Below are 49,689 nucleotides of genomic sequence, written 5' to 3'. Positions count from 1 at the left end.
CCATCGAAAGCGATTTACCGGAACCCTGGGTATGCCAGACTACGCCCGCTTTGCGGTCCCCGGTTTTTTGTGCATTAACAAGCTCTTTACTGTTACGTCCCTGTTGGCGCAGTGCCACTTCGGCGGAGGGGGAGTCAGCATTTACCGCTGAGGCACGAATAGTGGAAAGTACTGCTGCATTGACCGCGTAGTACTGATGATAAGCCGCCATTTTTTTAACCGTGCGGATACTGATAATCCCTTTATTATCTTCATGTTTGCTGGCTTCAAACACGATAAAGTGGCGGATCATATCCAGCAGTGTTACAGGATTAAGCAACCCTTGTAATAAAACTTCGAGTTGTGGCTGGGTACTGGTAGCTTGCGTTTTACCGTTAGCGGTTTTCCATGTCATATAACGACTGAAATCAGCCGAAACTGTCCCCGCTTTGGCTTCCAGTCCGTCAGAAATCACATTAAAGGCATTGTAGGTAAACAGGCTGGGGATTTGGTTCTGATAGGTTTTAATCTGGTTATAAGCACCTGCAACCGTAGCATTTTCATCAGCGGCATTTTTAAGTTCGATAACGACTAATGGCAGACCGTTGATGAACAAAATAAGATCCGGTCGTCGGGTGTGGTTGTCTTCTTTGATGGTGAGCTGATTAATGACCAGAAATTCATTATTCGTGGGATCGTTAAAGTCGATAAGGCAGGCCAGTTCCCCCTGAGTATTCCCGTCTTTGCTGACTTCGATATTGATTCCTTCGGTCAACAGGCGATGAAAGGCCAGATTGTTTGCCATAAGATCAGGTGTGCTGATCTGCATCACCTGTTTCAGGGCTTCCTCACACTTCTGTTCACTGAGGTGAGGATTCAGGCGTTGTAGCGCAGTACGCACCTTATCTTCAAGGATAACCTGCTGATAGCTACGTAACGGATTGATTCCACTGGGTTCAATGTCCGGACCATAAACATATTCATAGCCCAGCCCTTGCAAGTGTTCAATCGCCATTACTTCAATATCAGATTCGGTCATCTTTGCCATGCGTACTGTCCTTATTGCCGCTTAACCAGAGAGCGGGTTGTGCACCCGCTTAATTATTTTATGCTACTGACGCGATTGCTTCTTCTGCATACTGAACCCGTACTTCACCGCTCATTAGCTTGGGAAGTAAGGTATCGCGGATTTTTTCTAAGCTATCAATTTGTTTTGAGTTGTTAATAAGTTTACTTTCAAATGAATCTAATAACTCATTAATTTTGCGTAGGGAAGCTTCTGTTGGCAGATTAACATTGAACTTCTTAAGATAATCCAAGTTAACTCGTTGTCTGCCAGTTGACCCTTCCATACAACTTTCTGCATATTCCTTGAAGTCTGGATTTCGGCACATGATATATGAAATCATAGGATGAATTTCTTTTTTAGGACGCATAACTATGAACTCAGTTGAACCCCATCCGGTTTCATTTTCGTCTAAAAAATCAATATAGGCAGCTTTACCATTTTCTAAACATGGGGTAATTCTCGCTAACAGAGTATCTTGTTTAGTGAATTTGGTTCCCGAAGAGAATGGACGTTTGTAATATCCAGTAGCACGAAAAATATCAGTGCTTAGTCCAGCCATATCCAGGTAAGTGGCGTCTTGGCTTTTTGTTAAAGTTCTCTTTGGATTAAAATCAATTATTTGATCTATACTGACTGATGTATCCGTGTCGTCTAAAATGAACCACTGCCTAAACAGGGTTTCAGCCACAGATTCCAACGTCTTATTTTGGCGATGAAGCAGGTCTATTTTGTTATCAAGAGAGGATAGCACGGCGGCTATTGATTTTTGTTCGGGTAGTGAAGGTAATAGGATCTCTTGACTATAAGCGGTATCTCTGTTTAGTCCAGGAACAGCGCTATCTTCGTTAAGTTCCTCAAGCCCTAATGTTTTCAATAAATAGAATAAAAAAACAAAATCATATTTTGAAGGATTAGGTAAAATGTAATAAGCAGTATCAATACACCAAAATGGTTTGTAAGTCAAGTACACTTTCCCAACAGTTCCTTTGCGACCAACAATAATTCCGTGCTCATTTATTAATGCTTTGTCATGCCAACCAGTTAATCCACCTGAACTATATACAGGTATAGAGCCAGGATTTCTATCCTGTGCCTTTAATGCTTTACCATAATTAAGAATGACTATCTCACCAAGTTTAGTTTTTATCCACTCACTCATAACACCACCTTCGCCAGATTTTCAGCGATAGCTGTATTCAGACGAGTTTCCTCTTTCAATTGAGCCTCAAACTCAGCTTTAAGAGCCGTAAAGCGTTCTTTAAAGTCAAAATCGTCTTCTTCGTCAGCAAGGCCAACATAACGGCCAGGTGTCAGCACATAATCGAGTTTAGCCACTTCATCAATGTCTACGGAAGCACAGAAACCAGCAACGTCCTCATAGTCGCCACCTTTATTACGCCAGTTATGGTAGGTATCGGCAATGGTTTTTATATCGTCGTCTGAAAGCACTTTACTGCGGCGGTTGATCAAATGACCAAGATTACGGGCGTCAATAAACAGAATTTCTTTACTGCGATCTCGATACTGATTGCTGTTTTTACGATCTCGGCGCATAAACCATAACGCGGCCGGAATCTGGGTGTTCAGGAACAGTTTTGCGGGTAAGTTAACGATACAGTCAATAACATTGGCATCTTTAACCAGTGCGGCACGTATATCACCTTCACCCGAACTTTTAGAGGTTAAAGCCCCTTTTGCCAGCACAACGCCAGCCTGACCTTTCGGCGACAGGTGATAAAGGAAGTGTTGCATCCAGGCAAAGTTAGCATTACCAGCAGGCGGAGCACCATATTGCCAACGAGCATCTTTACGTAGCAGTTCACCTGACCAGTCGGATACGTTAAACGGAGGGTTAGCAATAATAAAATCAGATTTTAAATCTTTATGGGCATCGTTCAGGAATGAGCCTTCGGTGTTCCAGCGGACGTGTTCTGAGTTAATGCCACGAATAGCAAGGTTCATCTTTGCCAGACGCCAAGTTGTCTGATTGGATTCCTGACCGGAAATATAAATATCGTCAATATTACCCTGATGGGCTTCAACAAATTTTTCTGACTGAACGAACATACCACCAGAACCACAGCAGGGGTCAAAGACACGGCCTTTGTAAGGTTCCAGCATGTTAACCAGCAGGCTTACAATGGATTTTGGTGTATAGAACTGACCGCCTTGTTTACCTTCGGCCAGTGCGAACTCACCAAGGAAGTATTCGAATACGTGGCCTAAAACGTCAGCAGAACGCGCTTTGGCATCACCCAATGCAATGTTGCCAATCAGATCTATCAGTTCACCAAGAACAGTGGCATCAAGATTTTGGCGAGCATAGACTTTCGGCAACACACCTTTTAGCTGTGGGTTACCCGCTTCGATAAGCTCCATCGCATCATCAACCAGCTTACCGATTTCGGGTAGCTTAGCCTTAGATATCAGGTAACTCCATCGTGCCAGTTCAGGAACAAAGAACACGTTATAGGCGGTGTATTCGTCTTTGTCTTCTGGGTCTGCACCTGCGAATTCATCTTCGCCTGCTTTCAACAGTTCGTAATGCGATTCAAAAGAATCTGAAATGTATTTAAGGAAAATCAGGCCCAATACCACATGCTTGTACTCGGCGGCATCAATGTTTTTACGTAGCTTATCAGCCGCTTTCCACAGGATGACCTCTAACGGGTCTGCTTTGATTTCTTTGGGTTTTCTAGCCATTACGGTCATTTTCCAGATACGGACGATTGACCTATTTTGCCTTAAAGTTCCTGTTGTTACGAGCTTATCAACTGATTATTAATCACTCAGAATTGATTGTTTTGATTGAAAATCATTCATCTTTGCGTTTGCTCGAACCAAAGTGAAGTTTAGGCAGCGTGAAAGCTTTTGATTTTGTAGCAACTTTCTTTTCCTTTGGTAAAGGTGGAAAGGCAACTGGTCGGCTTGTTTTGTCTGGCTCTTGTTTTTTCTCAGGCTCGTGGTTGTAGTTAACTTCCAACGGTTTGGAAACCTCTACTGATTTACTGGTAGTCCCCATAGCCTCCCACTGACTGCGGGTGATCTTCAATTTTGTAACTGGGTCAATCATGATCTCATCAAACGGATCGATAACAGGTGGTGTGGCTACGGTAGTGGTAGCAGGTTCTGGTTCGGTTTTCTTAACAGGGCGTTTAACCAACACACTCATAAAAATTTTAATAAAATCATATAGCTTGTGTAGATTGATCTTACGCTTACGCCTTAATAGCGTTGGTTTTTCTGTTTTTGGTGCAACACCATAGTAAAGGGACATATCCTTTTGCTTAGCCTCGACGGGCTTAAAGCGGCGCTTTCTTTCGGGAACAACCAGTACAGGCTGACGAGCGAGTTCTGGCGAACGTTGTACCGGGGGTTGTGGTGCTGGTTTCGCTTCCAGACGTTCAATACGGAAAGTGTTGAGGTTGACGGTCATGAGATGACCCACATCACTGTTAAACAACTGCCTGAAATCGTAAGCAGATTGTTTGGTCTGTGCTGCTTGCGCCTGCTCTGCGGCACGTAGGGTTTTGGCTCTATTGGTATGCCATGATTTACGGTCTATCCTGGTAAGAGCAGGGCGATCAAGTTCAATGGCCTTAGCCAGGTGTTCGTTTGCGATATCCTCTCTTCCTGTTTCCTGTGCTGCCTTAGCCAGAACAATCGCTTCTTCACGCTGCGCTGAAAGGGAACGGTGATCTATACGCTTTGTAGAACCAGTACGTTCAAGTGCACGGTTAGACATTCTGGACCATGACGCACGCCACTCATCCATTAAATCATGCTCGTTCCAGTCGCGGTTCTTGTTGCCAAAACCCTGTGGGGTTATCTCGCGTAGTGTCAGCATAACGTGAGCATGGGGATTATGACCCTCAAGATCATGAAAAGAGATATCGGCAATCATGCCTTTACTGACGAAATTACGTTTACAGTAGTTTTTCACTAACGCGATTTTAGCATCGTTATCCAGTTCGACAGGAATAGCGATATCAAAATAACGTGAGAGCTGGGCATCTTTACGTTTTTCGATTTGTTCTATTTGGTTCCATAACACAGCAGAGTTTTCAATAATATTAAAAGGTGTGTGTTCTGGCGCAAGAATGCAGTGGTGGAACAGGTCGGAACGATATGAATAATCGTACACGTCTCCTGTTCTCACGTCTTCTATTCTTTCTCTTGCGTTATATGCGGCGAGATAGCAGGACGATTTTCCTGCGGATCTTTTTAGCATACTAAACGATAAATGAAATATTGCCATACTACAAAAATACTCCTTGCTGGTTTTAATTTGTTTTAAAGGTGTTGACCTTTGCTGCTTTTAGTTTCTCGTAAGAAAAACTTATGTTTTGACTTTAAGGCCCCCGCCAGGCCCACACGTTGCGAAGCAATGTATAAGTGGGCATTTTATTTATTTTTTATTCAGCTTGCGCCGAATAACAATAAAACAATGATTAAGTTTTTCTCTGGATCTAAGCGCCGAAAGAAGAGGCGCGTAAGCTAAGGGGTAAAGGGATATAAATCAAAGAAGGGATATTTACTTAGTGCTTACATTAATAATATAACCCGGAATTCTAATCTTGTAAAATTTGCAAGTAAAAATAAATCTGTTATTTATGGATTTAAGCATTTAATAAAAAAACAAAAATACAAAAAAAGATAAATTAGCTCTCTATGTGAGGGCTTAAAATAAACTAAAAAACAGGAGAGTATTATGGAAAGAAAAGATTTACGTCAGCTACTGGCATCAGCACAACAGGAACTGAACAGATTAACGACAAAAGAAAAAGCACTGAGTCGCAAAGAGAAAACGCACAGGAAAATTGTGCTGGGTGGTGAGGTTGCAAAGTATCTTGGACTGGACGTTGATCAGGATATGTTAGTAGGTTTTCTTATTACTTGTGCCGGGCTGACAGAAGAACAACGCAAAAAGTTCATAAGTAACGGGGCCAGAGCCAGAGAAAATGAAAATATGAAAAAAGAACAGAAAAATAAAATTTCAACAGTAAAAAGTAAACGAGAGAAACAGAAAGTCGGAACAGTAGATCCTGAATTAAAAAATGATGATTCAATACAAGGAAAGAAGGAAACGGAAAATGGACTGAATCTGCGTTACCAGAGCCGTTTTTCTTCCATGCTGGGAAAGGCAATAGAAAAAGAAAAATAGTATTATTTTCTGATAAACGCTGAACAGTCGAAACCTTGTTTTCCGCTGTGAAGGGTTGAGCAAGCCGGATGGCGCGGTAGAAATTAAATTATAACCGACTGTTGACAAGGTCAGTCAAAGTGTTATTAAACATATGTCGCCATTCCTTTTATATTTTACAAATAGTGCGGTTGTTATATACCCTGTCCTGATATTCAGAAATATAACGTTTTTATCATAAAACAGGGCGTCAGGAACCGGATTTAACTCCCCTGATGGTTTAAAGTCAGGGGAGTTAAATTTTCCCATTCAGAGAATGTTAAGGTTATTTTCTGCCAGCAAACTCAAACGGCCTGACCATACCTTCCCGGTTAGCATCCAGAAAATCAGCCCACCATTGCAGCATAAGCCTGCGCTCATCCAGATGTTCGGCCTGATGGATGTAAGCAGCGCGGACATTATTGCGTTCCTGATGGCTCATCTGGCGTTCAACGGCATCCTTAGACCATTTACCCGACTCAATAAGTGAACTGCAAGCCATTGTCCGAAAACCGTGACCGCAGACGTCTTTCTGCGTGTCGTAGCCCATAGTGCGTAGTGCCTTGTTGACCGTGTTTTCACTCATGGGTTTGTCAGCATAGTGGTCGCCGATAAATATGAAGTTATGGTCGCCACTGATTTCCTGTATTTCTTTCAGAATGGCAATAGCCTGCCTGCTGAGTGGAACCAGGTGCGAGGTTTTCATTTTGGCTCCACGATGTGAGTTTTTTACTCCCGGAAGTGCTGCACGCTCACCTGGTATCGTCCAGAGCGATTTTTTAAAATCAATTTCTGACCATCGTGCAAAACGGAGTTCGCTGGAACGAATAAAGGTAAGCAGGGTGAGTTTTACTGCCAGCCGGGTAAGTAATCGTCCACGATAACCGTCAATGCTTTCTAAAAACTCGTGATATCGTTCAAAGGGCAGGGCGGGACGGTGAGCGCGTTTACCTGTGGTAATCGCACCTGACATTTCCTGAGCAGGATTGTAATCAAGAATGCCCTGTTGAACGGCGTAACGCATAATGGCGGTGGTACGCTGTTGAAGACGCATAGCCACTTCATTAAAACCCTTATCCTCAACCGCTTTTATCGGCACCAACAGGTCGCGGGTTTTCAGTTCTGCGATATGGTGATTGCCAATTACCGGAAAAAGGTAGGTTTCCAGCGTGCGCAGAATTTTCCCTTTGTATTCTTCTGACCATTTTTTATTGCCCGCATGCCATTGTCTGGCGACCGATTCAAACGAAAAAATGCCACTGTTTTCCCGTTTGTCGTCCTGCTTCTTCACAACAGGGTCGGTTCCTTTCGCCAGCAGCTTTTTTGCTTCGTCACGGCGTTGCCTTGCATCAGATAAAGAGATGGCAGGATAAACGCCAAGTGCCAGAGTTTTTTGCTTACCGCCAAAACGGTACTGCATGCGCCAGTATTTTGAGCCGTTGGGGTGTATGAGCAGATACATACCGAAGCCGTCCGTAAGTTTGACGGCTTTCACGGAAGGCTTTGTATTTCTTATTTTTATATCAGTAAGCGCCACAGGTCAGCCCTCCGTCTGATGGTACAAAACAGATCGAACCGGATATACCAGCAAATATACCATTAAATGAGGGCGGATGATGCCGTACTTTATCGGACGTGGTGGAACGTAGGGGAAAGGATAACTGCCTGACTGAAAAGCGGAAAGCAGACGTTATGAAACGTCTGCTGACCTGAATATGGCTCCTCTGACTGGACTCGAACCAGTGACATACGGATTAACAGTCCGCCGTTCTACCGACTGAACTACAGAGGAATCGTTGGAACGAGGCGAATATTAATGGCAGCCCCTGTGGGTGTCAACCGCTAAAAACACATTTGTATTCAACTGGCTAGCAAAGCGGCAAAGCGATCGTGATTTAAGCAGATTCCGGTGCCTGCTGCGCCAGCCGCGCCAGCGGATCCTGATGGTAAAACTGCTGAAGGTGGCGATACATGGCCGGAAAACGGCTGGCGAGCAGGTCGGGGGCGCTGAAAAAGTACTCCGACAGCACGGCAAAACATTCCGCCGGATCGCTGGCGGCATAAGGATCGAGGGTCGCGGCCTGTTCACCCACCAGCTCCACTTCCGCTTCAATCTCGGCCATCGCCTGCAGTAAATCTTTCTCCCAGCTGGCCACATCGCGCAGCGCGATGGCCGGGATGCCGCTGGTGTAACCGCTGCCGCGCGCGTCGAGCTTGTGCGCCACTTCGTGGATCACCAGGTTGTAACCAGAGAGATCGTATGAGTCCTGGATGTCCAGCGCGTTCAGCACCACCGGTCCCTGCGTCCAGCTCTGGCCGGCATGCACGGCCGGCGCGTGGTGCACCAGGCCGCTGTCGTCCTCCCAGCGATCGTCAACGCTGAACGGCTCCGGGTAGATCAGCACTTCGTGGAAGCCGTCGAGCCATTCCAGACCCAGCTTCAATACCGGCAGGCAAAACAGCAACGACAGGCGAGTCAGGCGCAGTTCGCTGAGTTCCAGACCCTGCAGCGGGGTGATTTTTTTCTGCAGCAGGAAGCGTTGCGCCAGCGCCACCAGTGCCTGCTGTTCGTCGCTGTTCAGCAGAGAAAAGATCGGCTGCCCCAGCGCCTGTTGCCAGGGCAGGGCAGTCACGGCAGCATCTTTTTGTGCACGCCACGGCCATTTGATCATTGCGTCACTCACTCTGCAGGGCGGAAATCATATCCTGACGCGGCAGACGATAAATTGCCAGCGTGGAATCAAAGCCGCTTATTCAACCTGTTAGCGGCGGATTTGTCTGTGACAGGGATTGCAAACTGGCAAGGTGGGAAAGGGGCGCGCTGTGCCGCCGGCGAGGGGGCAAGGGCTGGTGATTCACTGAATCGCGCAAAAGATGACGCCCTCTTCTGTGCGGAAGAGGGCAAACGCTTAGCCTTCACGCTCCACACGCTGGAATGCGATGACCCAGACCCAGGGATTCACCTCCCAGCTGGTGGCGCCATACTGCTTCTGCCACGCCTTGCGGTAAGCTTCTTTCGGCGATTCGGAATTCATGTTCATAGTGAAGAAATTATTGAGGAAGTGCGAATCGGTCTGCACGCCTTCCGCCATGATGTCGTCTTCGCTGATGTCCTGAATTTTCTCCGCGCGTACCGCCGTGATTTCCAGATCGATGCGGCTGGCCCAGCGCGGCATATGGATGGCGGTCTGCCAGCCAAACTGCTCGGCGACCTGCTGATTTTCTTCCTGTTGTCCAAGTTCATGGCTGTCGGCGCGATACTGGCAAAATGCCGGATTGCGGAACGGCAGAGGATCGCGCTCGTATTCCGCCAGCTGCGCCTCAGGCACAATCGGACCCCGCCAGGTTTCACGCACCCACAGGCGATCGCCGACCTGGCCAAACGGGCACTGGGCGCCAATGTCCGCCATCGACATCAGCTTATAGCCATGCAGATGATTAGCGCTGACATCAAACGCGTGCACGCCTTCATGATGATCCTGTCCCGGGCCAAACGCCTGAGTTTTCATAATGCGCCGGGTCTGAGTTTGCTGGCCAACCAGCAGGGCGCGCACCCGCTGTTCGGAAAAAAGAATCGGCCGTTCTTTCATTATGTACCTCATGTTGTATCACGTACCCGGAGAACTTCGACGAAACATCCGTATCCTCGGATGAGAGCATTAGCATAATGGGTTTGAATCAATTTGCTTAATAATTTGTCGCCTTATTATCGGGCAATAACTGCCGCTTCCGGTATTAAAAATGGCTCATAAGCAAACAGTGTGCTGACGAAGGCTTCGGGTACAGGTGAGAGCCGTAAATTTCCCCTATACAGTACGTTATAACGGTCGCAATGGGAATCTTTTCAGATTATGTCGCTATGCAAAGGGGCGATTTAATGCTGGGGTTGCGACAGGCTAAACTGGACCTTTGGCGATGCTGAAAATTCACCCAGTGGGAAATGCATCACCGAAATTAAACAGAGTGGCTTAACTAAAACAGGTTAAGGAAATACTGAAAACCGTATCGCGGCTGGGCAAGCGGCATTAACAGCGCTATAACATGATCGGGATCGCATTTTTTTGCGCTGGACATCCGGGAAGGGTGTAAAGAAAGTGTCATCACCGGGCCGCTATGATGGGCGCAAGCCCTACCCGGTGCGAAATAATAGCAATAACAGGAGAAGCACGATGTCACTGACCCATTGGCAACACCGTTACGAAAGCTGGCTGCAGCTGAACTGGCTGCACGATGATAAAGCCCATGATATCGCGCACCTGCGCCGCGTCTGGATGAGCGCGGCCCGCATTATGCAAAACACCAATGCCGATCCGCTGGTGGTGCTGACCGCCTGCTATTTTCACGATGTGGTGAACCTGCCGAAAAACCATCCGGAACGCCATCTGGCTTCGACTTACGCGGCGGAAGAGACGCGCCGCATTCTGCAACAGGATTTTCCGGACTTCCCCTCAGCGCTGCTGGACAGCGTGGCGCATGCGGTGCAGGCCCACAGTTTCAGCGCCCGCATTACGCCAAAAACGTTAGAAGCGAAGATCGTTCAGGACGCCGATCGTCTCGAATCATTAGGCGCGATTGGCCTTGCGCGCGTTTTCTATACCGCAGGTGCGCTGGGACGGCCGTTGTTCGACAGCGACGATCCGCTGGGTAAAGACCGTGAACTGGATGACGTAAAGTGGACGCTGGATCATTTCCAGAAGAAACTGCTGAGCCTGCCGCAGACCATGCAGACGGAAACCGGCCGTCTGCTGGCGGAACACAACGCCGATTTTCTCGTCCGCTATATGGCAAAGCTGTGCGCCGAACTGCAGGGCAATCTGACCGATATTGATGAGTCCGTGTTACGCGATTTCAGTCCCATACCGGCACAATATTAAATTTTTATGACAGTCTGTTAACTTTCATCTGCTTCCGCTACGTTGTTGTAAATCAAGAGGGAGTGTGAAGATGACCGAGACCGTTAACTTAACCATTAAAATTGACCCGGCGCTGAAAGAGCACATTAAACAGTTAGCCGCTGATAACCAAATCTCCATGAGCCAGGAGATCGTTAACCGCCTGCAGGCCAGTTTAGATGCCGTTGAGCCACCGGCCGTCGACAGCCTGCATACTGAAGAGGCGGGCGATCAACTGAGCGCCGCCGAGCTGAAGCAGGTGCGTGCACTGCTGAAGAAAAGTAAGACAAAGAAATAATACGAAAACCCGTCGCTGACGGGTTTTTTCTTTCTGCGCCTTAGCTAACGCGGAACTGCTGCGCGCGCTGCGTCAGTCGCGCTGAAAGTTCACTCAGCTGCGCCGCTGCCTGCACTTGCTGATCAGTCAGGGCTTCGTTTTGCTGGAGCTGAAGACTCATTTCCACCACTTCCCGGGCAATTTTGCTCACGCGATGGCTCTGCGCCGTACTGTTATCCTGCAGTTCATTCAGCTGGCTGACTACGCCCGATACCGCCTGGCCAATCCGCGCAAACAGCACTTCCAGCGCCTGCACCTTCGCAAAGCCATCCTGCACGTGCTGCTGCGTGTGCTGGATTAAACCGTCGATCTGCCGCGTGGAAGCGCCGCTCTGCTGCGACAGCAATCCCATCTCTTTGGCGACGACCGAAAAACTGCGCCCGTAAGCGCCAGCATGCGCAGATTCTATCGCCGCATTAAGCGACAGCAGACGCGTCTGCATCGACAGGCTGTCCAGCATGCCGACGATGCCAGCGATATCGCCGGCGGCCGCGACGATTTGCTGCATCTGGTGTTCCATATTGTCGACTTCATGGGCGCAGTGACGCATCAGCGCATCCGCGGACTGCGCGTCGTGCGTCGCCTGTTGCGAGAAGTGTGCACCTTTTTCCACCTCTTCTGACACGCGATGCAGCCGCTGCGACAGATGATGGAAGCTGGCATTTTGCGCCTGATGCTGCTGCATCACCTGCTGATTATGCTGCTGCATCTCGTCAGCGCCGGCCGCCACCCGGGTTGCTACCGTCGTGATGTCGCTGACGATCTGCTGCAAACCCTGACGCATGGTATCGATGGACAGGAGCAGCTGGCGCGTTTCCAGCGACTGACGACGCGTCGGTGCCGGGCTGGCGACCAGATCGCCCGTCGCGATTTGTGCCAGCTGGGCGTTGGCGTGACGCAGCGGCAGCAACACGCCGCGCATCAGCAGCGCGGCGGCCAGCAGCAGCAGCGCCATTAATAACGCGGCAATCGCCAGCGCCAGATTGCGGCTCTGCTTGAGCGTGCTGAGCGAATGCTGGTTGACGCTGCCGAGCTGCTGATTGGCCTGTTCGATTTCGTTAAACCAGGCATCGTTGAACTGCTGCTGGAAAGCCTGCATCGGCACCATAAAAAATGCGTTGATATCATTGGCTGCCAGCCCTTTCAGCTGCTCCTGCAGCCCGCCAGCCAGCAGCACGAAGCCCTGTGCCAGCGGGCTATCGCTTTTCGCCTGATAGGCAGCAAACAGCTGCTGCGCCTGCTGCAATGAGGTAGTGGCGGCCGCCGCCAGGCTTTTCCAGCTGTCGACCGAACCGCTCTGCTGGTCCTGCATCAGATAAATGCCGGCACGATGGCTGTTGTCGCTGGCGGTGAGTAACTCAATGCGTGCTTTATCCAGCAGGGCCAGCCGTTCGCGCAGCTGGCTGGCCTGCTGCAATGAGTGTTGCGTCTGATTCACGTGCTGGTTGAGCAACAGCACCCCGGCAAACTGCAGCAGACAAAACAGCACAATAAACAGCATGAACTGGCTGCGCAGGCTGGAGAGCCAGACGGGCAGACGCAGGGTAAAACGAGGTCGCAGCCGCAGCGGCAGGGAGATTACAGACAGGAGAGACATCAAACAGCTCCGCAAAAAATAAAACGCAGTATTGGTTTGATGCGTGACAGTCCGGTGACAGTGCGCGCGATGTGCGGCAAAACAGCACATCGCGCGTTACTAAAGCAAATTGCGGGGCGGAAAACCGGGGCGTGAAGCGCGGCTGCGTTTTCAGCGGCGCTGACGCGCGTGCTGCTCAATCAGCGGCAGCAGCAGTTTCGCTACGGCGGCGAACACCGGCACCACCACCGAGTTACCAAACTGTTTGTAGGCTTGTGTGTCGGAGACCGGAATGCGGAAGCGCGCTTCGCCCGGCGCTTCAAAGCCCATCAGGCGGGCACATTCACGCGGCGTCAGGCGGCGCGGGCGGCGCGCCATGTTCGCGGCCTGCTGAAAATCCTGCTCGCCCAGCGCGTGATCCCAGCCGCGATCGATCAGGATTTCCGAACCGTCTTTATAGTAGCGCGCTGACAGCGTGCGTACGCAGCAGTGCGGATTGCGCGGATCGTTGAGGCCAAAGCCAAAACCGTTGCCTTTGGCTTTATGTTTCTTCGCATACTGGTAGAGATAGTGCCACAGCGTGGGCGACAGGGTATATTTTGCCGCTGGCTGCGGCTCCAGCAGGCTGTGCAGCGGCGGAACTTCAGGCGGATAGAGTGCCGCCAGCGCGCGCAGCGAAAAACCCTCGCTCAGGCCGGTATCGCGCCGGATCCCCACCAGCACGATGCGCTCGCGGTGCTGTGGCAGGAAGTGACGCGCATCGACCACTTTGGCATCCGGCGACGGGTCGTCAGCCGCGTCAGCGACGTCGTAACCCAGCTCATCCAGCGTGGCCATAATAATGGCAAAGGTGCGGCCTTTATCATGGCTCTTGAGGTTCTTCACATTCTCCAGCACGAAAAACGGCGGTTTTTTGGCGGCGAGGATGCGCGCCACATCAAAAAACAGCGTGCCCTGGGCTTCACATTCAAAACCGTGCGCGCGACCCAGCGCATTCTTCTTACTGACGCCGGCCAGCGAAAAGGGCTGACAGGGAAAGCCGGCCAGCAGCACCTGATGGTCGGGAATCGTCTTATCGATATGCTGATAAATCGCCTGCTCATCCGGCAAACCGGCCGGCTGGGTAATCAGCCGGATATCACTGTTGAACTGATGCCGGGCGGGATCGCTGTAGTGATTGGCTTTATAGGTGCGCACCGCTTCTTTATTCCACTCGCTGGTGAATACGCACTGGCCACCAATCTGCTCAAAGCCGCGGCGAATACCCCCGATGCCGGCAAACAGATCGATAAACTGAAAGCGGGGATTGTCATAATGCGCCGGTCGCGACGGCAGCAGCGCCTGCAAACGGGCGACCTCCGCCGCGGACAGCGCGGGCGCGGCACTTTTTCCCGCGCGAATACGGTTAAGCTGCGTGATACTCCAGTCGCGGCCGCCGGCCTCGCTCAGGATGACCACCAGATCGCGGGCCGCGTAGATATCCAGTACCTGCAGCAGTAACGCGGTGGCGTCATCATCAGCGGAGTGCGGGGAGGGCGAAGCCGTCGCGGCGGGATCGAGTGCAAGCATGCGTTTTTCCTTAACAGTGAAGCGGCTATGCTACCACTCCTGGCGCGGCGTGGAAATTAACGATGGCTGCGCGGCGTCTCGCAATCTGCTCCGCACAAACTTTCGCTTTTGCCTCAACGCGCTAAAGTTGAAGAAGCCCGCAAAAAAGGAGACGCCATGGCAGACGTCCACTCGCATGATATTCGCAGCAAAAATATGCGCGCCATTCGCAATCAGGATACGGCGATTGAGCAGCGTATTGCGCTGCTGCTGAAAGATCGCGGCTTTAGCTTTCGTGTACAGGACAAAGCGCTGCCGGGCCGGCCGGATTTTGTGCTGCCGCAGCACAAAGCCATTATCTTTGTGCACGGCTGTTTCTGGCATCGTCATCACTGTTATTTGTTCAAAATGCCGGCCACGCGTACCGAATTCTGGAGCGGCAAAATCAACAGTAACGTGGAGCGTGACCGGCGCTATGTGCAGCAGCTGCAGGAAAGCGGCTGGAAGGTGCTGATCGTCTGGGAATGCGCGCTGCGCGGCAAACTGCGGCTGGAAGATGAGGCGCTGGTGGAGCGGCTGGAAGAGTGGCTGCTGGCTGCCACGCACAGCAGCGAGATCGATCATCAGGGATTGCATCACTATCGGGCGGATTAAGGCAGGGTGATTGCTTTTAGCTGCCATAACAGTTTAGATCAGCGTTTTCTCTGGGACGCGGAACACCACCATGAGCAGCATCAAACTGACGGTCAGACGCCTGTATCAACTGCGCGATGAGCGCATGGTCAATGCCCATGCCACGGCGCGCATTTACCTGGACGATACGCTGGTGGCCACCGAGGAGATAAGCGGCATGACAGAAAGTCCGGTGAGCAAGTATCTGCACGCCGACGATCTGCACGGGAAAACGTTACGCGTCGAATGGGACTGTGCGGGCATCGCCGATATGACGGTGACGGCGATTGAGCGGTGCCCCTGTTGTCAGGATCACGAACCGGAATAAGGAATGACATTTTGGCAGGAACCAGCTTACTGACTCTTCTGGATGATATTGCCACGCTGCTCGACGACATTTCCGTCATGGGCAAAGTGGCGGCAAAAAAGACCGCCGGCGTGCTGGGCGATGATCTGTCGCTCAATGCGCAGCAGGTGACGGGCGTGAAGGCCAATCGTGAGCTCCCGGTGGTGTGGGGCGTGGCGAAAGGCTCGTTTATCAACAAACTGATCCTGGTGCCGCTGGCGCTGCTGATCTCCGCATTTGCGCCCTGGCTGATTACGCCGCTGCTGATGATTGGCGGCGCTTATCTGTGCTTTGAAGGGGTGGAAAAAGTGCTGCACAGCCTGCACCACGACAAAGCAGAGAAGAGCCCGGAAGCGCGGCAAAAGCGGCTGGATAATCTGGCGCAGCAGGACCCGCGCCAGTTCGAAAAAGATAAGGTGAAAGGCGCAGTGCGCACCGACTTCATTCTGTCGGCTGAAATTGTGGCGATTACCCTGGGCATTGTTTCGGATGCGCCGCTGCTCAATCAGGTGTTAATCCTCGCCGGTATTGCCATTCTGGTGACCATCGGCGTGTACGGTATTGTGGCGATGATCGTTAAGATTGACGATCTCGGCTACTGGCTGCGTGAGAAGTCTTCCACGCTGGCGCAGGCCACCGGCGGCGCGCTGCTGGCGCTGGCTCCGTGGCTGATGAAAATCCTGTCGGTGGTTGGCACCGTCGCGATGTTCCTGGTGGGCGGCGGCATTATTGTGCACGGTATCGCGCCGCTGCATCATGCCATTGAAGAGTACAGCAGCGGCTTCCCGGGCGTGGTTTCCATGTTACTGAGCAACGGCGCGAATCTGGTGCTGGGCTTTATCGTTGGGTCGATTGTGCTGTTAGTGGTAAATCTGGTTGCGAAGCTGCGCGGTAAATCGGTATAAAGCGCAGGAAATTTCTAATCACGGGTCAGGAGAACGATGATGAACGACGATATGTTTGAATTTGATATCGATGCACAGCTGGAGCAGGCGGAAGCCAAAGCGGCAGAAAAAGCCAGTGAAGTGCCGGCGGATATCAGCGACGAAGCCGACTGCGAAGGCTGCAAAATCTGATTTCCCACCCGGGAAAATCATTCAAAGCCGATAATAACTTTTATCGGCTTTGTTTATTTAAGGCATTTTTCACTGCTTATTCCGAATTTGTCACAGTAATAGCAATATCCTATAGGCAAAAAACGCGCACAGCTGCTATACCTTAATCCGTTCAATCAACGGTGAGAAGGGAGGGCGCGGTATGACCTTTGCAATCAGTGACGAAGTTCAGCACAAACAGGGCGGACCCACCATGGTGGTGACCGGCTATGCCAGCGGAATGGTAGAGTGTCGTTGGTATGATGGCTACAGTGTACGCCGCGAAGCGTTCCGCAGTGATGAGCTGACGCATCTGTCGGCCGCGCGCCAGCTGGCCAGCTGAGCCCCTTGGGACGGTCAGCGCGCCGTCCCGATGTCATTGTCACTTTTCACGTTTTTCCTGATCTCTGCCTGTGCGCCGTTTTCCTGCCTGACTACACTTCTTCAATTCGTTGTTATCCGGAGCCTGGCTACTGATGCCAATCTCGCCACTGTCATCACGCCGCATGACGCCTGCGCTGCGCGTACATCTCTGTTTTCTGGCGGTCTTTCTCTTTTCACTTTTTCTCACCGTCCATGAAGCGCTGGAATTAAAAAATAACTATCAGCAGCGGCAGCGCGCCCAGCTGTCCGAGATCCAGCGCAGCCTCGATAGCCGCTTTCAGGAGAGTCTGGACGAGCTTAATTATTATCAGCGGATGCTCAGCTACGCGCTGACGCACCCGCTGAACGCCGATTATGGTCAGCACGCCCTGCAGCGTTTTCAGCAGTTGCGCCATCAGCCGGTGTGGCAGTTGCAGATCGCTAACCTGCGCAGCATGCCGATTAACGGCGTCAGCGACGAATGGCTGCAGCGTGATGCGCTGCTGCAGCGCGATGATACTTATCTGCTGCCCGAGCTGCGCGCTGCGCTGGAGTTCAGCTTTATCATGCAGTTCAGCGATGAGGCGCAGGACTTTTATTCACGCTTCTGGTACACCTCGCGCGCGGGCTATTACATCAGCTCACGTCCGCCGCGCGACGCGCAGGAGCTGGCACAAAGTTACGCCACCATGACGCAGCGACCCTATTTTCGCGACCAGCAGCCGGGCCGGGCGCCGCAGACGCGATGGCACTGGACCGAAGCCTATCAGGGGGAGTTCAACGAAGGGTTGATGCTGACGGTGAGCGCGCCGGTGATCGCCCATCAGCACTGGTACGGCGTGTTGTCGATGGACTTCACCCAGCAGCGAATTAATGCATTGCTGCACCAGTCGCGTCACAGCGTGCTGCAGGGCAAGCTGGTGCTCGAAGATCGCGCACTCAACGAGATCACCCGGCTGCCGGCACCGCACGATGTGGCATTGACCCCCGCGCAGCGCGGCCAGCTGATGCAGGCGATTCACCAGCAGCCGGCCGGAACACTGTGGCTGGGCAGTCAGCTGGCCAGCTGGGTTAAGTTAAAAAATGTCGATGCCTGGCTAATCAACGTGCAGAGCCTGCGCCAGGGGCTGGCGCAGGAGCTGGGGCGGGTAGCGCTGTTTCTGTTGGGCATGTGGCTGCTGTTCGTGCTGTTACTGGCGCTGGCGCATCAGGTGATTTTCCGCCTGGTACGGCGGCTGGAAGATCTCTCGGCGCGACTGGCCTGGCGCGCTAATTATGACGGCCTGACGCGCCTGCTTAATCGCAGCGCCTTTTTCGACCAGTTTATCGCGCTGGCGCGGCGCTGCGAACAGCAGCAACAGCCGCTGGCGGTGATCCAGCTCGATATCGATCATTTCAAAAAGGTCAATGATAGCTGGGGCCATCACGCGGGCGATCAGGCGCTGATGCGCGTGGCCGGCGTCATCAAACATACGCTGCGCCCTTACGACGTGGCCGGACGCATCGGCGGCGAGGAATTTTGTATTGTGCTGCCGCACACCACGCTGGCTGAGGCGCAGGGCGTGGCGGAGCGTATCCGCAGCCGGCTGGCGGCCAAAACCATTCTGGTCAACGCCAGCACCACCTTTAGCGTTACGTTGTCGGCAGGTGTCAGCTGCAGTACTGAGCAGGGCAGTTACCATGCAGAAAGTCTGCAGGCGGTAGCGGACCGCCGCCTGTATCTGGCGAAAAGCGGCGGTCGCAATCGGGTGTGCGCGGCCGGTTAGACTTTGCCCTCGTTATCCTCTTCTACCGCCTGATAGATGCGCTGCAGGATATCGGGGAACGCCGACTGCACGCGGCTCCAGCTGGGGATAAACGGTTTCTCGTTTGGCCGCTCGATGAACGACTGGCCGGCGTCGAGAATCGCCTGGGTGAACATCTCGACCGCCGCTTCTTCAATGTGCTGATCAAACTTCAGTCCGTTCATAGTGGCTTCGTGGTTGTAGATCTCCATCATGTCCAGCGCGTTGCGATAATAGGTGGCCTTCAGCACGCGGAATGAGTCGCTGGTGAGCGGCACGCCCATTGTCGCCAGCTTACGCAGCAGCGACTGCACGATATCGTTACTCATGCGTTTCAGGCCACCGGTGCCGTCCTCTTCTGCCAGCGGCTGATGCTTATGGTCGTAGTTGTCCGCGATTTCCACCTGGCAGGTCTGCCGCGTGGTGTAATTGCGATAAATCTCTGACAGCACGCCAATCTCCAGCCCCCAGTCGCCAGGGATTTTGATGCCGTTCAGCACGTGGGTGCGCATGGCAAACTCGCCGGACAGCGGATAGCGGAAACTGGTGAGATAGTCGAGATACTCCGAATGGCCGTAGACTTTCTGCAGCGAGCGCAGCAGCGGGCCCACCAGCAGACGCCCGACGCGGCCATTAAGCTTGCCGTCTGCAACGCGCGCATAGAAACCTTTGCAGAATTCATACTGAAACGCCGGGTTGGCCAGCGGGTAGAGCAGACGTGCCAGCATGCCGCGTTCATAGGTCACGATATCGCAGTCATGCAGCGCCACGCACTGCGAGCGGTCGGAGGCGAGCGTGTAGCCGGTGCAGAACCACACGTTGCGCCCCTTGCCGGGCTGGCTGGGCGACAGGCCCTCTTTATCCAGCTCGGCGTCCAGCGCTTTCAGCCGCGGGCCATCGTTCCACAAAATGCGGTGGCGCTGCGGCAGGCGCGAGAAAAATTCGCGCGCGAAGAGAAACTGATCGCGATCGGCACGATCGAGGCCAATCACAATCTCCTCCAGATAGGGCACTTTCGCCAGTTCATTGACGATATTATCCAGCGCCGGGCCTTCCAGCTCGGAAAACAGCGAGGGCAGAATGAGCCCCATTTTGCGCTTGCGCGCAAAGCGCACCATCTCTTTTTCCAGCGACTCCACGCTGCGGTGGGTGAGATTATGAAAGTTGGTAATTACGCCGTTCTGGTAAAAATCACTCATCGTCTCATCCTTCTGGTCAGCTGCCGTTATTCAGGTTGGGCAAGAAAGTAATCCAGACCTTCGCGCCAGCCCTCAGGGCCAACGTGTGCGGTGTGGTAAACGTTGTGATGATCGCTGCGTTGCAGCACCACCGGGGTTTTACTGAAACCTTTAATCACCACGGCATAATCGACGCGCTCCAGCATCGGCGCATCATTAGGGCCATCGCCCAGACCAATCGTGGTGCGCTTCGTGCCTTCCTGCTGCTGCAACTGCTGCAATAACTGTTCCAGCGCCACGCCTTTACCGCTGCCCGCCGGCATTACGTGCCAGAAACGTCCGCCCTGTGTCAGGGCCAGCTGATGCTGCGCCAGCGCCGCGCGGAAGGCGTCGAGCCGCGTTTCATCATCGCGCCATACGATGACTTCAGACGCATCGCGCAGTCGGCTCTGGCTGGCTTCCGTCAGCGTCAGGCCGGTGAAACGGGCCACTTTTGCGTCGCTAAAGTCATGAAAGCCGGTGAAGCGAAAATCCGCCTGCAGGTTGCTGAGCGTGGCGCAGAGCGCAAGATAATCGGCGCCGGGCTCTTCGGCGATCTGTGCTTCCCCGCCGAAGGCGACGCGGGCACCGTTTTCCGCGATAAAGGGCGCACCGGCGATGCCCAGCCGCTTCTGCAGCGGAATAATTTCGGCTGCGGTTTTACTCGAACAAATCACCAGCGGAATCTGTTGCTGCTTAAGACGCGCCAGCCACTCGCTGGCGGCCTGCCAGTTATAGTCATGATGATCGAGCAGCGAACCATCGAGATCGGTCACGATCAGCAGGGAGGAATCTAACGGGATCATCAATACACTCCTTACGCCCAAAGGCATCCGTAAAGCGACGTGTAATCAGTATAATAGCGTAATCACGATCACACTTTTCCTTGCCGCCGGCGCGGCCACTATCCAGGATAATTCTTAAAACACCGCCCGGATACCGAAGCGGCTGCACGTTTTGTGCATGCAGAATGTCAGCCGTAGCGCGATGTTTTCGGTAAGAGCAGTGCATGATTATGCAGATTTGTTCGAATTGCGTGCAGAATTGAGACTTGTCTTACTTCAGCTAAGGCGTACTCTGAAGCGGTGTTAAGATTTTCCTGGTGTAACGAATTTATTCTTTTTTCAACCCGGCCAGCGTGCCGGGTCTTTTTTTTGAAATCGATTTCAGCGGTTCACTTCAGTGATGGTGAAATCACGAATATCGAGTTCAAACGCCTCGGCCAGTTCGGTGTAGGAGTCAAACGCTTCGCCATTCACTTTCACGCGGTGCGCATCTTCAGCCTGCATAAACTCCTGCACTTCACCTGACGTTTTTTTCTGAATCGCTTCCAGCAGCGCGTCCACGTCGATGTTCACTTCGCGCTGCACGTTATCGCTGTACTCTTTTGCTGTAGCCATGACAGCCTCCCGGAGGCAAACGGATTCCTGACAAGTATAGACGGTGACAGCGGGCGAGGGACGTGGACGGGAAACGGGCAAAAAAAAGCCCGCGCTGCGCGGGCAAAAATCCTTGTTACTTTTAGGTTGACTGCCCCTTTGGGGTTGGTGCAGTGCTGACAAGTGTACGAGGGTGCCGCGTCAAAAGTCTTTCCGGGAAACGTTAAGAAAGTGAAAAGCCCGGCTTTGACACTTCTTTACCCGCTGCATTCCCCATTCTGGCGTAAAGCAGCTATGCTTACAGCTGGTTGATTATTATGGTTATCAGGGAGTTAGTATGGATTTAATTCGGATTATTATTGCCATTCTGTTGCCACCGCTGGGCGTATTTTTACAGGTCGGCTTCGGCGGCGCCTTCTGGCTCAACATTCTGCTGACGCTGTGTGGTTACATCCCCGGCATCGTGCATGCGGTGTGGGTAATCGCCCGACGCTGATCGCGATCAGGCAGCGCTGACTATCTTCCGTTACACTATGCGCAGGACTGTTTCTGGAGAGAAATCAATGAAGGTCAATGACCGGGTAACGGTAAAAACCGACGGCGGCCCACGTCGCGTCGGTACTGTGCTGGCTGTGGAAGGCTTTAATGAGGGCACCATGTATCTGGTGGCGCTGGAGGATTATCCGCTGGGGATCTGGTTCTTTAATGAGAGCGATCACGCCGAAGGCGTGTTTGTCGAGTCTTATGCGGGGGAAGGGTAGTGTGGTTTTGCGATTAGATTACCCTCACCCTAACCCTCTCCCGCACGCGGGAGAGGGAACCGTTCAGTGCTCCTGCTCGCGGGAGAGGGAACCGTTCAGCGCCGATGCTTAGTAATAAGTTGTTCCTGAAGCGTTGTGTGAAAACCTACTCAACAGCCGCGCGGACAGCCCCCTCTCCCGCAAGCGGGAGAGGGCTGGGGTGAGGGAAAAATACCGCACCCCACCTCACTCCTCTTAAAACGTCTCCCAGTTATCATTGCCCGCTGCAGCCAGCGTCGGACGTGGAGCGAGCGCTGGCGCTTTCAGCGCTGGCTGCGGCGCAGCAGCCACCAGCGAAGCCGGCGTATCATTCAGGCGGAACACCGCCACCGCCTGCGTCAGTTTACCGGCCTGATCTTCCAGCGAAGCCGCAGCTGAAGAGGCTTCCTCCACCAGCGAGGCATTCTGCTGCGTCACGTTATCCATCTCGGTCACCGCCAGGCTGACCTGCTGAATGCCACGGCTCTGCTCATCAGACGCTGCCGCAATCTCGGCCATAATGTCGGTAACGCGGCGCACCGCTTCAACAATTTCGCCCATGGTGCTGCCGGCTTCGCCGACCTGATGCGAGCCGTTACTGATTAAATCCACCGACTCGGCAATCAGCGACTCAATCTCTTTCGCTGCCTGCGCACTGCGCTGCGCCAGATTGCGCACTTCACTGGCGACCACGGCGAAGCCACGGCCCTGTTCCCCGGCGCGCGCGGCTTCTACCGCGGCGTTGAGCGCCAGGATATTGGTCTGGAAGGCGATACTGTTAATGACATTGGTAATCTCGGCGATTTTCTTCGAGCTGCCGGAGATGTTATTCATGGTTTTCACCACACCGCTCACCAGTTCACCACCGCTGCGCGCTTTGCCTGACGCATCGGCGGCCAGCTGGCTGGCGTGATGGGCGTTTTCGGCGTTCTGCTTCACCGTGGCGGTGAGCTGCTCCATGCTGGCGGCAGTCTGCTCCAGCGCAGAAGCCTGCTGCTCGGTGCGTGATGACAGATCGGTGTTACCTGCGGAGATCTCGCTGGAGCCCTGATAAATCGCCACCGCGCCTTCACGGACGGTGCCGACGGTGCGTACCAGCGACGCCTGCATCAGCTGCAGGTTGTGCAGCAGGCTGCCAATTTCGTTGCGACCATAGGCCTGCTCGGGGGCGGTGAGATCGCCCTGCGCGATGCGCTCAATGCGACCCACCGACAGGCGCAGCGGATTGATCACCACGCGGCGCAGGAATACGAAGGTGAGCAGCACCAGCAGCAGCGCGGCGGCAAAAGCCGCAGCCATCGCGATAAAACCGACGCGCGACTGATGCGCCGCTTCGGCGTTAATCGCTTCGGCGCGCTCGGTGCGGATCTTAATCGCCTTCAGCAGCACGGCATTATAGGCATCATCCAGCTTACGCGTGACATCGGTCTCCTGCGCGACAATCCCCTCAAAGCTGCCCTGTTTCGCCGATTCGATCATCGGCTTCAGGCCTTTATCAATATAGGCGTTGAAGCTGGTGGTGAGCGGACCGTCGAGCGCCAGGTCAGCCGGCGTCTTCATTTTGCGATCCATATAAATTTTGAAGCCCTCGCGCGCCTGCTTAATGCGCGTTTCGGTGCGCGCCAGATCGGCACGATAGCCATCCATTTCACCGATGCGCGCCGCAGCGCCCGACTGCAGCACATTAAGGCGTGCGGTTCGCAGATGGTTTGAGCTGTTAGAAATGCCCATGCGCACCTGAATCTCATCGGTGGCGTCATTGAGGGAATTATTGCTCTGAATCAGAAAGTAGCTGGCGAGTCCAATGCACAGGGCAAAAAGCAGCAGAATGCCACCAAAGATCATGCTGAACAGAGGCATCAGGCGTAGGTTTTGCCAGATGCTGAGCTTATGTTGCTCATCTATCGATGCTGTTTTCATTTCCTTGCTCTCATAGTGGTAAGGGGTTCTGAAAACAAGCATCGGCAGCAGGGGATAAAGGCTTAGCGGGGAAGTGGGATCGCGCTCGCAAAACGCTCAAAAATAATCAAGGCCAGTCGCGGGGACTGGCCTTGACCACAAAGCGTATTATCGGTGGGTGAAATTATCGCACGTTGACATAAATGCCCGAGGTAACATTATCTGTCAGGCGCACCACATGATAAATAACCTGTTTATTGTGCGTTTTAATTTTGCGTTTAATATTGCCTTTATGTGACGAAACAGTTTTCGCTTTGATTTGCATCTTATCCGAAATCTGAATAGTGTCATGACCTGACATCCACATCTTCAGCATATTCGATTCAGTCTGGCTCAATGTCAGTGGATGAATATCCAGCCCGGCAGAAATGCGCGGTGACGCATTGAGTTTCTTTTGCAGGTAGGTGCCCAGCAGGGAGTCCAGTGTCGATGTTTTTATCGATTTTGACGTAATAATCAGGTTCTTACGAACGTAGAGGTATTCCTCAAAATGGATATTCGAGATCGCCATAAAAATAAAGAATAGCGTATCCGGATGCTGCATGATAATAGAACGAATGCGATCGCTGGAATCGGATTCATGAATAAAGCATTCTTCGTTAATAAATACTACGCCCGGTTTTAATTGCTCACACCGTTGTTGCAATTGTTCGATGTCAGACACGGAAGTAATATTTTTCTTTTTGACTCCTTTTGCCGACATATAGTCTGACAAACCCAGGCGTGTGTAGTTACATGAATCCATAATAATCGTTGGCATTATAGCGACCCTCACCAATTTGTTATCCGTTTAAATCAACGATGAATACGCGTTTGCGGTACGAGAGAGATTTCCAAAGACACTTTTTTATTCTGCTCGGCAGACTGGCGTAATGCATTCCTGCGCCATCTTGACTCGTCCCTGACCCGTTCTGCGAAGTTTATTGTGTTACTTCCACGTCACTCTTGTCCCCGCGATAGTGGGAATCGCCGGGAATTTGGTTTATGTGTTTCTTTCGCTCTGTTTTGAGAGCCCTGTCACTATCGCGCAAGTCACAGACAAATCTGATAGGACAATTCTTAAAAACATTTGAATCGCGAAAGTGTGACGTTTCAGCGAGTGTTGACAATGCCGGAAAAAAGGGATTTAGACAAGAAAAATCGCTGTAATATTTTTTTTGTTTAAAAACAGCCCTTTGAGCATTTTATCAACCGATTCACCGGCTTAACCGGCTTAGGAATCGTCTGACTAAAATACGCGAAGCGCCGTTTAATAAGAATAATTTTCACCATAAATGCGCATTTATCAGAATATCCTCAGTTGATTTCTGAAAAATATGGTTCGAAAAATGCACAGAATGTTTTTGATTACTTAACTATCGTATAAGAAGGTTAACAGTATCGTTAATCAACGGGCAGGGGAAAGTTCTGATACAAACTGCGCGAGTAAATCAAAGACTTCACCGAACAGATGTTCACAGAAAGGTGCAAGCAACGGCATCATCATACCCAGACTCAGGATCCCTACCGTTAAGGTGATTGGGAAGCCGATGGCGAAAACCGACAGCTGAGGTGAAACGCGGTTTAACAAACCTAGTGCCAGGTTTAGCGTGAGGAGCAGAATTATTAGGGGTAGCGCTAACATCATGCCATTAAGGAAAATTAAGCTGGCGGCTTTGGTCAGCGCCATGAAGGCGTTGGCGTTGAGTGGCTGATCGTTAATCGGCAACGTGTGAAAACTGTCCACCAGTAACGAGATCAACCACAGGTGACCGTTGAAGGTCAGGAACAGCAGCATCGCCAGCATGTCGAGAAAACGGGCCAGCAGCGGCATGTTGATCCGGCTGTTCGGGTCGAGCAGGGTGGCAAAAGAGAGACCCATCTGCAGACCAATCATCTCACCGGCCAGCCGCACGGCAGAAAAAGCCAGCTGCATGGTCAGACCAATCCCCACGCCAATCAGCAACTGCTGCACCAGCATCCAGAAGCCCGCCGGAGTAAACAGCGTCACTTCGACCGGCGGCAGCAGCGGCATCAGAATCCAGGTGGTGACTACCGCCAGTCCAATTTTGACCCGTTTTGGAATCGAACGTTCATTCAGCAGCGGCGCGCTGGCAAACAGCGCCAGCAAACGCACCATCGGCCAGAAGAATTGCGCCACCCAGTGCACCAGCTGGCTGCTGTCGAGGGTGACCATTAGCCGATGATATAAGGCAGGTTGCTGAACAGGGTACGGATGTAGTCCAGCATCAGGTTGAGCATCCACGGTCCGGCCACCACGGCGGTGGCCGCAACGGCAAGAATTTTCGGGATAAACGACAGTGTCTGTTCGTTAATCTGCGTTGCCGCCTGCAGAATACTGATCAGCAAACCGCTCACCATCGCCACCAGCAGCAGCGGAGCGGCCATCATCAGGGCGATACGCATCGCTTCCTGGCCCATTACCATTACCGATTCCGGTGTCATGTTGCGCTCCTGTCGAGAGAAAGGTGAGGGCGGAAAGCCACTCAGGAGTAAAAACTTTGCGCCAGCGATCCCACCAGCAGCTGCCAGCCATCCACCAGCACGAACAGCATCAGCTTAAACGGCAGCGAAATAGTGGCCGGCGGCACCATCATCATCCCCAGCGCCATCAGTACGCTGGCGACTACCAGGTCGATGATCAGAAACGGAATAAAGACGGTGAAACCAATCTGGAAAGCGGTTTTCAGCTCGCTGGTGACATAGGCGGGCAGCAGAATGCGCATCGGCACCGCTTCCGGCCCCTGAATCGGCGCGCTGTTGGCGAGACGGGCGAACAGGGCCAGGTCGGCTTCGCGCGTCTGGCGCAGCATGAACTCACGCAGCGGCTGGGCACCTTTGTCGATCGCCACGTCCATGCTGATTTTGTCCTGGCTGAACGGCAGATAGGCATCGGTGTAAATCTTGTCGAAGGTCGGCGCCATGATAAAGAAGGTCAGGAATAGCGCGAGACCCAGCATCACCTGATTCGGCGGCGCGGATGGCGTGCCCAGTGCGTTACGCAGCAGACCAAACACAATAATGATGCGGGTGAAACTGGTCATCATCAGCAACACCGCCGGAATAAAGGTCAGCGAGGTAATGAAGACCAGCGTTTGCACCGGCAGCGACCAGCTCTGGCCGCCATTGGCCAGCGGCTGGCTGATCAAACCCGGCAGCTGCGCATGGGCAGCCGGTGCCAGCAGCATCAGCAGCGGCAGAAGAGGGAGCAATCGACGCATCATTGGGGTTTTCCGGGACGTTTAACCAGGTTCTGAAACAGCTGACGAAAATCCTGCGGCGCCGCGCTGACGGGCAGGGACGCTTCCGGTGGCAGCGGCGGCAGCGAGTGCAGATGGGTGATCTGCTGAGCGGTGACGCCCAGCACTAAACGCGCATCGGCGGTATCAACAATCACCACCCGCTCCTGGCGGCCAACCTGCACGCTGGCGCTGACTTTCAGCGCCTGGCCGCTCACCGCTTTCGGCGCAAAGCCGAGGCGTTTCGCCAGCCAGCCGCAGGCCAGAATCAGCAGCACGATCACCGCCAGCACGCTACTGACTTGTCCAACAACCGAACTGGTGGATACCACCGGCTGGGCGTGAGCGGGCTGAACGGTTTGCGCGTTTTTTAACATGATTAGCGGCTCAGACGACGCATACGTTCGGACGGAGTAATAATGTCGGTGATGCGCACGCCATATTTGTCGTTCACCACCACCACCTCACCCTGGGCGATCAGATAGCCGTTGATCAGGATGTCCAGCGGCTCGCCGGCCAGGCCGTCAAGCGCCACCACCGAACCCTGCGTCAGGCGCAGCAGCTCTTTGATGGTCATCTTGGTACGGCCCAGTTCCACGGTCAGTTTGACCGGGATATCCATGATCAGATCGATGTCCTGCAGCGAGCCGCTGGCGGCGCTGGCCTCAAGCGACTTAAATACGTTATCGCCTGGCTCCGCCGCACTGCTGGTCGCCGCCTGCTCGTTCATCGCTTCAGCCCACAGATCGTCCGCAGAGATATCATCGGACGGTTTTTTGCTGTCACTCATTGGGCTGTTCCTCATTCAGCGAATTCAAAATCGGGTTAATCAGATGTTCTACACGCAGCGCATACTGGCCGTTGAGCGTGCCATACTGGCTCGTCAGTACCGGTACGCCGTCGACGTGGGCAATGATGCGGTCCGGCTTCTCAATGGGCAGGACGTCACCAGGTTTCAGTTGCAAAATACGTGACAGACGCAGCGACGTTTCAGCGAAGTGGGCAATCAGCTCCAGCTCCGAGTGCTGCACCTGTTTCACCAGATTGTCGCGCCAGTGGTTATCTTCCTGACGCGAGTTCTCCAGCGGTGGATTGACCAGCAGCTCGCGCAGCGGCTCAATCATCGAAAACGGAATACAGATATTGAACTCACCCACCAGGTTGCCAATCTCCACCTGGAACGGCGTGTTGACCACGATATCGTTCGGTGAGGTGGTGATGTTGGTGAATTTCACCTGCATTTCAGAACGCACGTATTCCACTTCCAGCGGATAAATGGCTTTCCATGCGTCGCTGTAGCCTTCCAGCGCCAGCTTGAGCATGCGGCGAATCACGCGCTGCTCGGTATGGGTGAACTCACGGCCTTCCACTTTGGTCGGAAAACGACCGTCGCCGCCAAACAGGTTATCCACGGCGATAAACACCAGGCTCGGCGAGAACACCACCAGCGCAGTCCCCCGCAGCGGCTGCAGGTGAATCAGGTTCAGGTTGGTTGGCACCGGCAGGTTGCGGGCAAACTCATGGTACGGCTGAATCTTGATTGCCCCAACGCTGATATCCGGGCTGCGGCGCAGCAGGTTGAACAGCGCCATACGGAAATGACGTGCAAAACGCTCATTGATGATCTCCAGCGCCTGCAGACGCTCGCGCACCACGCGACGCTGGGTATTGGGATCATAGGGGCGGATATCGCCATCGGCCCCTTTGGAACTGTTCTCTACTTCCGCACTGTCACTGTCGCCATTGAGCAGCGCGTCAATCTCAGCCTGGGAGAGAATGCTATCGCCCATTAAGTCACCTCAAAATGAAGGCGGTAAACAGCACGTCACTGACTACCTGCGCAGGTTGACCTTTTACCAGCGGTGGCGCCAGCACCTGTTTGATCTGTTCAACCAGGGCCTGTTTGCCTTGCTCGGTTGCCAGCGCGCTGGCGCTCTGACGTGAAAGCAGCAGCAGCAAACGGCTGCGCACCTCAGGCAGGTAGTCATTCAGCCGACGACGGGTATCCTCATCCGGCAGACGCAGGGTAAAGCCTACGTACAGCACGCGATCGGGATCGTTATCGGGATTGACCAGGTTAACCGTAAACGTATCCATTGCAAAAAATACCGGGGCGGGCGGTGGCTCCACTTTGGCAGCCTCCGGCTTGTCACCCTCGTGTTTATTCATCATTCGCCAGACTGCATAGCCTGCCACGCTGCAAGCGGCCAGCGTTACAATCAGTAACACCGGAATTAGTAATGAACGTTTGCGGCCTTTAGCTTTCGCGTTATCAGACATGTTTGCAGTTACTTCCTGTGAATTATGGGCAAGCCTCTCGGCTTACCTGGACAGATTATCCCGCGTCTTAAGTCAAACAATGGGAAGAAAAGACGCGGGTTTTACGCTTACCTTCAGCGTTTAGTCGCTGTCAGGCAAAGATATCGACAGCGCCGTTGCCGGTCGCGCGCGCCTGGAGGGCTGCCGGGACGGCAATAGGCGTTATCTCGTTGTCACTGTCCTGGGAGAGGGTAAAGCTGCCGTACTGGCCGTCGCGACGTCCTTCCTGCTGGCCCTGATAACTCTGGCCCTGTGCGAAGGCGTCGCTGTTGACGTTACTCTGTCCCAGGTTAATGCCGCTCTCCGCCAGCGCCGTACGCAGCTGTGGGAGCGCCGCTTCCAGCGCGGCCCTCACATGGCTGTGGCTGGAAACCATTGTTAACTGTGCCTGATCTTTATCCAGCGTCAGGCTGATCTGTATCGCGCCGAGGTCTTCCGGATGCAGACGTAACTCGGCGTTCTGCTGGCCGTTACGGCTGAACATCACAATCTGCTGGCTCAGCGCCTGCTGCCACTCGTTGCTGCCCAGCTCCGCATTCAGCATCGGCGTGGAAGGCGCGCTGCTGGTGCTGGCCGTGGTGCTGACCAGCGGACTGGTACTGCTCAGCGGGCTGCTGATGGCCGGCGCGCTGCTGTCATGGCTGCTGAGCATCTCGCGCCGCTCTTCCGGTTTGCTCAGCGTGCTCAGCACCTGCTGAAAACTCTCATCCAGCGTCATACCGCTGTTGCTGGCCGGCGTGCCGCTGGCGGCCGCGCTCTGCACCGGGCTATGGCTGACACCGGTCAGGCTGGTCAGCGCATCGCTGCCTTTAGATGGCTGGCCATCCGGCTTCGCCTGTTCCTCTTTCAGCGCACTTTGCAGCGAACTGTTAAGTAACGCAGCGTTTAGGCTGGTGCGCGCCTCACCCCGGGTCTCCAGCGTGGTGCTGTTATCCGCTGGCGGGCTGCTGCGGTTTTCAACCATCGCTGGCAACATGGCAAACAGCGCCTGCACATTCTGTAAGTCGCTGGCAGTTAACGAACTTGCTGCGCGCTTGTCATTATCATCGGCTGATTTCAGTCCGGCTTTAGTGTTTTCCGGCTGTAAAAGTGCGTTTAACGCCTCTGGTTTGTCCAGTGCCTGCAGCAGGGCGCTTAATGACGCTTTTGTGACGTTTTTCGCGTCAATTTCTGCCGCCAGATCAGCGGATTGCGCGCCATTCCCCTGCTGCTTAACCAGCGTCAGCAGGCGGTTGCCCAGCTCGGTAATAAATCCCTGCGGCAGGGTGTCAGCAGCGGACAGATTGTCCACTGCCGCTGAAGGTTGTGCTTTGCCGGTTTTAGCAAGCTGTGTCAGCAGTGTTGGCAGCGTGTTCATTCGCCTTTCCTCAATGCGGCCCGTTGGGCAAATTCATCCATCCGTTTCTGATCGAGACGGCTTTCCTGTCGTAATGCGTTCTCTTCCGCGCGGGTAATCAGCGTCTGATAGGCATTCAGCTTCTTATGCTTTTCACGCCAGTTGCTCAGCGCCTGTTCCAGCCGCTGGTTCCACTGATTAAGCTGCTGGCGATGCTGTTCGATGGCTTTTTCCAGCGTCTGAATAAACTGGTGATAATTGCTCCAGCGCGTGCTGGCGATGCCGCCGGACATATCCTGATTGAGCTTGTTACGGTACTCATCCTGGTAATCGAGCAGCATGCTGAGCTGCTGATCGGCCTGCTGCTGACCGCGACGCATGTCGCCGAGGTGGATCACCGCCTGTTCCAGATCCTGCTCCGCCAGGTCGCGCAGCGTATCAATCGCATTGGCTGTCTTCATCGCGTTACCTCAAGTCGGGCGGCGTTAGCCGAACATCGCCTGCAGGTGCAGACAGGCATCGTCATAATCGCTGCGTTCAAAAATGCCCTGCTGCAGGAAAGCTTCCATCTGCGGATAGAGCTTAATGGCCCGGTCCAGCATCGGATCGCTGCCTGCGGCATAAGCGCCGACGCTCACCAGATCGCGGTTACGCTGAAAGCTGGAGAGCAACTGCTTGAACTGGCGCACGCGCGCATAGTGGGTTTCATCAATCAGCGAGGTCATGGCACGGCTGATCGACGCTTCAATATCAATGGCCGGATAGTGACCGGCCTCGGCCAGGCGACGCGACAGCACAATGTGGCCGTCGAGAATGGCGCGCGCCGAGTCGGCAATCGGGTCCTGCTGGTCGTCGCCTTCGGTCAGTACGGTATAGAACGCGGTGATTGAACCGCCGCCGTGAATGCCGTTGCCGGCGCGTTCTACCAGCGCCGGCAGCTTCGCGAACACCGAAGGCGGATAGCCTTTGGTGGCCGGCGGCTCGCCGATCGCCAGCGCGATCTCACGCTGCGCCATGGCGTAGCGGGTGAGGGAGTCCATAATCAGCAGCACGTGCTGACCGCGATCGCGGAAATCTTCGGCGATGCGCGTGGCATAAGCGGCCCCCTGCATACGCAACAGCGGCGATACGTCGGCCGGCGCGGCGATCACCACCGAGCGCGCGCGCCCTTCGGCGCCAAGAATGTTCTCGATAAACTCTTTAACTTCGCGGCCACGTTCACCAATCAGGCCCACCACGATGACGTCGGCTTTGGTGTAACGCGCCATCATGCCGAGCAGCACCGATTTCCCCACGCCGGAGCCGGCAAACAGCCCCATACGCTGGCCGCGGCCCACAGTGAGCAGGGCGTTGATCGCCCGCACGCCGGTATCCAGCACATCGTGGATCGGCGTACGCTGCAGCGGGTTGAACGGCGCGGTGATCAGCGGCGCGCGGTAGCCGGTTTCCGGCGCGGGCAGGCCATCCAGCGGCTTGCCGCTGCCGTCCAGCACGCGGCCGAGTAGCTCCGGCCCCAGCAGCAGCTGTTTACCGCTGTGATCGCCGTGCACGCGGGCATACACGCGCGCGCCGGGCAGAATGCCGTCGACCTCTTCCAGCGGCATCAGAAACAGTTTCTGGCCGTTGAAGCCGACCACTTCGCTTTCCACTTCGGTAATCGTGCCGTTGTCGTGGCGCTCAATAATGCAGGTGGCGCCCAGCGGCAGCTGCAGGCCGGTGGCTTCCAGCACCAGACCGGTGGCGCGCGTCAGGCGGCCATAGCGGCGCACCGTCTGCACCTGACTGATGCGGTCTTCAAAACTGTCGAGCGCGCCCAGCCAGCGCGAAAGGCGTGACGTCATCAGAATGCTCCCGGTGCCGCCAGACGGCACAGCTCCTGCCAGCGCGTGGCGACGCTGGCATCCAGATCGCCGTCTTCGGCGCTGAGTTTACAGCCGCCGGGATGCAGCGAACTGTCGGCCAGCAAACGCCAGCCATGTAAATCGAGCGTTGGGCCCAGCGTCTGCTCAACGCGCTGCAGATCGTCCGGGTGCACGCGCAGCTGCGGTTTGCCGCTGAACATCGGCTCCTGCTGAATCAGCTGCTGGATCTGGCGCAGCAGGGCGCTGCCATCCACCTGCGTCGCCTGGCCAATCACCGTACGCGCCGCTTCCAGCGCCAGCTGCATCAGGCGCGATGCAATCACGCTATCCAGCGCTTCCAGCGTGTGATGAAACTCGGTGACCAGCTGCTGCATACGCGCCTGCAGCGGAGCCTGCTGCTGCTGGGCATCGGCCAGTCCCTGCTGGAACCCGGCGTCATAGCCGTTTTGCTGCGCTTCGGCGAAGCCTTTCTGATAACCTTCGCTGTAGCCCTGCGTCTGCGCATCTTTACGCATCTGCTGCTGCAGACGTTCCAGCTGCTGCTGCTGTTCATCTTCCTCGCTCAGCACGAGGTCGCTGTCAGGCTCCTCTGCCAGCAGCAGTTCAGGCTCAGGCGGCTGCGGCGCGCCTAAATCATCAGGCTGCCAGCGCTGCCATGCACGGGCGGAAAAGGCATCAGACATAGGTTTCCTCGCCACCACCAATTACCATCTCGCCTGCTTCCGCCAGACGGCGCACGATAAGCAGGATTGCTTTCTGTTCGTTCTCCACCGCGGACATCCGCACCGGGCCACGGTTGGCGAGGTCGTCGCGCAGGATATCGGCGGCGCGCGCCGACATGTTTTTGAGGAATTTCTCGCGCAGCGGCTGCTCGGCGCCTTTCAGGGCAATCAGCAGCTGCTCGGACTCCACTTCCTGCAGCAGACGCTGGATGCTGCGGTCGTCCACTTCCACCAGGTTTTCGAACAGGAACATCTCGTCGATAATCTTCTGTGCCAGCTCGCCATCGAAGTCGCGTACTGCTTCGATAACCGCTTCTTCCTGCTGGGTTTTCATCAGGTTGATGATTTCCGCTGCGGTTCTTACGCCGCCCATCTTCGCGCGCTTGAGGTTGGTGCCATCCAGCAGGCCGTTGAGCACTTCGGTCAGCTCCGCCAGCGCCGCCGGCTGTACACCGCCGAAGGTGGCGATACGCAGCATCACATCGTGGCGCAGACGCTCGTCGAACAGCGCCAGAATATCCGCCGCCTGGCCGCGCTTCAGGTGCACCAGAATGGTGGCGATAATCTGCGGGTGCTCGTCGCGGATCAGATCCGCCGCCGCCTGCGGTTCCATAAAGTTGAGGGTTTCCATGCCGCTGGTGGTTTCGCGCGTTTCGAGGATATCTTCCAGCAGGCTGGAGGCGCGCTCTTCACCCAGCGCCTTGATCAACACCGAACGCAGGTAGTCGTTGGAGTTGAGGCTCAGCGCAGCAAACTGTTCGGCATCGGTTTCGAACTCGCACAGCACTTCGGTCAGCTGCTTGTGCGAAATCTGTTTCATGCTGGCCATCGCGGCGCTGAGGTGCTGTACCTCACGCTGGTTGAGGTGTTTAAACACCTCCGCCGCACGCTCTTCGCCAATGGTCATCATCAGAATGGCGCTCTTTTCAGTACCGGTCAGACTCATAGTTCGTTACTCATCCATTCGCGGATAACCAGCGCCACAACGCGCGGATCGTTTTCAGACATATCGCGGATGCGCTGGCTCATCACCTCGGCGCTCATGCGGTTGTTAGATTTGCGCTCCTGGTCCAGCTCGTCTTTATTGATCTGGACGCTGTAAGCGGCTTCTTCTTCACGCGCGGCAGCACGGGCAGCGGCGGCTTCGGCGGCGGCTTTCTCGGCTTCACGTTTACGCAGCAGCTGCGGACGCACCATTTTGCGGTAAAGGATGAAGGCAACCAGTGCCACCAGCAGCCAGCGACCGGCGGTCATCAGCTGATCAAAGAACGACTGCTGCTGCCAGAAGGGCAGGTCGCCGCCGGTCGGCTCGGTGGTGTTGAACTGCGAGTTCACCACGTTGACGCTGTCGCCACGCGTTTGCGAATAGCCCATCGCTTCGCGGGTCAGATCTTCAATCTGCTTGATCTGCTGATCGTTCAGCGCCACCGCTTTGCCTTTGCCGTCATCGCGGTAGTTGACCACCACGGCGACCGACAGGCGCTGCACGTCACCGACGTTGAGTTTGGTGTGACGAATGGTGCGATCCAGCTCGTAGTTCACCGTGTCGTTGCGGCTGGAGCTGCTCGGGCCGCTGCTCTGCGCGGTGCTGGTCGCGGTGCCGGCATTCTGCGCGTTGTTGTTGTTCTGCTGACCGTTAGCGTTGTTATTGTTCTGCTGCTGCGGGTTGGTGACCGGCGCGGTATTGGCTGGCGCAGGCTGATTCGACAGCGCACCCGGTACGCCGCCCGGATAAGGGCTGCCGTTCTGATCGCTGGTGCTGGTCTGACGTGAGCGAATCGCCGTGTTATTCGGGTTCGCATTCGGCTGATACTTCTCGTCCGTCTGCTCGCTGCGGTCAAAGTTAATCTGCGCGGTCACCTGCGCATGCACATTACCCTGACCGAGAATCGGATTCAGAATGGCTTCAATGCGCTGCTGATAGCGTGCTTCCACTTCGGAGGCATATTTCAGCTGGGCATCGTTAAGATCGCGGCCTTCGCTGTCGGAGCGCGTCAGCAGGCGACCCGCCTGATCGACCACGGTTACATTGCCTGGTGGCAGACCGGCTACGCTGCTGGAGACCATGTGCTGAATCGCCTGAATCTGGCCCTCATCCAGCGCACGGCCCGGTTGCAGGTTCAGCGTTACTGAGGCAGACGGGGATTTTTGCTCGCGCACGAACAGCGTCGGTTTTGGCATCGCCAGATGCACGCGCGCGCTCTTCACCGGTCCGAGCGTTTCGATGGTGCGCGCCAGCTCACCTTCCAGCGCACGCTGGTAGTTAATCTGCTCACTGAACTGGCTGATACCAAACTTCTCTTTATCCATCAGCTCAAAGCCTACCGAACCCCCTTTCGGCAGTCCCTGCTGGGCAAGGCGCAGACGCAGCTCATGCACTTTATCGGCGGGCACCATCAGGGCGCCGCCGTTTTCAGCGAACTGGTAAGGGATGTTCATCTGGGTGAGCTGGGTAACAATCGCGCCGCCATCCTCATCAGAGAGGTTGTTATAGAGAACGCGATAGTCGGGCGCTTTGGCCCACAGCACCAGCGCCAGAACCACGGCGATAGCGGCCGCGGCAGCAACGATTAATGGAATACGCGGATTTGCGCGCAGGCGGGCGAGAAGGTCATTAAAGCCTTTCTTTGCTGTATCCTGTGTGGCGGCTGCACTCGCATTCATGACCAATTCCTGCCTGACATAATTGACCGGGTGTATGTAGGTGACAAAATTGACTCCCTGATACGCATCCCCGCCCGTTGATGCCGTGTTGCTGGCCGACGGGGTAGGGGAAAAAATGAAATTCCAATCTAATGCCTGGCATTATTTGATGAATCGTGTCACTTCGATGGCTGGATAAGCCGGGTTTTTTGCAGTCATTTAGCGCCTTTGTCCTATTGACAGTGTGTTAACTTTTCCTCCGTGAAAAAAAGAACCCTTCATCTATGAGGTACAGGCAATGTCAATTCAGGCAATTGATGGCGTACTGCAGCAGCTGCAGCTGACGTCACTGCAGGCCAGTGGCAAACCGACCGAGTCCGCCAGTCAGCTCGATTTTGGTGCCACCATGAAAGCCGCGCTGGATAAAATCAGCGCCACCCAGACCGCTGCGCGCAGTCAGGCGCAGGATTTTGAGCTGGGTAAACCGGGCATCCAGTTGAATGATGTGATGGTCGATCTGCAGAAATCGTCGATTTCGATGCAGATGGGGATTCAGGTGCGTAACAAGCTGGTGAATGCCTACAGCGAGATCATGAGCATGCAGGTCTAGCGGCGCGCAATAAAAAACCGCCTGAGAGAGGCGGTTTCGTCAGGGTCAGGGCAGTGACAGTTTTTCGCTGATCGTCCTGTAGCCCTGTTCAGCGAAGCGTTGCTTGCTGATGGCATCGTTTTTGGTGGGTTCAAACCAGGCACCTTCTCCACTGGTTGAGAAAAACCAGACTTCTGGCTGTTCTGCGCCGCGCTGCACCCAATAAAATCCTTCCTGCATTATCATGTCCTCCTCACAGGAATATAGTTCAGCTACGCTGCGCTTAACAGCGTAACTGACAATATTCTCACCTGCAGACGAAAACCTAAGCAGATTGCACCTCTTCCGGTGGCATCAGTTTGCCACTGAGAAGTTTAAAACCGGCAGATTTAAAACGAGGCAGAGAAAGCGGTATCGGCTCCATCGGGCGATAAAAACCGCGTCCAGCATCCCAGTACCATACCTCAGGCTCAGTTGTGCTGCTGCCTACCCAGTAAAAACCCGTATCCATCAGTGCTCTCCAGAAATGAATGAAGGCACGCCTTCTCTAATTTCCGCAAAATAATGTCTTAATTAAACTCAATGATCAATCTCGGTTGCCGCTTCGCTTATTAACGCCAGCAGTCAGCGGCCACGAAAATAACATCCGGTGGGTCGGTCCAGATATCATCGAAGGTATTTTACTGATCCTGATAAGGATCTTTTTTGTCATCCTGACTGTCATCGCGTGTACGCGGGATTTCGCCGTGCTCACGAGCATCATCATGGGCTGGATGATCATCTTCCTCATAAGCATTACCTGCATGCGGCGCGGCTTCCGGTAAACCCTTGTGTACCTCGCCCTCGTTTTTACGCTCCTTGTTGGTTTCGTGTTGTTTCATCTTTCTCTCCAGCAGGGGTTTTGTTGTGATGAATTTTAGCTGATCGCTGGCCGTTTCTGGCGGCCGTAATCGTTTTCACACTCTACACGCAGAACGGCTAAATTGTACAGTTTTGCAAAGTTGTACAAGTTTATGGGGGCTGTATAGAAGTGCACGCGTCAGCTAGGAGTAAAAATAATTTTGTTGAGCAGAAAGAGAGGCTTAGCACAGCGCCTGATATTTTATTCAGGTTAACCGCATGATTTTTCCTGCAAAAATGGTGATTTATTGTTGAAGGGAATGGCAAAATTATTGTGCAAATCTCCTCTGACCACACGAAATGCTAACTAAATTGTTGTACAAGTTTTCCATCTTTGTATAACTTCTCGCTTGTGGCAGTCAGTCACACGTAACGAATGATGCTTTGCATCGCCTCTGAAGGTGTTGTGGATTTCCACTTTCAGAGGCTGCTTTTTTACCTGTGCTGATTCAAAAATTTAACCTGAGTAACCGATTAATCACTGCAGTTTGCACTGCAGCTCACCCGATGAGGCTTGTTATGGAACAGAATGCATTGGCGTCAACAGAGTCTCAATTGTCAGAATATTTCCAGCACGCGGATTCAGAATATGCCAGTGAAAAAGAGATCATTGCGCTGATTTATAAGCAACTGGCAGCGGTGAAACTGCGTGTGAGCAATAAAGATATTATTCTGGCGCTGCTGGAGCGATTAGAGTCTGAACATGACGTGGTTCAGCTGGATATTTATCGCCAGGCACTGGAACTTATTGTTCAGCGCACGCCTGACGATATCGCTTCCTGAAACCTGTGTCTGTCGTACTCCACTCCATTGCCGAAACACGGACGTTTAGTTGCCTGTTTGTTTCGCCCCTTAGCTTAGGGGCATTTATTCTCTTCGCGTCTCGTTTCCTGCCTGAATAAGCCCAGCGTGAAATGCACAATTGCCTCTATTCTCTGCTACAGTAATTAGCTGGAGTAAGCTTTCATGCAAGCAGGGTTACTCATTACGCCAGAGGGCGTATCACTTTATCGGGCACGCATGAATGTCTGATTCGCGGCGCAGGCCGCTGGGCAAACCTATGAATGATGGTTATTACTGGATTAAAGATGGCGAGCGTCATCCGGAAGTGTGGCTGTACCAGAAGCAGTTTGGCTGGTTTCGCCCGTGCAGCGCGGTGCCAATGACGCAGCGCACGTTTGAGCTGATGAAATACGTGGTGCTCAGTGAACGGCTGGAGGAACCGGCACGCGAGACTGAGTGTTAAGCGCGTGACCGCCGTAATTACGGCGGTCAGCGTGTGAGTTACTTGATCTCCGGCCAGGCCACTGCCGGAAAACCATTAAACTGCGGACGGGCAAACAGATAGCCCTGGAACTGACTGACACCCACCGCTTCCAGCCACATCCACTCCTCGGCTTTCTCCACGCCTTCAGCAATCACCGCGATCTCCAGCGAAGCGCAGCACTTAATGATGGCGTGTACAATCGCCTGTTTTGGACCGCTTTTGTGCACGTCACTGATGATTTCCCGATCGATTTTGATCTTATCCGGCTGGAATTTAGACAGCAGCGACAAACCCGCAAACCCGGCACCAAAGTCATCCAGCGCCAGGCTGATACCCGCCGCCTTAAGTTTTCTTACTTCTGCTGTAAACTCTTCGGCACGCGAGATGATTTCATTCTCCGTCACTTCCACCACGATCTGCTCCGGTACCAGATCGTTGGCCGCGATTTCCTGCAGCAGGAAATCCACCGCATTCGGGACGGTGACCAGCGACATCGGCAGCAGATTGATGGTCAGCGTCTGCTCGCCGAGGCCGAGATTTTTCGCCAGGTTGAAGGCCAGACTCTTGGACTGAATATCGGCGTGGTAAATCGCATCACCGCCAAACGCAGAGAAGTACTCCTGCGGTGAACCGCCGTCCGGCGTGCGAATCAGCGCTTCATAGGCCGTAATACGCCGCGAGAAGGGATCAACAATCGGCTGAAACGCAAACCGGCAATCCTGTACATAGTGTTGCAGACTCTCCAGCTGACGCTGGCTTTCCGCATCAGTAATAAATTCCCAGGTATTCGCCGGCGGGATCTCGAAATAGTTCTCTTTTTCCCGCGCCTCAACGAAGGTGCGCAGGAACTGCAGTGCACGGTCGTCATAGGTGAGCTGGTAACGCGAAGTGCCTTTATCCAGCACCGCCTGTAGCACGCTGGATTTGTCATGCTCGCGCAGGTCAAACAGCTCCATACCGACGTTACCAAAGCGCCGGGCTGGCGCGAAGTCATGCATCAGCTCAACCAGATTGTGATGGCGGGCGTCGCGGCAGATACGGTCGTAAATGCCCTGAACGGCCTGATCGGGTCCTTCAAGCAGCTGGAAGAAATGTCGCCCATCAAACAACAGAATGCCGGTGACATCTGAAACTTCGTTTTTCTTATTGGCTTTGCCAACCATATCCTCCAGCGTTTTGATGGGAACGTGATCATAGAGGTGGCTGCGGTAAAGGATGGTAGTCAGCATGAGATTGTCCGGCGCTATCGTTATTTTGCCTTACATTAACAGCCAGACGGCTGGATCTGTCCAGCGCTGAGACGCGTGATCGTTAACTATTTTATAAAATTCCACTTAACCGAAGCGGCTGGCGGGGCACGGCAGGGGGAATTTTTACTCAACCGCTGGCCAGCGGCGTGAACGATAAATAAATTCGATTGAAAGGATAAATGAAAAGCGTATCGTTAGCCGGGTTAACCGGAGGTGATAAAGATGTTGCGTGATTATTTGAAGATTGATGAAAGCGATCGTTTAGTTGAGCAGAGCTTATTACGCCTGCATAACCGGGGACAGGAAGATGTCACCGAATGGCACATTGTCGGTGCCAACGGTGAGCACAAGGGCAGCGTGGCGCTGTTCGACAAACTGAGTAACCGCCGCTCTTACCGCGTCAGCTACCGTATAACGCAAACCGATCCCGAGGGAAGGGTGGTCGTCGATCATCTCACCGACACGTTGTGATTTTTGCCGTAGTCTTTTGTTGGATTTGACCCGCCGCGTGGCGGGTTTTTTGCTGCTTCAGCGGCTGCCGCGCCGCCGCATTTCCACTAGCGTGCCAATCAGTTCCAGCGTACTTTTCTGACTCTGCTGCACGGGAAAATCTTCGTTCAGCGGCCGTAACGAGAAAATTTGCTCGTCGTGCATCCGAATAATTCGCACCATCGCGACGTCGTCTACCCGCGCCAGCACCACATCGCCCGGCTGGGGCACGCGTTGCGGATCAAAGATCAACCGGTCGCCGGCGCGATACGCCGGGTTCATGGCGTCATCTTCCAGCGTAACCGCCAGCGCACTGTCGCTCAGCGCTTCGTCACTGTAAAGAAAGCGGACAGCCTGCTGCTGCCACTGCAGTCGCTGCTCATTCAGCCAGTCCGCGGCCTGCACCAGCGTGACCAGCGGCACGGCAGTGAGAGCGGGGGAAGTGTGCGTACTGGCAAACGGCTGGCCGTCGCCATCAATAATCCACGCCGCGCTACACTGCAGCAACTCCGCCAGCCGCAGCAGATGCTCACCACGCGGCACCGTCTCTTCTTTCTCCCACTGCGAAACCGCAACGTGCGACACGCCAATGCCATTGGCCAGCGCCTGCTGCGTTAATTTCATTGCCTTACGGCGCTGGCGAATGCGCTCACCACCAGATTCTTTTTTCATCATCTTGACAACTCCTCCAGGCTTGACTTAAGTATACTTAAAATCATTATTTAAAGTAAACTTAAATATGCCGCTGGCCGTGATACTGGCGAGGGAGGTCAGCGGGGTGTCCGGCTAACCCTCGCCAGGTGAGAGAGGTAGGGCATGGAGAGTAGTTTGGTCACCAGCGTAGGCGCACTGCTGCTTGGCGGTGGCGCGGCAGCGGTGTTCTGGAAACCCCTGATGGCGGGGATCGCTTCTATCGTCACCAGCAATCGCGCGGGCGGCGAGATCATCACCAGCTACAAAGAGCAGGTGCTGCTTCTCAAGGAGAGCCATGCGCTGATGCGCCAGGAAAACGATGAACTGCGTATCCGTCACGACAAAAACCTGCGGCGTATCTCATCGCTGGAGACCGATCTGCGTTTGATCAAGAACGCACTCGGTATCCTGCTGGCGACCACCGAAGCCGAGCACAGCGATAAGTTTCGCAGCCAGATTAATCAATTGATCACCACTCTGGAGGAGAACCGCGATGGTGCAGATAAACAGTGAACTGCTGGTGCGAAGCCACCGCCGTCATTTGATGCTGGGTGGCCTGCTGATGCTGTTATCGCTGCTGTGTGTGGCGATGACCATTCTGTTTCTTTACGTCAATAACGACGCCAACCGGCGCGTGGAGGAGATTCGCCAGCAGTACCGGGCGATCTCCGATCGACGCGAAGCAAAGGTCGCCGAACTGACCAGCCAGCTGGTCGAGCTACAGAAAAAGCTGGATGCTCAGCCGCCGCGCAGCGCCAGCCACACCTCAACGCCCTCCACGCCGCCGGCCGGGCAGCAAACCGCGCCACAGCCGCGGCGCTAAGGAGGACCTGATGCGTATTACCGAGCGGATCGCAGTCCGTTTGCAGCAACTGCGGTCTTTATTTAGCAATAAGGAGAAAATTATGAGCGATCAAACTGTCATCAATCCAACCAGCGCTGCGGCGCAACAGGCATTATCACCGCTGGAGAGTTTTGCCAACGAAACGGCCAGCACGTCTGCTGTGCCGGCTGCCGCTGACAGCGCAGCTGATAGCGTTGCCCAGCCAGCAACGCCGCCGGCAGCCGCAACGCCAGCTGCGCAACCGGCAGCGCCCGCCAGCGCTGAGCAACCGTTTCATGCGGATGCTCCGGTCGATCTCGATCAGCAGCTGGCAACGCAGGATACGCTGGCGAACGGCTCGGCCAGCGCAGGCGCCTCGGCGGCCGCCACACCTGGCGTGCGCAACGCGCAGACCGCCGCACCGGTTGTTGCCCCTGACGCGCCGGTGGCTGCGACCGCCGCCAGCGATGCGGTGGCGCAGGATATCAGCGCCGGGGTGAAGGACTTTGTCCAGGCCTTCAGCTTTGTTGAACAGGGCGTGCTGAAGCTGGGCAGCGCCGCAAAGGATGAACTGATTGCGCTGGCGAAGAAGTATCTGTAATTCAGGCGGGCATAACAAAGGGACAGGGATGTCCCTTTTCCCTGCGGCTACATACTTCGGATAATTCTGCAGGCGGCTTCGCTATTATCTGCTAACTTTAATTGCTCAGGCGTTATTTTAACTGGCTTTATCAGCAAAAAGGAAAATAGCATGAGTGATACAGAGGCAATCAAAACCAAAACTGACTACCTGCGTGATGTCACCTCACAGCTAAAAGAGATGCGTCACTATGCGCAGACCAACACTGAGACGCTTTCCAGCCACTGGCTGGCCTTTGATGCCGGGGAGTATAAGGATAAAGAGTACGCCACGCGTTTTGATGCGCTGATCAACAAGCAGGGACAGCTGCTGGATGATATCGATCAGGCGATTCAGGATCTGGAAATCGCCATCAATCACAGCGAGCAGGAAAGCTAAGCGCGGCTGCTGGTGGCCTAATCGGCCACCAGCCACATCTCGGCTTCATCGAACATCTCTTCAACAATACGCGCAATCGTCGCCTTGTCGTTTTTACTCATATCGGTTTCGATGGCGTTTCGCTCCATCGGCTTAACCCGCACCTCCAGATCCGGAAAGACGCGCTGCACGCGTTTCTCCAGCTCCTGCAAAATCATTTCGCGCGCGCCCGGTAATCCGGCTACGTTGCGCTTGTCGTAAATCAGCTCCACAAACATCAGGGCATTCCAGTAATCAAAGTGGGAGCGTCATATTACTGTAAATAAAACCAGTGACAAGCGGCAGGGCGGCAATTATTTTCATACGGGTGAAACAGCGCGGCGTAAAGATGCAACGACAGGGGAGTAAAGCGGGCTAAAGCAGAGGGCGCACGCAAAAAATCGAACCTCTGGAGGTGGAAATCCAGCAACACCTCCAGAGGCGGTGCAATAGCACCTTTCGTTCAAGGACAATCGACGACAGTCGTCGTGAGTATTAAGTTATACAACTTTTCCTATCTTGTACAACTTTTTCCCCGGAAATTTCTCTCCGATCGCCTTTTTATCAGTACATCGCTTATAACTCGTTCTTAATACAGAACTCTTCCCACGTCATACCCAGTGCTTCCGCGTGAGATTTCAGATAGGTTTCAATCGCTTGTGCAGCAACCGCTTTATCCGGTTCCGCCAGCTGGATGGAGAACAGCATGCCGTCGAGCTTCTTCTGCCGCAGAAACGCGGCATAGATGCGCTCGGCGTGCCACGCGCGCAGTTCACGCAGGGACATATTGGCGGCGCGCGCATCACTCTCACTCAGTTCATCCAGCGCGGACTGAAAATCAGGGTGGGCGGTGAAAAACAGGCTGCGGGCCTGGGCGTAATACTCTTCAGGGGTTTTCATTCGGGGTTCCTGCCGGTCAAATTGCGCGTTAGTGTAACCCGCACACGGCGACTTGTCAGGAACCCCGAATGTTTACTGCTGTGCGGCTTGCAGGCGCGTCACGTCCTGCTGATTTTTTTCCAGCGTTTGGTCCACCGTCAGCTTGCCCTGCAGCAGCGCCGCCAGATTCTGCCCGACGGCGTTACCCATCTGATCAAAGCCAGCAATACTGACGTACTGCACACCGGTGTAAGGTACGGTGTTCAATGTCGGTTGATCGACGGTGGCGGATTCAATCGCGCTGCGCACCTGAGCGGCGTAAGGCGCCAGGCGCTGGTAGTTTGGCTGCTGGTAGGTGGAGTTGCGGCTGCCGGGTGGCACAGCTCCCCAGCCGACGGTATCCGCGACCTGCTGAATATACTGCCGCGAGGTCGCCCAGCTGATGAAGTCCACGGCGGCGGCGCGCTGCGGTGAGTTAGCCGGTACCGCCAGCGCCCACGACCACAGCCAGTGCGAGCCGTTGCGCGTAATGCCGCCCGGCGCCGGCGCAAATGCCAGCTTGTCCGCCACCAGCGAGATCTGCGGGTTAATCAGCAGCCCGGCGGCGACGGTACTGTCGATCCACATCGCGCATTTTCCCTGTGCGGTAAGACGCAGGATCTGGCCAAAGCTATTGCTGGCCGTATCCGGCGGACCGTCCTGTTTCACCATCGCCAGATAATCGGTCAATACCTCACGCCACTCTGGCGAATTCAGCGTCGGCTGCCAGCGATCGTCAAACCACTGCGCACCATAGGCGTTGGCCATGGTGGTGAGCAGGGCCACGTTATCGCCCCAGCCGGGCTGGCCGCGCAGGCACAGGCCATAGATACCGTGCTGAGGATCGGTGAGTTTCGCCGCAAAATTTTTGATGTCGGTCCAGTCGGGATCGTCTGGCATGGTCAGCCCTTTCGCCGCAAACAGATCTTTGCGGTAATAGGTCATGCTGCTTTCCCCGTAAAACGGTAGCGCGTACAGCGTTTGCTGCCAGGATAGTGCTTTGCGCACCGGCGTCAGCAGATCGTCGCTGTCATACTCTGGCGGCAGGTTATTGAGCGGCGCCAGCCAGCCTTTTTTACCCCACAGCGGTGCTTCATAGGTACCCACGGTAATCACATCAAATTTTGCGTCACCGCTGTTCATGGCTGCCAGCACCGCCTGGCGCAGGGCGCCATCATCCATCACGTGCCATTGTAGTTTCACGTCCGGATGCTGCTGTTCGTAACGGCTCGACAGCTGCTGCATGATAGTCATGTCACCATTGGCAATGGTGGCGATATTGAGCGTGGTGGCGGCCTGGCTGAGCAGCGGCAGCGCGGCCAGCAGCGCGATTATGGTACGCTTCATGGCGGCTCCTTATGGCTGCTGCAGGCGGAAGAATGCCATTTTTTCCACCAGCAAACCGGCATGCTGGCTCACCGTCTGGCTGGCCGCGCTGGCCTGCTGCACCAGCGATGCATTCTGCTGGGTGGCACCGTCCATCTGGATTACCGCGGTGTTCACCTGCTCAATGCCGCTGGATTGCTGGCGGCTGGCCACGGCGATCTCGCCAACGATATCCACCATGCGCGCCACGCCATGATTGATGTCGTTGAGCATCTCGCCAGAGCGCTGCACCAGCGCGCTGCCGGCTTCGACTTTACCTACGCTGGCATCGATCAGCGCCTTGATCTCCTGTGCGGCACCGGCCGAACGCTGCGCCAGCTGTCGCACCTCTGACGCCACCACCGCGAAGCCGCGTCCCTGTTCCCCGGCGCGCGCCGCTTCTACCGCCGCATTCAGTGCCAGCAGGTTGGTCTGGAAGGCGATTTCATCAATCACGCGGTTGATATCCGCGATGCGCTTGCTGGAGGATTCAATCTCCTCCATCGCACTCACCGCGTCGCGCAGAACACCGCTGCCGCGCTCGGCCTGATGGCGCACATCGCTTGCCAGCTCGTTGGCCTGCGCGGCGTTGTCCGCGTTGTGTTTCACCGTGGCGGTCATCTGCTCCATGCTGGCCGCAGTCTGCTCCAGCGAGCTGGCCTGCGCGTGGGTGCGCTCCGACAGATCGTCGTTGCCATCCGCCATCTGGCGTGCCGCATCGCTCAGTGCATGGGCACTTTCGCCCACCTCGCGCACGATCTCCGCCAGCCGCACATCCATGCGCAGCAGCGCCTGCATCAGTTCCCCCATCTCATCGCGCGTTACCGTACCGATACGGTGATTGAGCTCGCCGCCGGCAATGGCATCCGCCAGCTCGCGCGCCTGGGCGATGGAACGGTTAATCGAGCGGATCAGCAGCCAGCCGGAGACCAGCGCCAGGCTCAGACCCAACAGCAGGATGGCGAACAGGCTATTGCGTGCCAGCAGGTAGTCGCGGTTGCCCTGTTGCCAGGCCGTCTGCGCATGCTGGCGCATCAGCGTATCCAGCTGATCGATATCCTGCTGCAGCAACTGGCTGCCGCTGCGCAGGCGGGTTTCGATCACCACCAGTGCGGCGGACGGGTTACCGCCTTTCAGCAGCTCACCGGCTTCGTGCAGCGCACCCTGCCAGCCGTCGAGATGGGTCAGGAAGCGCTGGCTCAGCGGTTTGGTCTGCGCATCAAACGCCAGCTGCTGCCAGGTATGGCGATCGGCGTTGATTTGCTGACCGTACTGCGCAATGCGTGCCAGGCGTTTTTCCACTTCACTGCTGTCGGTCCAGTAGCGCAGCGCATCGAACAGGGTAGCGGATTGCTCCTGCACCATGCGGTACAGGCGTGAAGAGTATTGCAGCGGGAGCAGCTCGTTCTGATAGGCATTTTGCGCGCGCTGATCGGCAGCGCGCAGGCCGATAATTCCCCAGACGGCAGCAATAATCAGTAACAGGCACAGCAGGCTGACAATCGCAGCCAGACGTGCGCGAAGGGTCAATCGCATAACAGCGTTCTCCGAAACCAGGGTGAGTAAGTCGTCAATATTGTTATGGGTGCAGGTGCTTTAGACTTCACATCAGGTTATCGGCGAAGAGTTGAACAGCTTGAGGGCGCCGGAGAAAGAGAAGGGGGATTCCACCGCAGATACCTTGCGTCACGCCGGGAAAACATTATAACGTAGCCGCCATTGATGCGAGTGTAGGGACCGAAGATGAAAAAGTGGATGGTACTGGCCGCGCTGGCGCTGGCGCTGAGCGGCTGTGCGCAAATCAACAGTTATGACGAAGCGGTAAAAACCCCGGCACCGCTGGAACTGCAGGGTAACTGGCAGACGATGGGACCGCAGAGCAAGCTGATCAACAGCGAGGCTATGGCCAGCCTGATCGTCAGCGCTGATGGCACTACCCTTGACTGCCGCCAGTGGCAGCGGGTGATTGCCAAACCGGGCAAGCTGACGCGCCTGGATGATGACTGGGTTAACGTTAACCGTCAGGCGCGCGTGATGCCGCTCTCGCTGGAGAACGGTGAGCTGCACTACGATGGACTGACGCTGCGTAAAGTGGATCGCCCAACCGTCGAGTGCCAGCAGGCGCTGGACGAAGTGGCAAAGCGTCCTGGCGACGCGGTGATTCAGGATATTGAGCCGCAGATTCTCAGGCCGGTCACGGCAGAGAAATAATCCGATTGCGCGGGTAAGGCCACAGTGCCGTTACCCGCGCAATCTGTGGATTAAAGGTTCCCCGGGTAGAGTACCTTGTTAGAGAAGCGGCCATAGGCTGAGGTGACTTTTTGTTGTTGCGACGTCGTTTGCACCAGCGATCGCAGTTCATCCATGCGCTGAGTCAGTAAGGTTTTTATCTCGCTTTCATTATCCAGTACCTGTTTCAGCATCGGACGGATCTGTAAGCGTAATCCGGAAGACAAAGCACTGGTATCCTGCTCGCGCGTCACGCTCTCTACATTTCGCAGATAAGTCATCTCACAAGCGATCAAGTCATCCCACTGGCCACCTCTGGCCTGCGCGAGCATCGCGTTACTGAGCTGCAGCAGTTGCTGATAGCCCTGAAGTAAATCAACGTGTGTCGACATTAATACGAGTCCTGCTGTTGGTTAGGGCCGATTTGCTTCCACGCCTCTGCAATATTGCTCAACAGCGCTTCGACTTCTGCAATCGCTTGCGGATCGTTACGCAGATTGGCCTCCAGCAGACGGCGCGTCATGTATTCATACAGATCGTCAAGATTGGCAGACAATTCGCCACCAACTTCATGGTTCAGACCAGCTCGCAGTCCGTTAGTAATGATGTTTATCGCTTTCGTCAGCGCCTGACCCTTACCGGGAATATCACCCTGATCCATCAGAATGGTGGCTTTTTTCATAGCGCTCAGTGCGCCATCAAACAGCATTACCACCAGCTGATGTGGGCTGGCACTCAACACGGCACTCTCTAAACCGACCTGTGCGTAGGCCTGAATGCCCGATTTGGCGTACATATTTAACTCCTGTTAACTGCTCATGTTCGCGAACTGCTGCGTCAGATAGTTCTGCGTCTGGGTCATGGATGAGACCAGTGTGTTCAGATTGGTGAACTGTGTCTTATAGCGCGCCATAGTAGTCGTGATTTGCGCATTTACCCGATCGTAATCATCAGACAGTTTTTTTAGCGTCTTGTTAATACCATCGGTAGCGTTCTGCACGGAACCATTGGTGCCCAGAATCTGATCGAGGTAATTGCTGGTCTGGGTTGCAAAGCCAGTGGTTTTGCCGTCACCTGACAGGAAACTGACCACATCTGCCGATTTTTCATCCAGCGCTTTGTTCAGTTTGGTGCTGTCGACGGTCAGCTTGCCATTCACATCCTGGGTAATGCCGATCTGTGACAGCAGGGAAATGCTGCCGCCGCTCTGGGCACTGGTGGACAGCTTAGAGCGCAGGCTGGTCTGAATGTTACGCAGCGTGCCATCACCTATCAGATCGCCATTGCTGGAGTCCTGCGAGGTACTGCCCTGATCCACGGCGGTGTATTTGGTCTGGTTACTGATGGTAGTCTGCAGCGAGTTGTACGCGTCAACGTAAGCCTGCACCGCGGCGATCATCGGCGCATTATCCTTGGTGACGGATAAGGTCTCCGGGCTGCCGGTGTTGGTTTTGGTCAGGTTTAGCGTGACGCCTTCCGGCGCATCAGTAATGGTGTTGCTGCTGCGGGTGATGGCGACGCCGTTGATGCTCAGTTTGGCATCGGCCGCTTCCACCTGCTCCGTCATGCCATTGCTACCGCCACCTTTGGTAAAACCAATGTACTGCGCCAGGGCGCTGTCATCGGTAGACACCGTCATCTCATTAGTGGTACCGGTATCGCGTGAGGTCAGGGCCAGATAATAGGTATTGTCATCAGACTTGATAATACTGGCGGTAACGCTGCCCTGCTGTTTGTTAATCGCATCTTTAATGTCCGTCAGGCTGGTTTGATCTTTGCTCAGCGTGATGGTCATTGGGTCTTTCTGACCCGGTTGCGTAATGGTGATGGTGC

The 49,689-nt window shown here is 54.5% G+C and carries 59 protein-coding genes and 1 tRNA gene; 20 read left to right on the top strand and 40 right to left on the bottom strand.

Going from position 1 to position 49,689, the window contains the following annotated elements:
- From FT726_RS13755 to mobQ, 4 genes are all read right to left on the bottom strand, one after another.
- The coding region (locus FT726_RS13755) for a type I restriction endonuclease (RefSeq protein WP_346302930.1) at positions 1-1,027 on the bottom strand (1,027 nt) is incomplete at its 3' end.
- 58 nt (positions 1,028-1,085) lie between these two features.
- The gene (locus tag FT726_RS13750) at positions 1,086-2,207 is read right to left on the bottom strand and encodes a restriction endonuclease subunit S (RefSeq protein ID WP_346302929.1); all 1,122 of its coding nucleotides are present in this window, start codon (positions 2,205-2,207) and stop codon (positions 1,086-1,088) included.
- Positions 2,204-3,751, bottom strand: coding sequence for a class I SAM-dependent DNA methyltransferase (locus FT726_RS13745; protein ID WP_346302928.1), 1,548 nt, complete (start codon positions 3,749-3,751; stop codon positions 2,204-2,206). Before FT726_RS13745 ends, FT726_RS13750 begins: the two co-directional genes overlap by 4 nt.
- Positions 3,752-3,863: 112 nt before the next feature.
- Positions 3,864-5,306: a MobQ family relaxase gene (gene mobQ / locus FT726_RS13740; protein WP_346302927.1), complete on the bottom strand. Its 1,443-nt coding sequence runs from the start codon at positions 5,304-5,306 to the stop codon at positions 3,864-3,866.
- Between the two features lie 453 nt (positions 5,307-5,759).
- On the opposite strand from mobQ, the gene traD reads away from it, so the two are divergent.
- The gene (gene traD / locus FT726_RS13735) at positions 5,760-6,212 is read left to right on the top strand and encodes a conjugal transfer protein TraD (protein WP_346302926.1); all 453 of its coding nucleotides are present in this window, start codon (positions 5,760-5,762) and stop codon (positions 6,210-6,212) included.
- A gap of 304 nt (positions 6,213-6,516) precedes the next feature.
- On the opposite strand, the gene FT726_RS13730 is transcribed toward traD, so the two are convergent.
- The 4 genes from FT726_RS13730 to FT726_RS13715 form a co-directional block, all read right to left on the bottom strand.
- The gene (locus FT726_RS13730) at positions 6,517-7,767 is read right to left on the bottom strand and encodes an integrase arm-type DNA-binding domain-containing protein (protein ID WP_346302925.1); all 1,251 of its coding nucleotides are present in this window, start codon (positions 7,765-7,767) and stop codon (positions 6,517-6,519) included.
- Positions 7,768-7,946: 179 nt separating this feature from the next.
- Positions 7,947-8,022, bottom strand: a tRNA-Asn gene (locus FT726_RS13725).
- Between the two features lie 103 nt (positions 8,023-8,125).
- Positions 8,126-8,902: a DgsA anti-repressor MtfA gene (gene mtfA / locus FT726_RS13720; protein WP_058757379.1), complete on the bottom strand. Its 777-nt coding sequence runs from the start codon at positions 8,900-8,902 to the stop codon at positions 8,126-8,128.
- A gap of 237 nt (positions 8,903-9,139) precedes the next feature.
- Positions 9,140-9,820 carry a hypothetical protein gene (locus FT726_RS13715; RefSeq protein ID WP_058771148.1) on the bottom strand — a complete coding sequence of 227 codons (681 nt, stop codon included), beginning with the start codon at positions 9,818-9,820 and terminating at the stop codon, positions 9,140-9,142.
- 579 nt (positions 9,821-10,399) lie between these two features.
- Here FT726_RS13715 and FT726_RS13710 point away from each other — a divergent pair.
- Together FT726_RS13710 and FT726_RS13705 are read left to right on the top strand one after the other, a co-directional pair.
- Positions 10,400-11,104, top strand: coding sequence for a phosphohydrolase (locus FT726_RS13710; protein WP_058757381.1), 705 nt, complete (start codon positions 10,400-10,402; stop codon positions 11,102-11,104).
- Positions 11,105-11,174: 70 nt separating this feature from the next.
- Complete coding sequence (locus FT726_RS13705; RefSeq protein ID WP_346302924.1) at positions 11,175-11,420, top strand: hypothetical protein; 246 nt, start codon at positions 11,175-11,177, stop codon at positions 11,418-11,420.
- A gap of 40 nt (positions 11,421-11,460) precedes the next feature.
- Here the strand turns inward: FT726_RS13705 and FT726_RS13700 are convergent, their stop codons facing one another.
- Both FT726_RS13700 and dcm read right to left on the bottom strand, forming a co-directional pair.
- Complete coding sequence (locus tag FT726_RS13700; RefSeq protein WP_325923819.1) at positions 11,461-13,056, bottom strand: methyl-accepting chemotaxis protein; 1,596 nt, start codon at positions 13,054-13,056, stop codon at positions 11,461-11,463.
- 150 nt (positions 13,057-13,206) lie between these two features.
- The gene (gene dcm, locus FT726_RS13695) at positions 13,207-14,604 is read right to left on the bottom strand and encodes a DNA (cytosine-5-)-methyltransferase (protein ID WP_058771150.1); all 1,398 of its coding nucleotides are present in this window, start codon (positions 14,602-14,604) and stop codon (positions 13,207-13,209) included.
- Positions 14,605-14,760: 156 nt separating this feature from the next.
- On the opposite strand from dcm, the gene FT726_RS13690 reads away from it, so the two are divergent.
- From FT726_RS13690 to dgcQ, 6 genes are all read left to right on the top strand, one after another.
- A complete protein-coding gene (locus FT726_RS13690; RefSeq protein WP_058757385.1) occupies positions 14,761-15,237 on the top strand; it encodes a very short patch repair endonuclease in 477 nt (158 codons plus the stop codon).
- 70 nt (positions 15,238-15,307) lie between these two features.
- Positions 15,308-15,583, top strand: a complete 276-nt coding sequence (locus FT726_RS13685) for a hypothetical protein (protein ID WP_021509848.1) — start codon at positions 15,308-15,310, stop codon at positions 15,581-15,583.
- 11 nt (positions 15,584-15,594) lie between these two features.
- Positions 15,595-16,506, top strand: coding sequence for a DUF808 domain-containing protein (locus tag FT726_RS13680; protein ID WP_058757386.1), 912 nt, complete (start codon positions 15,595-15,597; stop codon positions 16,504-16,506).
- Positions 16,507-16,542: 36 nt separating this feature from the next.
- The gene (locus FT726_RS13675) at positions 16,543-16,677 is read left to right on the top strand and encodes a hypothetical protein (protein ID WP_254919505.1); all 135 of its coding nucleotides are present in this window, start codon (positions 16,543-16,545) and stop codon (positions 16,675-16,677) included.
- 181 nt (positions 16,678-16,858) lie between these two features.
- Positions 16,859-17,038 carry a YodC family protein gene (locus FT726_RS13670; protein WP_010618657.1) on the top strand — a complete coding sequence of 60 codons (180 nt, stop codon included), beginning with the start codon at positions 16,859-16,861 and terminating at the stop codon, positions 17,036-17,038.
- 133 nt (positions 17,039-17,171) lie between these two features.
- Entirely contained in the window at positions 17,172-18,824 is a 1,653-nt protein-coding gene (gene dgcQ, locus FT726_RS13665) for a cellulose biosynthesis regulator diguanylate cyclase DgcQ (protein WP_288421757.1), read from the top strand.
- Here dgcQ and FT726_RS13660 read toward each other — a convergent pair.
- The 3 genes from FT726_RS13660 to FT726_RS13650 all read right to left on the bottom strand — a co-directional run bounded on the left by FT726_RS13660 (position 18,821) and on the right by FT726_RS13650 (position 21,459).
- Positions 18,821-20,041 (bottom strand): hypothetical protein, encoded by a 1,221-nt coding sequence (locus FT726_RS13660; protein WP_058757388.1) that lies wholly within the window; start codon positions 20,039-20,041, stop codon positions 18,821-18,823. The two genes, dgcQ and FT726_RS13660, sit on opposite strands and share 4 nt — an antisense overlap.
- A 26-nt stretch (positions 20,042-20,067) precedes the next feature.
- Positions 20,068-20,865, bottom strand: a complete 798-nt coding sequence (locus FT726_RS13655) for a mannosyl-3-phosphoglycerate phosphatase-related protein (RefSeq protein WP_288421760.1) — start codon at positions 20,863-20,865, stop codon at positions 20,068-20,070.
- Positions 20,866-21,225: 360 nt separating this feature from the next.
- Positions 21,226-21,459, bottom strand: a complete 234-nt coding sequence (locus tag FT726_RS13650) for a YodD family protein (protein ID WP_058757390.1) — start codon at positions 21,457-21,459, stop codon at positions 21,226-21,228.
- Positions 21,460-21,775: 316 nt separating this feature from the next.
- Here FT726_RS13650 and FT726_RS13645 point away from each other — a divergent pair, with 316 nt between their 5' ends.
- Positions 21,776-21,934, top strand: a complete 159-nt coding sequence (locus FT726_RS13645) for a YqaE/Pmp3 family membrane protein (protein ID WP_021509855.1) — start codon at positions 21,776-21,778, stop codon at positions 21,932-21,934.
- A gap of 67 nt (positions 21,935-22,001) precedes the next feature.
- Complete coding sequence (gene dsrB, locus FT726_RS13640; RefSeq protein ID WP_282996419.1) at positions 22,002-22,199, top strand: protein DsrB; 198 nt, start codon at positions 22,002-22,004, stop codon at positions 22,197-22,199.
- A 234-nt stretch (positions 22,200-22,433) separates the two neighbouring features.
- Here dsrB and FT726_RS13635 read toward each other — a convergent pair whose 3' ends face one another.
- The 15 genes from FT726_RS13635 to fliF all read right to left on the bottom strand — a co-directional run bounded on the left by FT726_RS13635 (position 22,434) and on the right by fliF (position 36,318).
- The gene (locus tag FT726_RS13635) at positions 22,434-24,137 is read right to left on the bottom strand and encodes a methyl-accepting chemotaxis protein (RefSeq protein ID WP_021509857.1); all 1,704 of its coding nucleotides are present in this window, start codon (positions 24,135-24,137) and stop codon (positions 22,434-22,436) included.
- A gap of 163 nt (positions 24,138-24,300) precedes the next feature.
- Positions 24,301-24,936 carry a transcriptional regulator RcsA gene (gene rcsA, locus FT726_RS13630; protein WP_021509858.1) on the bottom strand — a complete coding sequence of 212 codons (636 nt, stop codon included), beginning with the start codon at positions 24,934-24,936 and terminating at the stop codon, positions 24,301-24,303.
- A gap of 627 nt (positions 24,937-25,563) precedes the next feature.
- Positions 25,564-26,352: a flagellar biosynthetic protein FliR gene (fliR, locus tag FT726_RS13625; RefSeq protein WP_021509859.1), complete on the bottom strand. Its 789-nt coding sequence runs from the start codon at positions 26,350-26,352 to the stop codon at positions 25,564-25,566.
- Positions 26,352-26,621, bottom strand: coding sequence for a flagellar biosynthesis protein FliQ (gene fliQ / locus FT726_RS13620; RefSeq protein WP_010618647.1), 270 nt, complete (start codon positions 26,619-26,621; stop codon positions 26,352-26,354). The genes fliR and fliQ overlap by 1 nt, the downstream gene beginning before the upstream one ends.
- Before the next feature lie 41 nt (positions 26,622-26,662).
- A complete protein-coding gene (gene fliP, locus FT726_RS13615; protein ID WP_031280176.1) occupies positions 26,663-27,397 on the bottom strand; it encodes a flagellar type III secretion system pore protein FliP in 735 nt (244 codons plus the stop codon).
- Positions 27,397-27,792 carry a flagellar biosynthetic protein FliO gene (gene fliO, locus FT726_RS13610; RefSeq protein ID WP_058757392.1) on the bottom strand — a complete coding sequence of 132 codons (396 nt, stop codon included), beginning with the start codon at positions 27,790-27,792 and terminating at the stop codon, positions 27,397-27,399. Before fliO ends, fliP begins: the two co-directional genes overlap by 1 nt.
- Before the next feature lie 2 nt (positions 27,793-27,794).
- Positions 27,795-28,205, bottom strand: coding sequence for a flagellar motor switch protein FliN (gene fliN / locus FT726_RS13605; RefSeq protein ID WP_021509862.1), 411 nt, complete (start codon positions 28,203-28,205; stop codon positions 27,795-27,797).
- A complete protein-coding gene (gene fliM, locus FT726_RS13600) occupies positions 28,198-29,205 on the bottom strand; it encodes a flagellar motor switch protein FliM (protein WP_021509863.1) in 1,008 nt (335 codons plus the stop codon). Before fliM ends, fliN begins: the two co-directional genes overlap by 8 nt.
- A gap of 4 nt (positions 29,206-29,209) precedes the next feature.
- Positions 29,210-29,695, bottom strand: a complete 486-nt coding sequence (fliL, locus tag FT726_RS13595; protein WP_021509864.1) for a flagellar basal body-associated protein FliL — start codon at positions 29,693-29,695, stop codon at positions 29,210-29,212.
- A gap of 130 nt (positions 29,696-29,825) precedes the next feature.
- A complete protein-coding gene (locus FT726_RS13590) occupies positions 29,826-31,091 on the bottom strand; it encodes a flagellar hook-length control protein FliK (RefSeq protein ID WP_346302923.1) in 1,266 nt (421 codons plus the stop codon).
- Positions 31,088-31,531: a flagellar export protein FliJ gene (fliJ, locus tag FT726_RS13585; protein WP_021509866.1), complete on the bottom strand. Its 444-nt coding sequence runs from the start codon at positions 31,529-31,531 to the stop codon at positions 31,088-31,090. Before fliJ ends, FT726_RS13590 begins: the two co-directional genes overlap by 4 nt.
- A gap of 24 nt (positions 31,532-31,555) precedes the next feature.
- Positions 31,556-32,911 carry a flagellar protein export ATPase FliI gene (fliI, locus tag FT726_RS13580; RefSeq protein ID WP_021509867.1) on the bottom strand — a complete coding sequence of 452 codons (1,356 nt, stop codon included), beginning with the start codon at positions 32,909-32,911 and terminating at the stop codon, positions 31,556-31,558.
- Entirely contained in the window at positions 32,911-33,615 is a 705-nt protein-coding gene (gene fliH / locus FT726_RS13575; RefSeq protein ID WP_021509868.1) for a flagellar assembly protein FliH, read from the bottom strand. The genes fliI and fliH overlap by 1 nt, the downstream gene beginning before the upstream one ends.
- Positions 33,608-34,600, bottom strand: coding sequence for a flagellar motor switch protein FliG (gene fliG / locus FT726_RS13570; RefSeq protein ID WP_346302922.1), 993 nt, complete (start codon positions 34,598-34,600; stop codon positions 33,608-33,610). Before fliG ends, fliH begins: the two co-directional genes overlap by 8 nt.
- Positions 34,597-36,318: a flagellar basal-body MS-ring/collar protein FliF gene (gene fliF / locus FT726_RS13565; protein WP_346302921.1), complete on the bottom strand. Its 1,722-nt coding sequence runs from the start codon at positions 36,316-36,318 to the stop codon at positions 34,597-34,599. The genes fliG and fliF overlap by 4 nt, the downstream gene beginning before the upstream one ends.
- A gap of 277 nt (positions 36,319-36,595) precedes the next feature.
- On the opposite strand from fliF, the gene fliE reads away from it, so the two are divergent.
- Positions 36,596-36,907 (top strand): flagellar hook-basal body complex protein FliE, encoded by a 312-nt coding sequence (gene fliE, locus FT726_RS13560; protein WP_021509871.1) that lies wholly within the window; start codon positions 36,596-36,598, stop codon positions 36,905-36,907.
- A gap of 45 nt (positions 36,908-36,952) precedes the next feature.
- Here the strand turns inward: fliE and FT726_RS13555 are convergent, their stop codons facing one another.
- From FT726_RS13555 to FT726_RS13545, 3 genes are all read right to left on the bottom strand, one after another.
- Positions 36,953-37,126: a hypothetical protein gene (locus FT726_RS13555; protein ID WP_158251397.1), complete on the bottom strand. Its 174-nt coding sequence runs from the start codon at positions 37,124-37,126 to the stop codon at positions 36,953-36,955.
- An 85-nt stretch (positions 37,127-37,211) separates the two neighbouring features.
- Positions 37,212-37,397, bottom strand: coding sequence for a hypothetical protein (locus FT726_RS13550; RefSeq protein WP_058785645.1), 186 nt, complete (start codon positions 37,395-37,397; stop codon positions 37,212-37,214).
- Between the two features lie 169 nt (positions 37,398-37,566).
- Positions 37,567-37,767, bottom strand: coding sequence for a hypothetical protein (locus FT726_RS13545; RefSeq protein WP_058757398.1), 201 nt, complete (start codon positions 37,765-37,767; stop codon positions 37,567-37,569).
- A gap of 538 nt (positions 37,768-38,305) precedes the next feature.
- Here FT726_RS13545 and FT726_RS13540 point away from each other — a divergent pair.
- Together FT726_RS13540 and FT726_RS13535 are read left to right on the top strand one after the other, a co-directional pair.
- A complete protein-coding gene (locus FT726_RS13540; RefSeq protein ID WP_031280177.1) occupies positions 38,306-38,569 on the top strand; it encodes a biofilm/acid-resistance regulator YmgB/AriR in 264 nt (87 codons plus the stop codon).
- A 241-nt stretch (positions 38,570-38,810) separates the two neighbouring features.
- A complete protein-coding gene (locus FT726_RS13535) occupies positions 38,811-39,032 on the top strand; it encodes a hypothetical protein (protein ID WP_150060136.1) in 222 nt (73 codons plus the stop codon).
- A gap of 38 nt (positions 39,033-39,070) precedes the next feature.
- Here the strand turns inward: FT726_RS13535 and FT726_RS13530 are convergent, their stop codons facing one another.
- On the bottom strand, positions 39,071-40,282 hold the full coding sequence (locus FT726_RS13530) for a diguanylate phosphodiesterase (protein WP_222951906.1): 1,212 nt from the start codon (positions 40,280-40,282) through the stop codon (positions 39,071-39,073).
- A gap of 243 nt (positions 40,283-40,525) precedes the next feature.
- On the opposite strand from FT726_RS13530, the gene FT726_RS13525 reads away from it, so the two are divergent.
- A complete protein-coding gene (locus tag FT726_RS13525) occupies positions 40,526-40,774 on the top strand; it encodes a hypothetical protein (RefSeq protein WP_211726884.1) in 249 nt (82 codons plus the stop codon).
- Positions 40,775-40,831: 57 nt separating this feature from the next.
- Here the strand turns inward: FT726_RS13525 and FT726_RS13520 are convergent, their stop codons facing one another.
- The gene (locus FT726_RS13520; protein WP_058757403.1) at positions 40,832-41,467 is read right to left on the bottom strand and encodes a S24 family peptidase; all 636 of its coding nucleotides are present in this window, start codon (positions 41,465-41,467) and stop codon (positions 40,832-40,834) included.
- Positions 41,468-41,608: 141 nt separating this feature from the next.
- Between FT726_RS13520 and FT726_RS13515 the strand changes: the two genes are divergently transcribed.
- From FT726_RS13515 to FT726_RS13500, 4 genes are all read left to right on the top strand, one after another.
- Entirely contained in the window at positions 41,609-41,998 is a 390-nt protein-coding gene (locus tag FT726_RS13515; protein ID WP_031280179.1) for a hypothetical protein, read from the top strand.
- Complete coding sequence (locus FT726_RS13510; protein ID WP_127834273.1) at positions 41,979-42,308, top strand: hypothetical protein; 330 nt, start codon at positions 41,979-41,981, stop codon at positions 42,306-42,308. The genes FT726_RS13515 and FT726_RS13510 overlap by 20 nt, the downstream gene beginning before the upstream one ends.
- A gap of 82 nt (positions 42,309-42,390) precedes the next feature.
- A complete protein-coding gene (locus tag FT726_RS13505) occupies positions 42,391-42,909 on the top strand; it encodes a hypothetical protein (RefSeq protein ID WP_288421776.1) in 519 nt (172 codons plus the stop codon).
- A 150-nt stretch (positions 42,910-43,059) separates the two neighbouring features.
- Positions 43,060-43,326, top strand: coding sequence for a hypothetical protein (locus FT726_RS13500; RefSeq protein WP_021509881.1), 267 nt, complete (start codon positions 43,060-43,062; stop codon positions 43,324-43,326).
- A 17-nt stretch (positions 43,327-43,343) separates the two neighbouring features.
- Here the strand turns inward: FT726_RS13500 and FT726_RS13495 are convergent, their stop codons facing one another.
- The 4 genes from FT726_RS13495 to FT726_RS13480 all read right to left on the bottom strand — a co-directional run bounded on the left by FT726_RS13495 (position 43,344) and on the right by FT726_RS13480 (position 47,163).
- Entirely contained in the window at positions 43,344-43,583 is a 240-nt protein-coding gene (locus FT726_RS13495; RefSeq protein ID WP_021509882.1) for a DinI-like family protein, read from the bottom strand.
- 337 nt (positions 43,584-43,920) lie between these two features.
- Positions 43,921-44,244, bottom strand: coding sequence for a DUF6388 family protein (locus FT726_RS13490; RefSeq protein WP_127834271.1), 324 nt, complete (start codon positions 44,242-44,244; stop codon positions 43,921-43,923).
- 72 nt (positions 44,245-44,316) lie between these two features.
- Positions 44,317-45,609: a sugar ABC transporter substrate-binding protein gene (locus tag FT726_RS13485; RefSeq protein ID WP_058780709.1), complete on the bottom strand. Its 1,293-nt coding sequence runs from the start codon at positions 45,607-45,609 to the stop codon at positions 44,317-44,319.
- Between the two features lie 9 nt (positions 45,610-45,618).
- Positions 45,619-47,163: a methyl-accepting chemotaxis protein gene (locus tag FT726_RS13480; protein WP_125311399.1), complete on the bottom strand. Its 1,545-nt coding sequence runs from the start codon at positions 47,161-47,163 to the stop codon at positions 45,619-45,621.
- A 207-nt stretch (positions 47,164-47,370) separates the two neighbouring features.
- Between FT726_RS13480 and yedD the strand changes: the two genes are divergently transcribed.
- Positions 47,371-47,838 (top strand): lipoprotein YedD, encoded by a 468-nt coding sequence (gene yedD / locus FT726_RS13475; protein WP_288421783.1) that lies wholly within the window; start codon positions 47,371-47,373, stop codon positions 47,836-47,838.
- A gap of 50 nt (positions 47,839-47,888) precedes the next feature.
- Here yedD and fliT read toward each other — a convergent pair whose 3' ends face one another.
- The 3 genes from fliT to fliD all read right to left on the bottom strand — a co-directional run.
- Complete coding sequence (gene fliT, locus FT726_RS13470) at positions 47,889-48,248, bottom strand: flagella biosynthesis regulatory protein FliT (protein WP_288421784.1); 360 nt, start codon at positions 48,246-48,248, stop codon at positions 47,889-47,891.
- On the bottom strand, positions 48,248-48,652 hold the full coding sequence (gene fliS, locus FT726_RS13465) for a flagellar export chaperone FliS (protein WP_059009604.1): 405 nt from the start codon (positions 48,650-48,652) through the stop codon (positions 48,248-48,250). The genes fliT and fliS overlap by 1 nt, the downstream gene beginning before the upstream one ends.
- 12 nt (positions 48,653-48,664) lie before the next feature.
- Positions 48,665-49,689, bottom strand: a 1,025-nt coding sequence (gene fliD, locus FT726_RS13460) for a flagellar filament capping protein FliD (RefSeq protein ID WP_346302920.1), incomplete at its 5' end; no start/stop codon positions are given.

It is taken from the genome of Pantoea sp. Morm (assembly GCF_016643525.1).
Classification (GTDB): domain Bacteria; phylum Pseudomonadota; class Gammaproteobacteria; order Enterobacterales; family Enterobacteriaceae; genus Pantoea; species Pantoea dispersa.
Note: the sequence above shows the minus strand (reverse complement) of the source record. Positions and strands in the feature narration are given on the sequence as shown.

Coding starts and splice junctions, on each gene's coding strand:
- FT726_RS13750 (WP_346302929.1), bottom strand. CDS start 2,207: ATGAGTGAGTGGATAAAAACTAAACTTGGTGAGATAGTCATTCTTAAT.
- FT726_RS13745 (WP_346302928.1), bottom strand. CDS start 3,751: ATGGCTAGAAAACCCAAAGAAATCAAAGCAGACCCGTTAGAGGTCATC.
- mobQ (WP_346302927.1), bottom strand. CDS start 5,306: ATGGCAATATTTCATTTATCGTTTAGTATGCTAAAAAGATCCGCAGGA.
- traD (WP_346302926.1), top strand. CDS start 5,760: ATGGAAAGAAAAGATTTACGTCAGCTACTGGCATCAGCACAACAGGAA.
- mtfA (WP_058757379.1), bottom strand. CDS start 8,902: ATGATCAAATGGCCGTGGCGTGCACAAAAAGATGCTGCCGTGACTGCC.
- FT726_RS13715 (WP_058771148.1), bottom strand. CDS start 9,820: ATGAAAGAACGGCCGATTCTTTTTTCCGAACAGCGGGTGCGCGCCCTG.
- FT726_RS13710 (WP_058757381.1), top strand. CDS start 10,400: ATGTCACTGACCCATTGGCAACACCGTTACGAAAGCTGGCTGCAGCTG.
- FT726_RS13705 (WP_346302924.1), top strand. CDS start 11,175: ATGACCGAGACCGTTAACTTAACCATTAAAATTGACCCGGCGCTGAAA.
- FT726_RS13700 (WP_325923819.1), bottom strand. CDS start 13,056: ATGTCTCTCCTGTCTGTAATCTCCCTGCCGCTGCGGCTGCGACCTCGT.
- dcm (WP_058771150.1), bottom strand. CDS start 14,604: ATGCTTGCACTCGATCCCGCCGCGACGGCTTCGCCCTCCCCGCACTCC.
- FT726_RS13690 (WP_058757385.1), top strand. CDS start 14,761: ATGGCAGACGTCCACTCGCATGATATTCGCAGCAAAAATATGCGCGCC.
- FT726_RS13685 (WP_021509848.1), top strand. CDS start 15,308: ATGAGCAGCATCAAACTGACGGTCAGACGCCTGTATCAACTGCGCGAT.
- FT726_RS13675 (WP_254919505.1), top strand. CDS start 16,543: ATGATGAACGACGATATGTTTGAATTTGATATCGATGCACAGCTGGAG.
- FT726_RS13670 (WP_010618657.1), top strand. CDS start 16,859: ATGACCTTTGCAATCAGTGACGAAGTTCAGCACAAACAGGGCGGACCC.
- dgcQ (WP_288421757.1), top strand. CDS start 17,172: ATGCCAATCTCGCCACTGTCATCACGCCGCATGACGCCTGCGCTGCGC.
- FT726_RS13660 (WP_058757388.1), bottom strand. CDS start 20,041: ATGAGTGATTTTTACCAGAACGGCGTAATTACCAACTTTCATAATCTC.
- FT726_RS13655 (WP_288421760.1), bottom strand. CDS start 20,865: ATGATCCCGTTAGATTCCTCCCTGCTGATCGTGACCGATCTCGATGGT.
- FT726_RS13650 (WP_058757390.1), bottom strand. CDS start 21,459: ATGGCTACAGCAAAAGAGTACAGCGATAACGTGCAGCGCGAAGTGAAC.
- FT726_RS13645 (WP_021509855.1), top strand. CDS start 21,776: ATGGATTTAATTCGGATTATTATTGCCATTCTGTTGCCACCGCTGGGC.
- dsrB (WP_282996419.1), top strand. CDS start 22,002: ATGAAGGTCAATGACCGGGTAACGGTAAAAACCGACGGCGGCCCACGT.
- FT726_RS13635 (WP_021509857.1), bottom strand. CDS start 24,137: ATGAAAACAGCATCGATAGATGAGCAACATAAGCTCAGCATCTGGCAA.
- rcsA (WP_021509858.1), bottom strand. CDS start 24,936: ATGCCAACGATTATTATGGATTCATGTAACTACACACGCCTGGGTTTG.
- fliR (WP_021509859.1), bottom strand. CDS start 26,352: ATGGTCACCCTCGACAGCAGCCAGCTGGTGCACTGGGTGGCGCAATTC.
- fliQ (WP_010618647.1), bottom strand. CDS start 26,621: ATGACACCGGAATCGGTAATGGTAATGGGCCAGGAAGCGATGCGTATC.
- fliP (WP_031280176.1), bottom strand. CDS start 27,397: ATGCGTCGATTGCTCCCTCTTCTGCCGCTGCTGATGCTGCTGGCACCG.
- fliO (WP_058757392.1), bottom strand. CDS start 27,792: ATGTTAAAAAACGCGCAAACCGTTCAGCCCGCTCACGCCCAGCCGGTG.
- fliN (WP_021509862.1), bottom strand. CDS start 28,205: ATGAGTGACAGCAAAAAACCGTCCGATGATATCTCTGCGGACGATCTG.
- fliM (WP_021509863.1), bottom strand. CDS start 29,205: ATGGGCGATAGCATTCTCTCCCAGGCTGAGATTGACGCGCTGCTCAAT.
- fliL (WP_021509864.1), bottom strand. CDS start 29,695: ATGTCTGATAACGCGAAAGCTAAAGGCCGCAAACGTTCATTACTAATT.
- FT726_RS13590 (WP_346302923.1), bottom strand. CDS start 31,091: ATGAACACGCTGCCAACACTGCTGACACAGCTTGCTAAAACCGGCAAA.
- fliJ (WP_021509866.1), bottom strand. CDS start 31,531: ATGAAGACAGCCAATGCGATTGATACGCTGCGCGACCTGGCGGAGCAG.
- fliI (WP_021509867.1), bottom strand. CDS start 32,911: ATGACGTCACGCCTTTCGCGCTGGCTGGGCGCGCTCGACAGTTTTGAA.
- fliH (WP_021509868.1), bottom strand. CDS start 33,615: ATGTCTGATGCCTTTTCCGCCCGTGCATGGCAGCGCTGGCAGCCTGAT.
- fliG (WP_346302922.1), bottom strand. CDS start 34,600: ATGAGTCTGACCGGTACTGAAAAGAGCGCCATTCTGATGATGACCATT.
- fliF (WP_346302921.1), bottom strand. CDS start 36,318: ATGAATGCGAGTGCAGCCGCCACACAGGATACAGCAAAGAAAGGCTTT.
- fliE (WP_021509871.1), top strand. CDS start 36,596: ATGTCAATTCAGGCAATTGATGGCGTACTGCAGCAGCTGCAGCTGACG.
- FT726_RS13555 (WP_158251397.1), bottom strand. CDS start 37,126: ATGCAGGAAGGATTTTATTGGGTGCAGCGCGGCGCAGAACAGCCAGAA.
- FT726_RS13550 (WP_058785645.1), bottom strand. CDS start 37,397: ATGGATACGGGTTTTTACTGGGTAGGCAGCAGCACAACTGAGCCTGAG.
- FT726_RS13545 (WP_058757398.1), bottom strand. CDS start 37,767: ATGAAACAACACGAAACCAACAAGGAGCGTAAAAACGAGGGCGAGGTA.
- FT726_RS13540 (WP_031280177.1), top strand. CDS start 38,306: ATGGAACAGAATGCATTGGCGTCAACAGAGTCTCAATTGTCAGAATAT.
- FT726_RS13535 (WP_150060136.1), top strand. CDS start 38,811: ATGTCTGATTCGCGGCGCAGGCCGCTGGGCAAACCTATGAATGATGGT.
- FT726_RS13530 (WP_222951906.1), bottom strand. CDS start 40,282: ATGCTGACTACCATCCTTTACCGCAGCCACCTCTATGATCACGTTCCC.
- FT726_RS13525 (WP_211726884.1), top strand. CDS start 40,526: ATGTTGCGTGATTATTTGAAGATTGATGAAAGCGATCGTTTAGTTGAG.
- FT726_RS13520 (WP_058757403.1), bottom strand. CDS start 41,467: ATGATGAAAAAAGAATCTGGTGGTGAGCGCATTCGCCAGCGCCGTAAG.
- FT726_RS13515 (WP_031280179.1), top strand. CDS start 41,609: ATGGAGAGTAGTTTGGTCACCAGCGTAGGCGCACTGCTGCTTGGCGGT.
- FT726_RS13510 (WP_127834273.1), top strand. CDS start 41,979: ATGGTGCAGATAAACAGTGAACTGCTGGTGCGAAGCCACCGCCGTCAT.
- FT726_RS13505 (WP_288421776.1), top strand. CDS start 42,391: ATGAGCGATCAAACTGTCATCAATCCAACCAGCGCTGCGGCGCAACAG.
- FT726_RS13500 (WP_021509881.1), top strand. CDS start 43,060: ATGAGTGATACAGAGGCAATCAAAACCAAAACTGACTACCTGCGTGAT.
- FT726_RS13495 (WP_021509882.1), bottom strand. CDS start 43,583: ATGTTTGTGGAGCTGATTTACGACAAGCGCAACGTAGCCGGATTACCG.
- FT726_RS13490 (WP_127834271.1), bottom strand. CDS start 44,244: ATGAAAACCCCTGAAGAGTATTACGCCCAGGCCCGCAGCCTGTTTTTC.
- FT726_RS13485 (WP_058780709.1), bottom strand. CDS start 45,609: ATGAAGCGTACCATAATCGCGCTGCTGGCCGCGCTGCCGCTGCTCAGC.
- FT726_RS13480 (WP_125311399.1), bottom strand. CDS start 47,163: ATGCGATTGACCCTTCGCGCACGTCTGGCTGCGATTGTCAGCCTGCTG.
- yedD (WP_288421783.1), top strand. CDS start 47,371: ATGAAAAAGTGGATGGTACTGGCCGCGCTGGCGCTGGCGCTGAGCGGC.
- fliT (WP_288421784.1), bottom strand. CDS start 48,248: ATGTCGACACACGTTGATTTACTTCAGGGCTATCAGCAACTGCTGCAG.
- fliS (WP_059009604.1), bottom strand. CDS start 48,652: ATGTACGCCAAATCGGGCATTCAGGCCTACGCACAGGTCGGTTTAGAG.